Annotated in this window: 54 protein-coding genes and 1 tRNA gene (2 of these 55 running past the window's edge); 24 read left to right on the top strand and 31 right to left on the bottom strand. The window is 43.0% G+C overall.

Translation table 11 applies throughout. The features are described 5' to 3' along the window. The 5 genes in view from OCU56_RS11030 to OCU56_RS11050 are tightly spaced (at most 56 nt apart) and all read right to left on the bottom strand, a layout consistent with a single transcriptional unit that may run on beyond the window. Positions 1-849 carry the start of a type III restriction-modification system endonuclease gene (locus OCU56_RS11030; RefSeq protein ID WP_261873261.1) on the bottom strand. It extends 2,331 nt beyond the left edge of the window, so 849 of the gene's 3,180 nt are visible here — the first part of the coding sequence; it begins with the start codon at positions 847-849; its stop codon lies beyond the left edge, outside the window. A gap of 10 nt (positions 850-859) precedes the next feature. Beyond that, on the bottom strand, positions 860-2,719 hold the full coding sequence (locus OCU56_RS11035; protein WP_261873262.1) for a site-specific DNA-methyltransferase: 1,860 nt from the start codon (positions 2,717-2,719) through the stop codon (positions 860-862). Between the two features lie 56 nt (positions 2,720-2,775). Continuing rightward, positions 2,776-3,537, bottom strand: a complete 762-nt coding sequence (locus OCU56_RS11040; protein ID WP_261873263.1) for a DUF4391 domain-containing protein — start codon at positions 3,535-3,537, stop codon at positions 2,776-2,778. Positions 3,538-3,549: 12 nt separating this feature from the next. Continuing rightward, positions 3,550-6,819, bottom strand: a complete 3,270-nt coding sequence (locus OCU56_RS11045) for a helicase-related protein (protein ID WP_261873264.1) — start codon at positions 6,817-6,819, stop codon at positions 3,550-3,552. 8 nt (positions 6,820-6,827) lie between these two features. Beyond that, positions 6,828-7,076, bottom strand: coding sequence for an HTH-like domain-containing protein (locus tag OCU56_RS11050; protein WP_261873265.1), 249 nt, complete (start codon positions 7,074-7,076; stop codon positions 6,828-6,830). Between the two features lie 154 nt (positions 7,077-7,230). On the opposite strand from OCU56_RS11050, the gene OCU56_RS11055 reads away from it, so the two are divergent. Next, positions 7,231-8,904 carry a tetratricopeptide repeat protein gene (locus tag OCU56_RS11055; RefSeq protein ID WP_261873266.1) on the top strand — a complete coding sequence of 558 codons (1,674 nt, stop codon included), beginning with the start codon at positions 7,231-7,233 and terminating at the stop codon, positions 8,902-8,904. A gap of 31 nt (positions 8,905-8,935) precedes the next feature. Here OCU56_RS11055 and OCU56_RS11060 read toward each other — a convergent pair whose 3' ends face one another. From OCU56_RS11060 to OCU56_RS11080, 5 genes are all read right to left on the bottom strand, one after another. Continuing rightward, positions 8,936-9,139, bottom strand: coding sequence for a helix-turn-helix domain-containing protein (locus OCU56_RS11060; RefSeq protein ID WP_261873267.1), 204 nt, complete (start codon positions 9,137-9,139; stop codon positions 8,936-8,938). Between the two features lie 580 nt (positions 9,140-9,719). After that, positions 9,720-10,295: a recombinase family protein gene (locus OCU56_RS11065; protein WP_261873268.1), complete on the bottom strand. Its 576-nt coding sequence runs from the start codon at positions 10,293-10,295 to the stop codon at positions 9,720-9,722. A gap of 137 nt (positions 10,296-10,432) precedes the next feature. Further along, the gene (locus OCU56_RS11070; RefSeq protein ID WP_261873269.1) at positions 10,433-11,305 is read right to left on the bottom strand and encodes a hypothetical protein; all 873 of its coding nucleotides are present in this window, start codon (positions 11,303-11,305) and stop codon (positions 10,433-10,435) included. A gap of 851 nt (positions 11,306-12,156) precedes the next feature. After that, complete coding sequence (locus OCU56_RS11075) at positions 12,157-12,702, bottom strand: hypothetical protein (RefSeq protein WP_261873270.1); 546 nt, start codon at positions 12,700-12,702, stop codon at positions 12,157-12,159. A 472-nt stretch (positions 12,703-13,174) separates the two neighbouring features. Continuing rightward, positions 13,175-13,259: transfer RNA gene (locus OCU56_RS11080), tRNA-Leu, on the bottom strand. 337 nt (positions 13,260-13,596) lie between these two features. Here OCU56_RS11080 and OCU56_RS11085 point away from each other — a divergent pair. Further along, positions 13,597-14,073: an RDD family protein gene (locus tag OCU56_RS11085; protein WP_261873271.1), complete on the top strand. Its 477-nt coding sequence runs from the start codon at positions 13,597-13,599 to the stop codon at positions 14,071-14,073. Positions 14,074-14,170: 97 nt separating this feature from the next. Here OCU56_RS11085 and lptG read toward each other — a convergent pair whose 3' ends face one another. Beyond that, complete coding sequence (gene lptG, locus OCU56_RS11090; RefSeq protein WP_261873272.1) at positions 14,171-15,241, bottom strand: LPS export ABC transporter permease LptG; 1,071 nt, start codon at positions 15,239-15,241, stop codon at positions 14,171-14,173. Continuing rightward, positions 15,242-16,342 (bottom strand): LPS export ABC transporter permease LptF, encoded by a 1,101-nt coding sequence (gene lptF / locus OCU56_RS11095; RefSeq protein ID WP_261873273.1) that lies wholly within the window; start codon positions 16,340-16,342, stop codon positions 15,242-15,244. A 218-nt stretch (positions 16,343-16,560) separates the two neighbouring features. On the opposite strand from lptF, the gene pepA reads away from it, so the two are divergent. From pepA to OCU56_RS11115, 4 genes are all read left to right on the top strand, one after another. Beyond that, positions 16,561-18,069 (top strand): leucyl aminopeptidase, encoded by a 1,509-nt coding sequence (pepA, locus tag OCU56_RS11100; protein ID WP_261873274.1) that lies wholly within the window; start codon positions 16,561-16,563, stop codon positions 18,067-18,069. A gap of 91 nt (positions 18,070-18,160) precedes the next feature. Further along, positions 18,161-18,607, top strand: a complete 447-nt coding sequence (locus tag OCU56_RS11105) for a DNA polymerase III subunit chi (RefSeq protein WP_261873275.1) — start codon at positions 18,161-18,163, stop codon at positions 18,605-18,607. A 104-nt stretch (positions 18,608-18,711) separates the two neighbouring features. Next, a complete protein-coding gene (locus tag OCU56_RS11110) occupies positions 18,712-21,585 on the top strand; it encodes a valine--tRNA ligase (RefSeq protein WP_261873276.1) in 2,874 nt (957 codons plus the stop codon). Positions 21,586-21,982: 397 nt separating this feature from the next. After that, entirely contained in the window at positions 21,983-22,372 is a 390-nt protein-coding gene (locus OCU56_RS11115; RefSeq protein ID WP_261873277.1) for a DUF2061 domain-containing protein, read from the top strand. A 78-nt stretch (positions 22,373-22,450) separates the two neighbouring features. Here OCU56_RS11115 and rraB read toward each other — a convergent pair whose 3' ends face one another. Then, positions 22,451-22,864 (bottom strand): ribonuclease E inhibitor RraB, encoded by a 414-nt coding sequence (rraB, locus tag OCU56_RS11120; RefSeq protein WP_261873278.1) that lies wholly within the window; start codon positions 22,862-22,864, stop codon positions 22,451-22,453. 193 nt (positions 22,865-23,057) lie between these two features. On the opposite strand from rraB, the gene arcA reads away from it, so the two are divergent. The 5 genes from arcA to OCU56_RS11145 all read left to right on the top strand — a co-directional run bounded on the left by arcA (position 23,058) and on the right by OCU56_RS11145 (position 27,395). Then, positions 23,058-24,278, top strand: a complete 1,221-nt coding sequence (arcA, locus tag OCU56_RS11125; RefSeq protein WP_261873279.1) for an arginine deiminase — start codon at positions 23,058-23,060, stop codon at positions 24,276-24,278. A 74-nt stretch (positions 24,279-24,352) separates the two neighbouring features. Continuing rightward, entirely contained in the window at positions 24,353-25,357 is a 1,005-nt protein-coding gene (gene argF, locus OCU56_RS11130) for an ornithine carbamoyltransferase (RefSeq protein ID WP_261873280.1), read from the top strand. Between the two features lie 200 nt (positions 25,358-25,557). After that, a complete protein-coding gene (gene pyrB, locus OCU56_RS11135; protein WP_261873281.1) occupies positions 25,558-26,487 on the top strand; it encodes an aspartate carbamoyltransferase in 930 nt (309 codons plus the stop codon). 15 nt (positions 26,488-26,502) lie between these two features. Continuing rightward, positions 26,503-26,964: an aspartate carbamoyltransferase regulatory subunit gene (gene pyrI / locus OCU56_RS11140; protein WP_261873282.1), complete on the top strand. Its 462-nt coding sequence runs from the start codon at positions 26,503-26,505 to the stop codon at positions 26,962-26,964. Between the two features lie 41 nt (positions 26,965-27,005). Further along, positions 27,006-27,395, top strand: a complete 390-nt coding sequence (locus tag OCU56_RS11145; protein ID WP_261873283.1) for a RidA family protein — start codon at positions 27,006-27,008, stop codon at positions 27,393-27,395. A 237-nt stretch (positions 27,396-27,632) separates the two neighbouring features. On the opposite strand, the gene OCU56_RS11150 is transcribed toward OCU56_RS11145, so the two are convergent. The 8 genes from OCU56_RS11150 to mlaF form a co-directional block, all read right to left on the bottom strand. After that, complete coding sequence (locus OCU56_RS11150; RefSeq protein WP_261873284.1) at positions 27,633-28,394, bottom strand: 1-acylglycerol-3-phosphate O-acyltransferase; 762 nt, start codon at positions 28,392-28,394, stop codon at positions 27,633-27,635. 272 nt (positions 28,395-28,666) lie between these two features. Next, positions 28,667-29,935, bottom strand: coding sequence for a UDP-N-acetylglucosamine 1-carboxyvinyltransferase (murA, locus tag OCU56_RS11155; protein ID WP_261873285.1), 1,269 nt, complete (start codon positions 29,933-29,935; stop codon positions 28,667-28,669). Positions 29,936-29,944: 9 nt separating this feature from the next. Next, positions 29,945-30,199 (bottom strand): BolA family iron metabolism protein IbaG, encoded by a 255-nt coding sequence (ibaG, locus tag OCU56_RS11160; protein WP_261873286.1) that lies wholly within the window; start codon positions 30,197-30,199, stop codon positions 29,945-29,947. After that, entirely contained in the window at positions 30,192-30,524 is a 333-nt protein-coding gene (locus OCU56_RS11165) for an STAS domain-containing protein (protein WP_261873287.1), read from the bottom strand. The genes ibaG and OCU56_RS11165 overlap by 8 nt, the downstream gene beginning before the upstream one ends. Further along, the gene (gene mlaC / locus OCU56_RS11170) at positions 30,521-31,165 is read right to left on the bottom strand and encodes a phospholipid-binding protein MlaC (RefSeq protein ID WP_261873288.1); all 645 of its coding nucleotides are present in this window, start codon (positions 31,163-31,165) and stop codon (positions 30,521-30,523) included. Before mlaC ends, OCU56_RS11165 begins: the two co-directional genes overlap by 4 nt. 2 nt (positions 31,166-31,167) lie before the next feature. Then, positions 31,168-31,647, bottom strand: coding sequence for an outer membrane lipid asymmetry maintenance protein MlaD (mlaD, locus tag OCU56_RS11175; protein ID WP_261873289.1), 480 nt, complete (start codon positions 31,645-31,647; stop codon positions 31,168-31,170). 2 nt (positions 31,648-31,649) lie between these two features. Then, complete coding sequence (mlaE, locus tag OCU56_RS11180) at positions 31,650-32,441, bottom strand: lipid asymmetry maintenance ABC transporter permease subunit MlaE (RefSeq protein WP_261873290.1); 792 nt, start codon at positions 32,439-32,441, stop codon at positions 31,650-31,652. Beyond that, the gene (gene mlaF, locus OCU56_RS11185; RefSeq protein ID WP_261873291.1) at positions 32,438-33,241 is read right to left on the bottom strand and encodes a phospholipid ABC transporter ATP-binding protein MlaF; all 804 of its coding nucleotides are present in this window, start codon (positions 33,239-33,241) and stop codon (positions 32,438-32,440) included. The genes mlaE and mlaF overlap by 4 nt, the downstream gene beginning before the upstream one ends. Before the next feature lie 188 nt (positions 33,242-33,429). Between mlaF and OCU56_RS11190 the strand changes: the two genes are divergently transcribed. From OCU56_RS11190 to mgtE, 12 genes are all read left to right on the top strand, one after another. Next, positions 33,430-34,395 (top strand): calcium/sodium antiporter, encoded by a 966-nt coding sequence (locus OCU56_RS11190; protein ID WP_261873292.1) that lies wholly within the window; start codon positions 33,430-33,432, stop codon positions 34,393-34,395. Positions 34,396-34,404: 9 nt separating this feature from the next. Then, the gene (locus tag OCU56_RS11195; protein WP_261873293.1) at positions 34,405-35,379 is read left to right on the top strand and encodes a KpsF/GutQ family sugar-phosphate isomerase; all 975 of its coding nucleotides are present in this window, start codon (positions 34,405-34,407) and stop codon (positions 35,377-35,379) included. 3 nt (positions 35,380-35,382) lie between these two features. Beyond that, on the top strand, positions 35,383-35,940 hold the full coding sequence (gene kdsC / locus OCU56_RS11200; RefSeq protein WP_261873294.1) for a 3-deoxy-manno-octulosonate-8-phosphatase KdsC: 558 nt from the start codon (positions 35,383-35,385) through the stop codon (positions 35,938-35,940). Beyond that, a complete protein-coding gene (lptC, locus tag OCU56_RS11205) occupies positions 35,937-36,500 on the top strand; it encodes an LPS export ABC transporter periplasmic protein LptC (protein WP_261873295.1) in 564 nt (187 codons plus the stop codon). The genes kdsC and lptC overlap by 4 nt, the downstream gene beginning before the upstream one ends. Then, on the top strand, positions 36,481-36,987 hold the full coding sequence (gene lptA / locus OCU56_RS11210) for a lipopolysaccharide transport periplasmic protein LptA (protein ID WP_261873296.1): 507 nt from the start codon (positions 36,481-36,483) through the stop codon (positions 36,985-36,987). Before lptC ends, lptA begins: the two co-directional genes overlap by 20 nt. Positions 36,988-36,994: 7 nt before the next feature. Continuing rightward, on the top strand, positions 36,995-37,720 hold the full coding sequence (gene lptB, locus OCU56_RS11215; RefSeq protein ID WP_261873297.1) for an LPS export ABC transporter ATP-binding protein: 726 nt from the start codon (positions 36,995-36,997) through the stop codon (positions 37,718-37,720). Positions 37,721-37,747: 27 nt separating this feature from the next. Continuing rightward, positions 37,748-39,217, top strand: a complete 1,470-nt coding sequence (locus OCU56_RS11220; RefSeq protein WP_261873298.1) for an RNA polymerase factor sigma-54 — start codon at positions 37,748-37,750, stop codon at positions 39,215-39,217. Between the two features lie 21 nt (positions 39,218-39,238). Then, entirely contained in the window at positions 39,239-39,526 is a 288-nt protein-coding gene (hpf, locus tag OCU56_RS11225; protein ID WP_261873299.1) for a ribosome hibernation promoting factor, read from the top strand. A 2-nt stretch (positions 39,527-39,528) separates the two neighbouring features. Next, positions 39,529-39,999, top strand: coding sequence for a PTS IIA-like nitrogen regulatory protein PtsN (gene ptsN, locus OCU56_RS11230; protein WP_261873300.1), 471 nt, complete (start codon positions 39,529-39,531; stop codon positions 39,997-39,999). 1 nt (position 40,000) lies between these two features. After that, positions 40,001-40,873 carry an RNase adapter RapZ gene (gene rapZ, locus OCU56_RS11235; RefSeq protein WP_261873301.1) on the top strand — a complete coding sequence of 291 codons (873 nt, stop codon included), beginning with the start codon at positions 40,001-40,003 and terminating at the stop codon, positions 40,871-40,873. Further along, positions 40,866-41,138: an HPr family phosphocarrier protein gene (locus tag OCU56_RS11240; RefSeq protein ID WP_261873302.1), complete on the top strand. Its 273-nt coding sequence runs from the start codon at positions 40,866-40,868 to the stop codon at positions 41,136-41,138. Before rapZ ends, OCU56_RS11240 begins: the two co-directional genes overlap by 8 nt. Before the next feature lie 119 nt (positions 41,139-41,257). Further along, a complete protein-coding gene (gene mgtE / locus OCU56_RS11245) occupies positions 41,258-42,616 on the top strand; it encodes a magnesium transporter (protein WP_261873303.1) in 1,359 nt (452 codons plus the stop codon). A 68-nt stretch (positions 42,617-42,684) separates the two neighbouring features. On the opposite strand, the gene pmbA is transcribed toward mgtE, so the two are convergent. Further along, on the bottom strand, positions 42,685-44,028 hold the full coding sequence (gene pmbA, locus OCU56_RS11250) for a metalloprotease PmbA (RefSeq protein WP_261873304.1): 1,344 nt from the start codon (positions 44,026-44,028) through the stop codon (positions 42,685-42,687). A 130-nt stretch (positions 44,029-44,158) separates the two neighbouring features. Here pmbA and yjgA point away from each other — a divergent pair, with 130 nt between their 5' ends. Further along, positions 44,159-44,683: a ribosome biogenesis factor YjgA gene (gene yjgA / locus OCU56_RS11255; protein ID WP_261873305.1), complete on the top strand. Its 525-nt coding sequence runs from the start codon at positions 44,159-44,161 to the stop codon at positions 44,681-44,683. A 103-nt stretch (positions 44,684-44,786) separates the two neighbouring features. Here the strand turns inward: yjgA and tldD are convergent, their stop codons facing one another. From tldD to OCU56_RS11300, 9 genes are all read right to left on the bottom strand, one after another. Next, positions 44,787-46,232, bottom strand: a complete 1,446-nt coding sequence (gene tldD, locus OCU56_RS11260) for a metalloprotease TldD (protein ID WP_261873306.1) — start codon at positions 46,230-46,232, stop codon at positions 44,787-44,789. Positions 46,233-46,235: 3 nt separating this feature from the next. Next, a complete protein-coding gene (locus OCU56_RS11265; RefSeq protein ID WP_261873307.1) occupies positions 46,236-47,075 on the bottom strand; it encodes a carbon-nitrogen hydrolase family protein in 840 nt (279 codons plus the stop codon). After that, complete coding sequence (locus OCU56_RS11270) at positions 47,075-50,956, bottom strand: YhdP family protein (RefSeq protein WP_261873308.1); 3,882 nt, start codon at positions 50,954-50,956, stop codon at positions 47,075-47,077. Before OCU56_RS11270 ends, OCU56_RS11265 begins: the two co-directional genes overlap by 1 nt. 8 nt (positions 50,957-50,964) lie before the next feature. After that, complete coding sequence (rng, locus tag OCU56_RS11275; RefSeq protein ID WP_261873309.1) at positions 50,965-52,434, bottom strand: ribonuclease G; 1,470 nt, start codon at positions 52,432-52,434, stop codon at positions 50,965-50,967. Positions 52,435-52,452: 18 nt separating this feature from the next. Then, on the bottom strand, positions 52,453-53,028 hold the full coding sequence (locus tag OCU56_RS11280) for a Maf family protein (RefSeq protein ID WP_261873310.1): 576 nt from the start codon (positions 53,026-53,028) through the stop codon (positions 52,453-52,455). 3 nt (positions 53,029-53,031) lie between these two features. After that, positions 53,032-53,520, bottom strand: coding sequence for a rod shape-determining protein MreD (gene mreD / locus OCU56_RS11285; RefSeq protein WP_261873311.1), 489 nt, complete (start codon positions 53,518-53,520; stop codon positions 53,032-53,034). Next, entirely contained in the window at positions 53,510-54,403 is an 894-nt protein-coding gene (mreC, locus tag OCU56_RS11290; protein WP_261873312.1) for a rod shape-determining protein MreC, read from the bottom strand. Before mreC ends, mreD begins: the two co-directional genes overlap by 11 nt. Positions 54,404-54,451: 48 nt before the next feature. Continuing rightward, positions 54,452-55,495, bottom strand: a complete 1,044-nt coding sequence (locus OCU56_RS11295; protein ID WP_261873313.1) for a rod shape-determining protein — start codon at positions 55,493-55,495, stop codon at positions 54,452-54,454. A gap of 150 nt (positions 55,496-55,645) precedes the next feature. Next, positions 55,646-57,671, bottom strand: the 3' portion of a protein-coding gene (locus OCU56_RS11300) for a DUF6701 domain-containing protein (RefSeq protein WP_261873314.1). The gene runs 1,373 nt beyond the window's last position; the window shows 2,026 of its 3,399 coding nt (coding positions 1,374-3,399); the start codon falls outside the window, past its right edge; its stop codon occupies positions 55,646-55,648.

The following is a 57,671-nucleotide window of genomic DNA, read 5'->3' on the forward strand; positions in this document are numbered from 1 at the left end:
TTTAACCAATTTACGCTCATAAGCATCAATCGAATCTAGCTTATAGAGCATATTGAGGTTTTCAGTCAGCGTTGCTGAATAGCGGAACGTACATAGCGGGTTAAGGCTAGAAATAGCTTTTTTACGATTCGCAGTAGAAGCGACTGATTGAGGCTCATCAATTAACACAACAGGGCGAGTCGCTTGAATAAACTCAATCGGTTTCATACCGTTCAAGCGGTCGTCCGTACGGTGAATCAAGTTTGCTTTGGTCTCTTTATCTGGGTCAGTGAATGACTTGCTGAAAGCGTCAATGTTGATTACCATGATTTGAATATAATCATTCGTAGCAAAGTTTCTCACCTGCTCACGCTTTGATGAATCATAAACAAAGTAATCGTATTGAACGTTCTTGTACTCTTTTCTGAAATGTTCTTCAGTTATTTGAAGGGATTTATAAACCCCCTCCTTGATAGCAACAGACGGTACCACGATAATAAATTTGGTGAGTCCATATCGTTGATTTAACTCAAACGCACTGCGCAAGTAGACGTATGTTTTACCCGTACCCGTTTCCATCTCGATGGTAAAATCGAGGCTAGGTAGAGCTTGTTTCGACGTTTCCGTTTGCGGTAAACCATTAACAAGTTGCACATTTCGTGTGTTGTCATACAGCTCTTCTGGTAAAAGGCTAAGAGCGTTACCAACGCCAATTCCGTCATTATTTTGGAACAGATCAGCTTGAAAGGCATTAGACACCGAGAAATTAGACTGGAAAGTCTCTTGCCCCTCAAATACACCAACCACAGCACTAATCGCATCTCTTTGATGATCGAGGTTAGGGTTAAATTTTATCTTCATTTCAGACATCACTTACCCCTTATATGCTCTTAACATCATCAATAGCGGCTTGTTTCAAGATTTGGATAGCATTTGTCTTAACTCGATCATCTGCAAAACCTTCATCTTTGAATACTACTTGTGTCGTTTCAGGATCGTACTCTTCTTTCAGCTTGGCGATACCTTCAACGGTGTCAGTCGTAATTTCATCATCTAAACAAACAAACAGTGCGCCTGCACCAACAACAAATACTGTCTTTCCATTTACGACTTCTGTTTCAACTGGTGTAGTTAAGTCATATCCATATTTCAAGAAGATCTCGTACAGAACATCTTCGCTTGAACGATCAGCCTTGATTGATTTCTCTGCTTGTTGCAATACAAGTTCAAGGTTGTCAAAGTCTGCATCCCAAGGGCGAATATTGGTTTCACTAAGCTTGAATACTTTCATTCCAAAGCAAGAAGTATTCTCAGAGTTTAGGCTTTTTCTAATTCTCTCTTTACTAATTGAAGACACTGTATTAAAACCTAGCTCTCTGAGATCTTGCCTATCTATTATCTCGGGTAATTGCACCATTATAAACTTAATATTTATAGAATTATCAACTGAGTGCTTAATTACGGCATCGGCCGTACTTGCTGAACCCGCAAAAAAATCTAATACTAAATCACCATCATCGACAATAAAACTCAATAGTTTTTTAAGAAAAGATACTGGCTTGGTATAATCAAATGCAGAAAACCCGAAAAGAGCATTAATTTCCTTAGTTGCCACTTGGTTCATATATTTATTGTCTACAAAATACAAACTATCAACTTTGCTATTTTTCTCTGAAAGTTCATTTAGATAGCGTTTATAGATGAATCCTCTTTCATTCTCTTTTACTGTTTTTCTAAATTTAACCTTTCCTTTTTCTATTAGATTAGGCAGAGAATTTTTAGAAAACGCCCAGTGCCTTCCTTTAGGTGGAATATCTATTGTCCCTGTATAAGGATTAACAATCTCATAATCATTTTTTGTTTTTCTTCCATCCAAGTTTGCTGTAGGGTTATCACTCATCCACAAACCATTAGGGTCATTATCTCCGTTTTTATACTTGGAAAAGTCTTTCATATCTCCTTTTAACACAATACGATTTTTATTTTTAGCATAAATTAAGGTGTTCTCATTTTGAATATTCAAACCATTCTTATCATGATTATTCATTGATTTGGTTTTTCTAATTAAGTCAACAAGAAAGTTATCTTCACCAAAAATTTCATCACAAACCTTTCTAAGGTTTACAACCTCATGTTCATTTATTGATATGGCAATGACACCATCATCACACAATAGATTTCTAGCTAATTTTATTCGAGGGTAAATCATATTTAACCAATCTGAATGGTAGCGTCCAGATGAGTCAGAATTTGTACTTAACTTATTACCTTCGCTATCAACCTGACCTGATTGTTCAAGATAGTTTTGAATATTGTTGTAAAAGTTATCTTTATAAACAAAATCTTTACCAGTGTTGTAAGGTGGATCGATATAGATCATCTTCACTTTTTTATGGTATGACTTTTGAAGTAGTTTTAATACTTCAAGGTTGTCACCTTCAATAAACAAATTCTCTGTTGTGTCCCAATTGACGCTTTCTTCTTTACAAGGGCGAAGCGTTCCTATGGAGGGCGTCTGAGCGATTTGTCGAGCTTTTGTTTTGCCATTCCAAGTAAAGTTATAGCGCTCTTCTGAAACGTCAACCTCTTCACCTAGCACTGCTTTCAGTGCTTCAAAATCGATTTTTCCTTCAGAAAATACATCAGGGAAAAGCTGTTTTAAATGTTCAATGTTTTGGTTAGTTATGTCTAAACTTTTTGCTTCTAGGCTTCTACCTGTGATTTTTTTCATTTCGGTCATTTTTTAAACCCTATAAAATTCATGTACTTAGTAGATTTGACGGCCATATTTAATCGTCAGATTTGTGTTTGTATTACGGAAATCGCTTGTTTGACTTTTTTTGCTTCTACATTTAGACGCATTTTAGTATTCATCTGCGTCTCCTTTTTTAACTTGTTACGGATAGTGCTCAATTGAGCCTCGAGATGCTCTAATTCCACAAGTAAAGGGGTTAAGTCTTCTTCCACACCCGTACTGTATTTTCCTGTTTTCTTTGCTGCCTCTAAGCCATTAAGTTTTTGAATCAAGCTGAAATAAAAGTCGTAAAGGCTAACTACAGAGCACGTTTCAAATTTCAAATCAGAGAAAAAATCAACATAGAGCGGCTCTTTCAAACCTACATCTACCCATCCAGTATCGTACTGATGCTCAATGGTTAATTTACTATGGTCAACTTGGTTAACACGCTTATCTGCCAAACTAACACAAACATTATCTGCTAACTCCACAAACAGTACTGTTGGGTACGGTATCTGCTGATGAAGTAGCTTACACAATTGCTTAGTTTTAGTATTGTCCTTCACCTTTACATGCAAAACAGCAATCTCTTTATAAACATGCACCCCGTCTTCAAAAACGGGAATGTTTACTGTTTCTGGTTTGATGGTATAGCGCCATACCAAAGATTTGAGAACATCTTTGATTAACTGCTTATCATTACTGGTCAGTGATGTGTTATCAGTAATAGTCTTCTTAGGAACTTTAACCCCAAGCTCGGTACTCTTGGGGAAGCCAAAACCTGTAAGCACCTGCTCGGCTAACGTGTATTCGGTTTGCACTGTATTTCTCCGTTATACGATCACAAGGTAACTGACAACTTCAAAGTCGTTAATTTGCTGTGTTGAGTTTCCAGTCAATGTGGTGCCTCCAGGGTTAAAAAGACTCGCAACTCCTTTCTCTTCGCTTTTGCCCGCTATATCCTCAACTGCAATGCTCAATAAATGTTGTTGCTCATTCATATCTTTATAGCTTTTTGTTGCTCTTTCTATCTCAGCATAAGCGTGTTCATCTGGCTTTTTGGCTTGACTAGAAAGTTTTTTGATTATGTCCAGAGTATGCTTAGCCTGAGTGAAGGAGTACACAACCTCCTCATCTTCAGAGACGTAAACGAGATAGTAAGGTGCAAGAGCATAGCTCTCGTCAACTTGAACTGTTCCTGATTTATCTTTCAAACAAAAAATAACACCTGGTTCCAATTCATCAGCAATGTTAGATAACTCCTCATCAGCACTATCAATACGAACAGGTGCAAACAGACCTGTTGGTGCTGTTTCTAATGTATCCAAATGCTCTTTTAAATAGTCTGACAAATCCATTCTAAAGTCATTCAAAGTTAAATCTGTAATGGATACACCACCTGAGATTTCTTCTAGGTCAACAACCTGCCCTTGAAGCTGCTCTAACTGCTTACGACGATAATCCAAATCGTTCATCTCCGCAGCGTTTTGCTCAATGACGTTTTCTTCACCTGTAGCTGAGATATCAAGCAACACCATTCTGCCACTTACTCTAGCCTCCAGATTAATATATTCATCAAGCTCCATGTTTGGCCAGAAGTTAACTAGCTGAATTTTGTCATTAACTGAGCCTAGTCGGTCAATACGACCAAATCGTTGAATGATCCTGACTGGATTCCAATGGATGTCATAATTAATAAGGTAATCACAATCCTGCAAGTTTTGACCTTCTGAAATACAGTCCGTTGCAATCAATATATCTATTTCTTCTGAAAACTCAGGAAACACCTTCTCACGCTCTTTGGATATAGGTGAGAAGTGAGTCAACATGCTATTTAGATCAGCTTTAACTCGCTTACCTCTTGGATCTGTTAGCGTAGTATCGGTTCTTTTCCCTGTAATAATGGCCGTTTTAATTCCAAACTGAGACTGCGTCCAAGTGGCTAACTCATCGTATAAATATTCTGCTGTATCAGCAAAGGCTGAGAAGATAATAACTTTTTTGTTTGAACCATTAATCGGAGCGTTGACCTTATCGATTATCGACTCTTTCAATGCCTTAAGTTTTGCATCCCGTGAGGCTTCAACCTGTCTAGCTTCTTGCACTATTTCTCGTAAAAAAGCACAGTCCGCGCCCAGATCTTGTGCATAACGAATGAGATCCATATCTTGCAATCGAACCTTCGTCTTTTTGCCTACCATAAATGGTGCTAATTCAGGGCTTTCCATCTCAAGATCATGAATCTCTTCAATCGGCGGAGCAACAAACTCTTCCGTTAAATCACCATTCACTCTAGGAGCAAGGTGCTGACTAAAATGCTCAATCTGCCGCAGTATCGACTCTACTTGGCCTAGTAATTTTTCAGACGTTAATTTGAATGAAAAGATAGAGCTTTCCATTCGCTTCAATAAGTTAATTCGCATTAAGTGAACCAAGCTAGCCTCTCGGTCTACTTGCTTAAATGTCGAACCACCTTTCACTTGTTGATCGTAACGTCGTGCATACTCTGCAATTTTATTAGGCATTACATATTGCATTGGTGAATAGCATGCCAGAGTTAGGCGACGAATAGTGTCGTTAACATCTTTCAGTGGTGGAAACTCTTTTTGTAGATCAATTTCCGATTTTACATTCTTAGGTAACAGGCGCGTTGGGAACTTACCCACATCTTCAGTACCGTAATATTTTTCAATATGCTTGCGTGAACGGGCAATGGTGTAGATATCTAGTAGTTTAAAGTAATCGAAATTAATCGTATCTAGAAGCTCTTGAGATGTACGCTCCTCCGAAGGGCGCTTTGACCAAGCATTAAAGTGTTTTTGAGCCGTTCTTAACGTACTTTCGATACTGTTAATGCCATGCTCATGGAGTGCAGAATCATTGGCTTCTGTGATAAAAGCCACCTGGTTTTTCATATCGTTTAGTCGATTATTCACTGGTGTTGCAGACAACATCAAAACTTTAGTTTTAACACCCGCTTTAATGATATCGTCGAGTAACCTTTGATAGCGATTCTTACCGTCTTTTTTAGGGTTGTTGTTACGAAAGTTATGGCTCTCATCAATCACGACTAGATCGTAGTTACCCCAGTTTATCGTTTCTAAATTTATTGCCCCTGAGTACCCTTTGAAGCGACTCATATCGGTATGATTTAATACATCATAATTAAATCTATCGTCAGCTAATAAGTTGCGCTTATCGTTTTGCGTATAGACTAGCCAGTTATCACGAAGCTTCTTCGGACAAAGTACTAACACTTTGTCGTTGCGAAGCTCGAAATATTTGATAACGGCTAATGCTTCAAAAGTTTTACCAAGACCTACACTATCTGCAATGATACAACCGTTATATTTTGACAGCTTATCAATCGCACCTAAAACACCATCCCTCTGAAACTTATATAATTTATTCCACACTAGAGTATCTTTGAAACCTGTGCGTGTATTAATGATGTTCTCTTCTTGCAGTTCACCTATGAAGTCTTTAAATAGGTTATAGAGGGTCACGAAATATATGAAGTTAGCGGGTTGGTCTTTAGTTAGTTGTTCTAGCTGCGTTAGTAATTCTTTTTTAGCGTCCCTAACTTGACCTCTGGCGCTCCAAACCATGTTGAAATAGGCTAACAAATCGTTTGATTGTGGTGCTGGTACCTGAGTAATCATGTCAAAAGATGCTGATTCTGTTAAACCTAAACCCGAACCATTAAATTGAGCGCCATCTACAGCGGTTAAATCTCCACCTTCAGATAAAATTATGTGTCGGCCAACAGCCCCAGGCTGACTAACGAGTTTAACGTTCGCCTTTTTTTCCAACCACTCTGCGAACTCTCTAGCGACAGCTTTTTGATTTAGTTGATTGCGAAAGCGAGTCTCATACTCTCCACCCAGCAAAGTGCCGAAAGGACTACTTACATCCGATACGTTTCCAAAGCCCTTAAACTGCGAGAATAGAATTCGAGCTGACTTTAAGTTCGTTAGTTCGTCTTTTAACTCGTTAAAAGCATAGATTGAAAACAAACCTGTCATGATAGACAGTTTGTCGCCTTCCTTTAAGCTGTCTGTGAGTACATCTATAACTTTGTCTGTGGTGTTATCAATTAACATATTGCTCTCTATAGCTTAGTTACGTCTAAACCAGCAGATTTCAGACGAGAGGTAAGATTTCGCATTTTACTAAATTCAGTGCCATAACTAGGCTTTAAATTCAATACTTCACAGAATTCTCTAGCTGTAATATTTGGTAGTTCATCAGCATACTTTAGGCATTGAATCTGTAATTCTGCCATCAACTGATTACGAGGGGCTGATTCAATAGCTAACTTAATTGCATCAATAATTCGGGAATCCATAGGCTTCATCATTATTTTGCTAATTTAGAAAATATAGCAAATTAATGATAAATCAGTATTACCTTAATGTGCCATAACACTTCGCTCTGACATTCTTCTGACACTCCACAAGGAAATGTACATAAAGTAACCACCAATTCTCACTTTATGAATAACCGTACTCCACATGACACCACATTTCCTTTATCGACAAGGTTATGACTTACTAACCAAAGGTACTTCAGCTACAGATAAATCTTTAGCTATAAAGTATTTGTTTCAATCAAGTTCATTAAAGCACCCAGAAGCCCTGTATGCATTTGGGCGACTTTATATAGATGGTGATTATGTTGAAAAAAACGAAAGTACTGGCGTTCGTTATTTAGAAGATGCTCACGCGTTAGGCATTGTTGCAGCATCCTTTGAACTATCACTTCTTCAATATGAGAATGCGACTGATGAAGGCGCTGAATTAACTGCGTATAGAGAAATCAAGAGGCTTGCAGAAGGTGGCTATAAACCAGCTGCACTTTGGTTAAATGATGAACTACTAGAATTATCTGAATGTTTCTTGTACGGGGATGCGGTTTTTCCCAGTAAACACAAAGCTCAGTCATTATTAGTCCAAGCTGTCGAAGAAAAATTGGTTGTGGACATAACTCTACTTGAAGAGTACATGCTCAACTTCGATGATTTCCCTATAAGTTTTTACCATGCAGTAGAAAAATTGAAGTTGGAGGTACTTTCTTCTGACGAGTTGGTAGATATTGCTAACCGATATCTAGAATCAGCTTCATCCCATATTAGAAGTAAAGCCATAACATTATTCAAACGTGCAGCAGAAAATGACGACGAGTATGGCCTTCTTGGGATGGCTAAATGCTATCAGGAGGGGATCGGTTGCCCCGTCAATGATCTAGAAGCAAATCGCTTATACCGAATCCTTGCCGACGAATACTCAATTAGCGAAGCTGCATTCAAGTTAGCAGAACGACTCGATGAAGAAGTAGGTATAGACATTAGCTTTGAACTTTCCGCTTTCTATTACTTTTGCAAAGCAGCTTCTTTTGGCTCTGAAGAAGCAGCCTATAGAGCTTACGAAATACTAGAGACTGATCCATCAGTAGTAGACGGCATTATTTCTTCAAATTTATTCCATCACTTGGATTGTTACGATGAAAACCTTGATATCAATTGCGATGAATACAATCATGACAGATTGAAATTAAAGCTGTTAGATATTGCCTCACAAGGAGAAAATACGACAGCCCATTTCCAATTTGCTGAATCAATCAACGAGTTACTTTGGGACACCTCACAGGCTACTAAGCACTACCGTTTTGCCGCTGATTCGGGGCATGCGCAAGCTGCGTACGAATACGCTCTTCACCTAGAAAAAGAAGGTAAAGATAGGCTCGCCCACAAATACTTCTGCATTGCAGCAGAAAATGATATTGATAAAGCCTTTTATAACGTTGCGTGGAATCTTTACAATGGCGAAGTTTGTAAAAAGGATATTTCAGGAGCGGAGTTTTGGTTTAAGAGATGCGCATTAAAAGGGAATGTACATGCAATGTATGTTCTTGGTTTTTGCTTTTTATACCACAACGAAACGCCAGAACGCGAGCAAGCTAGCATCCTTTGGTTGAGGCAAGCAGCTGACCAAAACTCAACCTATGCCCACTACGAACTTGGTCGTTGCTATCAAAATGGTTGGGGAGTAGACAAAAACTACATAACCGCCCGCGAACACTATAACCACTGCAAAAAAAACTCTGACAACACAGAAGAAGTCCAACAGAAACTAGATGAGTTAGATGAGTTGGTTTGGAGTTTTTATGAGAAACACGCTGAAACATAACTCATTTTGGACTCTACTTATACAAACTCGCTTAATGGTCTTTCAATTCATATAGTTCTGAAATATCTATCTCCAAATAGCGACAAAGAACCTCGATAACATCTAGGTCAACACGAGTTGCTGTTTCATTGTACATGCGAGTGATAGTACCTCGATTAATCTCTGTATCTCGCGATACGTCAGATATTTTAAGTCGCTTCTCACCCATGATTCGAGATAAGTTACATTTAATCATAATGACCTGCTATAGATATTTTTTATTACTTAAAAGTTAAAATTACTTGTAAAAGCACCACCTATATATTATTTTAATCTGTAGGAGGTTAATTTACTGCTTTGAGGGCAAATTTTAACTGCAATATTACACCTCTGGTGGACTCTATGGTAGTAGTTGTTTAGTAGAAGGTTAAGAAGGTCAAGCTTTGGAGTCATTAAGCTAAAGGAGAGCTTATGAAATATAGTAGCGAATCGATCCACGCCACGAGTACTTGCTTAGATATTTTGGATAATCCAATGTTTGAAACATGGACTGAAGCAAGGATAGATGAAATCAAAATAGACCTATGCGAAATGATACAAGAACGGTCGCATAGTGTAGACCCGACAAATCTAGCAGAACACATGGTCACTGTTCTGAAAAATGTAAAATCAACTGGAGTTAGACCGAGCGAAAATCAAATCCTTGAGAGTATTCAGCAGAAGTTACGGTCAACACCTCCCCTACCTTTCTAAATAAAGCAGTTATTAATTTAGGATGGTGAAGTGAATTCATACGCGTTCAGCCATCCTGTTATCCATTCTAAAGCCAACAGCAATCAGGCGACCTTGTTCCAGTGTCGTTTAACTGTCGCAATTCCCAGCCCAAGTTGATTCGCCGTTTTGCTCTGCGATAACCCTTCTGATTTGCATGTCTGAACTAGCTTTGTTGTGGCGATAGCAGCAGGTCGGCCCAATTTTTTACCTTCATATTTTGCCCTCTCTAAGCCTTCTCGAGTTCGTTCACGAATTCGATTACGTTCAAATTCAGCAAATGCTGAAAACATCTGTAGCATCAACTTCCCTTCTGAGCTAGATAGGTCTGATACAGGCAGATCTAAACAAACAACCTTAACCTGTGCATCACTAAGAGCTTGAATTGTCTGCTGAACATCAATGTTGTCCCTACCGAGCCTATCAAGCTTAAGGACTATTAAAGTATCCCCTACTTCCAGTTTATGATCTAGCAAATTTGAAAACTGTTCTCTATCTCTAGCTTTAGAGCTACCTGAGACAGTTTCAGATATAACACGAGACGGCAAAATATCGAATCCAGCCTGTCTAATAGCTATAATTTGATTTTCGACCGTTTGCTCTGTTGTTGATACGCGGCAATACGCAAATACTCTGCCCATAAACCCTCGTTGGAATCATAAAACCTGGTATCAATATACGATTGGTATCATTATTTGTAAAGTACATTTTTTGATACCAGTTTAAGCTATCAAAGAGCGGCATCACTAAACGTATGTTTATTGATACCCAAACAAGGCTAATATTTAGCTTCATTACATCCTTTATAAGTACGGTGATAATTAGCCAATAAGTCTTTAATTATGAGATCAATGGATGCATCCTCAAAACCCTTAAAGGTTAAAATAGTTGATTTTGCTGTTTTGTTTTTAATAATGGATAGGTTCCCATCATTAACAATCACCTCTGTACCTGATTTTTTCTTCAATCGTTTATTAATCTTAGTTAAATACTCTTTAGATAAAGATGGATCATCGAGTGAAGTTAATTCATATACTACCGATTCATAATAATCATAGTCCGTTTCACGAAGACTCATAATTCTATGAATAGTGTCAACATTTTCAAAAGTTAAATTATCAGTATCAAAGAAGGGAAGTAACTCTTCAGAGATCGTACCAAAACGACGCAACTTACGGATTAGATCTGGACTCTTCTCTAACTCTCGAGAAATATCAGTAATAGTTAGACCTTGCTTAATCTGGTATTCAATATATTTCGAGTATTGATAATTATTCATATGCACAGTTTCACAGTTCAACCTAGCAAAATGTAATGTTTCATAACAATCACTATCTGAAACGACTAGTGTAATCTCAAACTTATCAGTATTACTATCTTCCTTTAAGAAGGCAGATAACGCTGATACCGATGATACTATTTTTATCTTTGAGGTTATATTATCTAAATAAGCAAACGCCGTAACCACCTGCTCCTTAACTAATATATTATTATCTTTTTTAATTGAATATTTCATATTTTCATCAAGAATAACATGATTATTAACTTGTTCTCTATCCAGTGACACCTTTACATATTCAATTACTTTACCGAATGCATTATTTTGACACGAAATAATGTATTCTTTTTCTAAAACTTCGATTTTTTTCATTATTATTATTCCCAAGCTTTAATTTAACAATACATAAAAAAACAACAGGAAACAATAACCAAAAAGAATAAGCAATGCGAAATTTATAATTAACCGCAAAGCTTAATGCGATTTTAATTTCACAAAACACTGTTATTTTATTAGCTAAATGCGTTCAAAAGCAGCACAAGTGTGCTCGAACGCACTTAATATCACACTAAAAAAGCAAGAAAGCAGGAGGGAAAAGCATTTTATGTTATTAGCACCTTATAGAAAGATTATAATTTTATAATAGTTATAAGAATTATAATAGTTATAATATAGCACGAAAATAAAATGGAGTTAACTATTAGATGCCATATGACCATAAAAATTTAAATCACATATTAATAACGAAAATTGGGGGGTTGTCGTAATTTTACTTAATATTAATCAACATCATCCTTAAATATTTATTTTTTATAAACCCTCTCACCTCACACTTGGCAATTCACCCCATCAACCAATACGCCAACCAAGGCGAAACGTTCATACCCCTGCTGCAAAAACATGATATGGCATGCGTTGGGATCACCAAGCCTACATGGCCACCCATTTATCACGATAAACCTCAGATTTGATAATGCGAGAACACACTAAGGAGGTAAAGAATCTTAAAGTCACAACAACATAATTAGAGTTCATCAGGGTCAATCGTAGCGGATTCGACTCGATAGCCTCGTACGACTTGTAGAAAGTCGATGAGGTTCATTTCAAGCTACTCATCAAAGAGCAATTTACTAATAGAAGACAACTACACGATTGGGCTTGTTCAACACCCAGATAAAGTGTCAGCTGGGCGACACTTATCCTTATTTGTTATATTCACATTGCTAAAGGTGCTTAATTAAGTCAATGTAATACCTTAAAGCAAAACAAAACTTTGTTGCATCCAATATAATGACCCAGTCTTTTTTATTGAAGCTACCTTTGAGCTCACACTTACCTACCCAATACTCTGAACCAGATTCATTTTTGGCAAACACTAAATCGTACGAAGTTGCATGAATAATTTTATTACAACACTCTCGGAGAGAAGGCTTAAAACTTCCTTTTCTTACTTCGGCAACTTGTTCAAAATACTCAAAAGCTTCTAGATCGGGTGAATATTTGGGATTATCTTCAATAGAAAAGTCATAGCTATCTTGTAAAACCCTTGTACGTGTAGCACATAGAATGAGGTGACTACTTACCATCTCAATTAACCACTCAATGTAAGACGCGTACTCTATTTCGTAGTCAGAAACAGAGTATTCTTCCACCTTTTCTGTGTTGTACGATTCTGACAACTTGCTCACATGATTAGCGCTTGCCGAAGCTAATTGTTCAATATAGTACGCTTCGTGTACGATCGAATTGTAGTAAATAGGATGTGACATTTTATCTCCGTGAACATAACATTCTTAATAACAGGTCTGCTCGTTTTTCTGCTTGCCTAACTTTCATTTAAACTACCATAAGCAACTGAAATACAATGCATAAAAATCGCACTTTGAGTTCTGTCTTTACGTAAAAACGAGCGCGCGTGTTATCATTTTTTAACAATACCTGTTATCTCAAGAAGAACAGTATTAACTCCAATTATTAACAGCAACTTATATAATCTTCTATCGAGTAAACGAGACTGCCCCATCGACAAAACAAGCCAATTTTTAGAAGAAATTCGACGACATATGCGAATGCGAGGATACAGTCTCAGAACAAAAAAAGCCTACTTATATTGGACCTGCAATAGTGTTAGCGCATCGAGTGTGACATAAAATCTTCGACTAATCTCACCTAAGTGGTCACTGACATTTTTACACACATACAAAAAAGCCCCTTACTTTCGTAAGGGGCTTTTTTTGAATATGGTACCAGCGGGCGGACTTGAACCGCCACGCCCGAAGGCGGGGGATTTTGAATCCCCTTTGTCTACCAATTCCAACACGCTGGCATTAAACTAAACTATAAAACACTATAAAACACTTTTCAAGTGCATACTACAATAATTTTTCTAGCTTCTTCAGTAGGTTACATGCAATTTGAGCATAGACGCCTTGGATTTTGAATCCGTCGTGTATACCAATTTCACCACACCGGCATTGCGCACCTACAAGGTACGTTTTGCATTATACGTAACAGGCGATGCCGTGCAAGGGTAAATATTATAATTATGAACCGTTCGCATATTTTTTAGGCATGAACCCCTCTTTTTTGCACTGAACCTCTGTGCAGATAGGTTACAAATGCTATTCTGACGCGCAAAACACCCTAACTAGAATATCGGATACATGAACTCACAAAATTCTTTACCCAAAGCAGGTTTAATGCGTCGCCTCGGGGCTTGGATGTATGATGCGCTGATCGTGATTGCGATTGAGATTATGGCCGCGGGTATCGTAGTGGCTATTTTTGAGGCTCTTGTTGCATCAGGAGTGATGAGCTACGGACCGTATATAGACGCAGCAGACTATTTAACTCACCATCCTATATGGAGTGCTTTATTTACCCTGTATTTAGCACTGATTTGGATTGGTTTTTTCGTATTTTTTTGGACAAGAGCCGGACAAACCCTGGGTATGCGAGCGTGGAAACTGCGAGTACAAAATGCCGGAGGAGCTCCCATTAGCGTCACTCAAGCGTGTATTCGTGTGGCAACCTCTGCCTTTGGCTTGAGTAACTTAGCGGTTGTGATTGATCCAAACAAACGCGGTTTTCACGATATATGGGCTAAAACTGAAGTAGTGGTATTACCTAAAGCCATTTAATTCCATAAATAACGGGGCATTCTCGCTTGTGAGCTTTCTCTGCCCATTAAAAAAGGAAGGCCATTTAGGTGCCTTCCTTTTTTGTTTATGAGCCGGGTCAGAGCTTACGCCGTAGCAATATGATGGCTACTAACATAAAGGCGACACTTGGTGCCAGCGCCCCCCACATGGGTGGTATTTGATACACCACACTTAAAGGGCCGAAAAACTCGGACGAAATATAAAACGAGAAACCGGCAATAACCCCTGATAATATCCTGGCCCCCATAGTGACACTACGCAATGGGCCAAATACAAACGACAATGCCAGCATCATCATTACCGCTATAGATAACGGTTGCGTTATTTTGCGCCAAAACGCCAGGTCATAGCGGGCGGCGTCTTGCTCCGATTCTTTCAGATAATGTACGTAGCTGTACAAACCCGATAACGAGAGCTCCTCTGGTTTTACCGTCACTATTTCTAGCCTATCTGGCACTAGGGTGGTTTGCCACTCTTGCTCGTCTTGCTTGCTCTTAGAAATTTGAGTTTCGTTAGTGTATAGCGTGGTAGTGACGTCTTTTAAAATCCACGTATTATCTTGTGCAAAATCGGCGCTTTTAGCAAAAATACTGCGCATAAGATCTTTGTTTTTATCGTATTCCCAGATATTTACCGCTTGCAGGTTATCTTCTTTTACATGACCAATGTAAATGAAGTCGTCACCATCTTTTGCCCATACCCCAGTACGGGCCGACACAATATGACCACCAGAAACAGAGATGGTACGCAAGTCACGGGCCATTTTCTGCGCCTGTGGTGCGCCCCACTCTCCCAGTAGCATCACGATAAGCATTAACGGTAAGGCCGTTTTTAATACCGAAACACCAATGTTGACCTTAGAGTAGCCCGCCGCTTGCATTACCGTAAGTTCGGAGCTGGTTGCTAATGTACCAAGAGCAATCAATGCGCCGAGCAATGCCGCCATTGGGAAAAATAACTCAATGTCACGAGGCACACTTAGCAACACAAAATACAAGGCGTGCAGTAGATCGTAAGTCCCCCGACCCACTTTGCGCAATTGCTCAACGTATTTGATAATGCCAGATAGCCCTACCAAAGTGACCAAACAGATACTAGTGGTTGCGACAATGGTTTTGCCGATATATAAGTCTAGGATCTTAAACACTTAACTGGCCCTCTTTTGGCGAAGCTTGTCTTTCCAACGCCGCACGGGTTGGCTGTCCATGGAGTTGAGGATAAGCCCCACCACCAATAAACTAATATTCATCGGCCACATTCCTATCACATCGGATATTTTGCCCTCTTCTATGGCCGATTTAGCGGCACTAATAGACATAAAGTAGGCCAAATAGAACAAGATTGCTGGCCCCATTTTCGCAAAACGCCCTTGCCGCGGGTTCACCGCCGATAACGGGATCACCACTAATGTGAGCAATGGAATACAGATGATCAAACTGATACGCCAGTGCAATTCTGCCTTGGCTTTTTTGTCTGGGTTATTAAACAACTGAATGGTTGGTATTGCCTCATAGTCTCGCCCTTTAGGTTTGACTTCCCTTTGTCCAATGAGTGCATCGTACTCATTAAACTCCGTTCTCATGTAGTCCAGTTGCGTTGGGATACCTTCGTATCGAGAGCCATCAAACAAGGTCAAAATTTGTCGACCATCGGACAACTCTTTTGCCTCGCCAGAATCGGCAAAAGCCACACTTGGACGAATAGAGCCTTCACCCACAGTTTGCGCAATAAATACATTGGTCAGTTTTTTATCTTTCAGTTGATCGATAAAAACAACGGCCGAACCATCAGGAGTGCGTTGAAATTGCCCTTTTTGCAATAGCTCAACACTGGTTTCAGCGGCGAGTTTGTCCATAATTTGTGCTTCTTTGTCTTGAGACCAAGGAGCAAAGTACAGAGAATTAAACGCAGCAAGACCTGAAGTGATCAGTGCTAGGTACAATGCAGCTTGAATTAGGAACTTGTTCCCAATGCCTGTTGCATTCATTACAGTTATCTCACTTTCAGCATATAAACGGCCGAAAGTCAGCAAAATCCCAATGTATAAACTCAGCGGCAGCATCAACAGCCCCATTGCGGGCATGTTTAAACCAACCACTGTCATAATAAGTCTGGCGGGAATATCGCCATTTGAGGCATCGGCCAACACACTGATAAACCTTTGACTTAAAAAGATTAAAAACAGCACGAAAAAGATGGCCAACTGACTCTTGATTGTCTCGCGGATCAAATATCTAACAATAATCACGCTAAAGTCCCTATAAGCTTGGATGCAAAACTTGTATTTTTACAGGAATCGCTATAATTTCTGAATGAACCTTTAATTTTTCAAATTTTTGACTAATCGATAATCAACTAACTTGCTTACACTCATTGAGTAAACATAGCTCTTGACCAAGATTCAACAAGTTAAGCAGTTATTATCTAACATTTATTGCGGTTTGTCTTCAGGATGTAGGAGTAGGCATGGAGTTCAGTGTAAAAAGTGGTAGCCCAGAGAAGCAACGCAGTGCTTGTATTGTTGTTGGTGTCTTTGAGCCTCGTCGTCTTTCACCGGTTGCAGAACAGCTGGATAAAATCAGTGATGGCTATCTAAGTTCGCTATTACGCAGAGGTGATTTGGAAGGAAAACCAGGGCAAATGTTGCTATTGCATCAAGTGCCAGGAGTACTTTCAGAACGCGTATTGCTGGTTGGTTGCGGTAAAGAGCGTGAGCTTGGTGAGCGCCAATATAAAGAAATTATTCAAAAGACCATCAGTACTCTCAACGAGACGGGTTCAATGGAAGCGGTTTGTTTCCTTACTGAGTTGCATGTGAAAGGCCGCGATACCTACTGGAAAGTACGTCAAGCGGTAGAAGCCACACATGATGGCCTTTACACTTTTGACCAGTTTAAGAGCAATAAGCCAGAAACTCGTCGTCCACTGCGTAAATTGGTATTTAATGTGCCAACGCGCCGTGAACTCAATATTGGTGAACGTGCCATTAGCCATGGTTTAGCTGTGGCATCTGGCGTGTCTGCATCAAAAGACCTTGGCAATATGCCCCCTAACGTGGCTAACCCTGCTTATTTAGCATCTCAAGCTCGTCGTCTTGCTGACGACCATGAAACCGTGACCACCAAAATCATTGGTGAGCAAGAGATGGAAAAATTGGGTATGACTTCATACCTTGCTGTGGGTCGTGGTTCACACAACGAATCCATGATGTCGGTCATTGAATACAAAGGCAACCCTGATGCTGACGCTAAGCCTATTGTGCTAGTAGGTAAAGGCTTAACCTTTGATTCAGGCGGTATCTCTCTTAAACCAGGCGATGGCATGGATGAGATGAAATACGACATGTGTGGCGCGGCAAGTGTGTTTGGTACGATGAAAGCACTGGCGCAATTGAACCTACCGATTAATGTAGTGGGCATTCTTGCGGGCTGTGAAAATATGCCTGGTAGCAACGCTTACCGCCCTGGGGATATTTTAACCACTATGTCTGGGCAAACCGTTGAAGTACTCAATACCGATGCCGAAGGCCGTTTGGTATTATGTGATGCACTGACTTATGTTGAGCGTTTTGAACCTGATTGCGTTGTCGATGTGGCGACACTTACCGGCGCGTGTGTCATTGCCCTTGGTCATCACATTAGTGGTGTGCTTTCCAACCACAACCCACTTTCTCATGAGCTAGTTAATGCTTCTGAGCAATCGGGTGACCGTGCTTGGCGTCTCCCTATGGCTGATGAGTACCAAGAACAAATCGCCAGTCCATTTGCCGATATGGCCAACATTGGTGGTCGTCCTGCGGGCACAATTACTGCGGGCTGTTTCCTGTCTCGCTTTACCAAGAAATATAACTGGGCTCACCTAGATATTGCCGGTACGGCTTGGAAATCGGGTCAAGCAAAAGGCTCAACAGGTCGCCCTGTATCACTATTAGTTCAGTTTTTACTTAACCGCAGTGGACAAGAAGCCGAAGAGTAATCACGGTAAATCTCAGCATATGCAAATCTTTGTGTGCTAATCTAATCTTTATTGCGCCTCCTTCGGGAGGCGATTTTTATTGAGAAAGAACATGTCTGTCGCGACCTTTTATGTCATTAAAGCTAATAGCTCCGCCGATTCGGCAGCGGGGTTTCAAAACTATGTGTGCTACTTAATTAGGCACTTTACCGCTCAAGGTGCTCGTCTTTATTTGCATACAAAAGATAAACAAGATGCCGAACAATGGGATGAGTGTATTTTTCAGTTAAGTGAAGAGGATTTTATTGCACACAATCTAGCTGGTGAAGGGCCCAGACAAGGAACTCCGCTAGAAATAGGCCATACTAATACTCGTCTGCATCGCAGCCGTAATATCGTCATTAATCTAGCGCAAGATGATACAAACTTTGCGGGAATAGTGCCTCAAGTGGTAGACTTCGTGCCTTGCGATGAAAAAGCGAAGCACATCGCCCGAGAAAGATATAAAATTTATCGTCAAGCAGGTTATGAAATGCAAACAATAACCATTGACGAATAAGCTAAATAATCCAAACTTCATAGCTAAAGCATTTATCAACAGGTGCTTGATAAACCCTTAATTTATGCAGTTTGCCATCCACCAATTATCCATGTAAGAGTATTATGGAAAAGACATATAACCCACAATCTATCGAACAAGATCTGTACCAGACTTGGGAAGAAAAAGGCTACTTTAAGCCACACGGTGATACCACTAAAGAATCATACTCCATCATGATCCCACCACCGAACGTCACCGGTAGCTTACACATGGGTCATGCATTCCAAGATACCATCATGGATACGCTGATCCGTGCTGAGCGCATGAAGGGTAAAAACACCCTTTGGCAAGTCGGTACTGACCACGCTGGTATCGCAACCCAAATGGTTGTTGAACGTAAAATTGCCGCAGAAGAAGGCAAAACCAAACACGACTACGGCCGTGAAGCGTTCATCGACAAAATCTGGGAATGGAAAGGCCAATCTGGCGGCACTATCACTAAACAGCTTCGTCGTCTTGGAGCATCTGTTGATTGGGATCGCGAACGATTCACTATGGATGACGGCCTATCGGCTGCCACTCAAGAAGTGTTTGTGCGTCTTTACGAAGAAGACCTAATCTACCGCGGTAAACGTCTCGTTAACTGGGATCCGAAACTGCACACTGCCATTTCAGATCTTGAAGTTGAAAACAAAGATAAAAAAGGCTTCATGTGGCATTTCCGCTACCCGCTAGCCAATGGCGTTAAAACCGCCGATGGTAAAGACTACATTGTTGTCGCAACGACTCGCCCTGAAACCATGCTTGGTGATACTGGCGTTGCCGTTAACCCTGAAGATCCTCGCTACAAAGATCTTATCGGTAAAGAAATCCTGCTTCCTATTGTAAACCGTCTTATCCCTATCGTGGGCGATGAGCACGCAGACATGGAAAAAGGCACGGGTTGTGTGAAAATCACCCCAGCTCATGACTTTAACGATTACGAAGTAGGTAAACGCAACAAGCTACCAATGATCAATATCCTAACGTTTAACGCGGATATTCGTGATGCGGCTGAAGTCTTCACTACTAACGGTGAAGAAAGCGATGTTTACTCAACTAAACTTCCAGCTAAATATCACGGTATGGAGCGCTTTGCTGCTCGTAAAGCCATCGTTGCTGAGTTTGATGAGCTGGGTCTTCTTGAAGAAATTAAAGATCACGACTTAACCGTACCTTACGGTGATCGTGGCGGCGTCGTTATCGAACCTATGCTAACGGACCAATGGTATGTACGTACCGCGCCTCTTGCAGAACCTGCGGTTAAAGCGGTAGAAGACGGCCAAATCCAGTTTGTTCCTAAGCAATACGAAAACATGTACTTTGCGTGGATGCGTGACGTGCAAGACTGGTGTATCTCTCGTCAACTTTGGTGGGGACATCGCATCCCAGCATGGTATGACAACGACGGTAAAGTATATGTAGGTCGCACCGAACAAGAAGTGCGTGAAAAACACAACCTAGCGCCTGTTATCGTACTGAAACAAGATGATGACGTACTGGATACTTGGTTCTCTTCTGCACTTTGGACGTTTGGCACACAAGGCTGGCCTGAAGATACGGAAGCACTAAAAGCCTTCCACCCTTCTGAAGTTCTCGTATCAGGTTTTGATATTATCTTCTTCTGGGTTGCTCGTATGATCATGATGACCATGCACTTCGTTAAAGACGAAGATGGCAAACCACAAGTACCATTTAAAACTGTTTACATGACCGGTCTTATCCGCGATGAAAACGGCGATAAAATGTCTAAATCTAAAGGTAACGTACTTGACCCAATTGATATGATTGACGGTATCGACCTTGAATCTTTAGTTGAAAAGCGCACTGGTAACATGATGCAGCCTCAACTAGCGAAGAAAATCGAGAAGGACACTCGTAAGACATTTGAAGGCGGTATCGAACCATATGGTACAGATGCCCTTCGTTTCACCCTTGCTGCTATGGCCTCTACTGGCCGTGACATCAACTGGGACATGAAGCGTCTTGAAGGTTACCGTAACTTCTGTAACAAGCTATGGAACGCTAGCCGTTACGTGCTGATGAACACAGAAGAGCACGATTGTGGTATGTCTTTATCTGTAGAAGAACGTGGCAACATGGAATTCTCTCTTGCGGACAAGTGGATTGAATCTCAGTTTGAAGTTGCAGCGAAAGAGTTTAACGCTCACCTAGACAACTATCGCCTAGATATGGCGGCAAACACCCTTTATGAGTTCATCTGGAACCAATTCTGTGACTGGTACTTAGAACTGACTAAACCGGTTCTTTGGAAAGGCACTGAGGCGCAACAGCAAGCCACTCGTTACACCTTGATTACGGTTCTTGAGAAGACACTGCGTCTTGCTCACCCTGTTCTTCCTTACATCACAGAATCTATCTGGCAGAGCGTTAAGCCGCTAGTAGATGGTGTTGAGGGCGAGACTATCATGACGCAAGCGCTTCCGCAGTTTAACGAAGCTAACTTCCATGCTGAGATCGTTGACGACATCGAATGGGTTAAGACTTTCATCACCGCTATCCGTAACCTACGTGCGGAATACGACATTGCACCAAGCAAACCCCTTGATGTTATGCTAAAAGCGGCTGACGACAACGATGCTGCGCGCCTAGAAGCGAACAAAGCAGTATTGATGTCTCTTGCTAAGCTAGACAGCATTGAACTGCTTGCAGAAGGCGCTGACACACCAGCTTGTGCAACATCACTGGTGGCTAAGTCTGAGCTAATGATCCCAATGGCTGGTTTAATTGATAAAGACGCTGAACTTAACCGTTTAGCGGGCGAAATCAAGAAAACGGAAGGGGAGATCAAACGCATCGAAGGCAAGCTGAATAACCAAGGCTTTGTAGCTAAAGCTCCAGAAGCAGTTGTTGCCAAAGAGCGTGAAAAACTCAACGCCTATAAAGAAACATTGAGCAAACTTGCCGAGCAACAAGCGACTATCGCTGCGCTGTAATCGGCGAGATCGGGTAAAACCGAGATCGAATAGCACATAAGTGGATAAAAGGGTTGGCATTGCCAACCCTTTTTTTTGAAAAGAAGACAGAGTTCATAGACGCGTCTTATGACACTAGTTACATTAGGGTTATTATACTAATCGTAGTCATTTACTGATCATTCTAGCTTATTAAAATATTGATAAGAAAGAGAAAATATTGATAAGCCATTATGCAGCAATCAAGGGCTGCGCTCTGTTAGCCTGTACTTTAACTCACCCAAATACGCTATGACTGACTGCGGTTAGTCTTATTTTCTAGGCTAAAGTGCAAAAAAGTGGCGATTAAAAAACCTCTTGACTAAATGATAATGATTATCAATACTATTTAGTAACCTAACCTTTACTGGTCACTGCCATGAAAAAGACACTTAGCTTTGCAACGCTGCACTTCTCTATCGCTTTCACCGTAGCTTACATACTTACCGGTGATATTATTCTGGGCAGTTTGATCGCCATGATTGAACCGAGTGTCAATACCGTCGCTTTCTACTTTCATGAAAAAATCTGGAATAGCGTTCCCTTTCTAAAGGCCAAACAGGCTTATTCGCGCATTAAAACATCTAGCTTTGCGGTGGTGCATTTTAGCGTGGCATTCACTGTAGTGTACTTGATCTCTGGTGACGCCCTAGTCGGCGGCCTACTGGCACTTATAGAACCTAGTATCAACACTTGCGCTTACTACTGTCATGAACGCTTATGGAGAAAGTACTTTTCTCCGGCAACGCCTACCCTACACCATGCTTAAATAATGTTATAACAGACACAAAAAAGCTCGCTAAGTTAGCGAGCTTTTTTTAGAAATTAACTATTTAGAAAGTACGAATTACTCTTCTTCGTCTTCTTCATCGTATACTAAGGCGTCTTCCCCTTCGTAATACGTACCCCAACCGTCATAGATGATGTCGTATTTTTCGGCCAAGTTAATTAACGTTGCCACTTGCTGATCGATCAACTCAGGATCTAACGTACACGTCATAGTTGCATCACAGCACAATAACTTATCGCCATCTTCATCTTCGGTTTCTTCTGCTTCTAATACTTCAAAACCCATCTTGAAGGCTTCAACCACTGCTTTTTCTAACGCTTCAAACGTTTCAGCAAAAAGGTGATGTTCAATTTCATACAAAGCATCAGGTTCACTACCGTCTTCAAGTAACGCGGCGATGATGTCGCGTGTCTCTTCTTTCTGAAATGCGATAAGTTCTTCGACTGATAGATACTCTTCCACTTGTGACATGGGTGTGCTCCCGAGCAGGTAAAAATAATAGATTTATATACGGACGAAATATGGCACGGTTCGAGATTAAATACCATATCTTGGCTCAATCTTCGGCCAGATTTCTCAATTACTGCGCCCCTAAACCGCTTCAACTTGCAAGTTACGCTCATCCTTGCCATAAAGGAGTAAATAATATGAACAAGGATGCATAATGAGTAAGCTGTACGTCGGCTCGGAAGTGGGACAACTGCGCCGTGTTTTACTTAATCGCCCAGAGAGGGCACTTACCCACCTCACCCCCTCAAACTGCCAAGAGCTTCTTTTTGATGATGTCTTAGCTGTAGAGGAAGCGGGTAAAGAACATGATATTTTCTCCTTAACCCTACAAAGCCAAGGGGTAGAAGTACTACTACTGCATGATCTACTCGCGGAAACTTTAGCCATTTCAGAGGCGAAACAATGGCTGTTGGCCAATCAAATATCGGACTTCCGCTATGGCCCAACCTTTGCCGCAGAGCTTCGCCACTATCTGCATACTATGGATAATGACCATTTAGCCACAGTATTAACCGGAGGATTGGCCTACTCCGAACTCTCCATACAGTCTGCTTCTATTTTACCGAAAATGCACGGCGCTTTAGATTTTGTCATTGAGCCTTTACCTAACCACCTCTTTACCCGAGATACCTCGTGTTGGATTTATGGGGGTGTCTCTCTTAACCCTATGATGAAAGCGGCCAGAAAAAGGGAAACCAACCACCTGCGTGCCATTTACCGCTGGCACCCTACTTTCGCCAATCAACCTTTTAGCAATTACTTAGGCAATCACAACGCCCACTATGACAACACCAATATTGAAGGGGGCGATGTATTGGTCATTGGTCGTGGCACGGTATTAGTAGGACTGTCAGAGCGCACCACAGCGCAAGGAGTGGAAAACTTAGCTCAGGGCCTATTCAATAGCGGCCAAGCTACACAAGTGATTGCGCTAAAACTGCCTAAGACTCGCTCTTGTATGCATTTAGATACTGTGATGACACAACTGGATATTGACACTTTTTCTATTTATCCTGAGGTAATTAATACCAAGGTAGAAACTTGGGTTCTCAAGCCCACCGCAACGGGGGGTATTCAAGCAACTCAAGCCCGCTCTTACGTCGATACCATTCAAGATGCGTTAGATTTACAGTCGCTAAAAATCATCACCACCGGGGGTAATAGTTACGAAGCCGAACGAGAACAATGGAACGATGCCAACAATGTTCTCACGGTGAAACCGGGAGTGGTCATTGGTTATGAACGTAACATTTATACCAATGAAAAATACGATGATGCGGGTATTAAGGTACTGACTATTCCAGGTAATGAATTGGGCCGAGGACGTGGGGGAGCTCGCTGTATGAGTTGCCCAATAGAAAGGGACCCCATATAACAAAATGAATTTGCATTTGATTTAATAGCATTTCTATGCAATAAATCACTCTAACATCTAATGAGAGAACTACTATGGCCTACAACTTAAGAAATCGTAACTTCCTAAAACTTTTAGATTTTACTGCAAAAGACATTCAGTTTTTGCTAGAACTTTCTGCTGAACTAAAAAAGGCCAAGTATGCAGGAACTGAGCAAAAGCGATTATTAGGAAAAAATATTGCTCTGATCTTTGAAAAATCGTCAACTCGAACCCGTTGTGCGTTTGAAGTTGCTGCGTTTGATCAAGGAGCGCAAGTTTCTTATTTAGGCCCATCAGGTTCTCAAATTGGTCATAAAGAATCCATGAAAGATACCGCTCGCGTATTAGGCCGTATGTATGATGGTATTGAATATCGTGGCTTTGGTCAGGAGATTGTCGAAGAGCTCGGTGCTTTTGCCGGCGTGCCAGTGTGGAACGGTCTTACCGATGAGTTTCATCCAACACAAATTCTAGCGGACTTCTTAACGATGCAAGAACATGCCAGAGGTAAGCACCTACATCAAGTAAGTTTTGCCTACCTAGGGGATGCTCGCAACAATATGGGTAACTCTCTCATGGTTGGCGCTGCAAAAATGGGCATGGACATCCGCTTAGTGGCACCAAAATCTTACTGGCCTGAACAAGAGCTAGTTGAGCAGTGCCAAGACATTGCCCAAGCAACGGGGGCAACAATCACTCTAACCGAAGATGTAGCATCTGGGGTTAAAGGTTGTGACTTTTTGTATACCGATGTTTGGGTCTCTATGGGTGAACCTGCCGAAGCTTGGGAAGAACGCATTGCCATTATGAAGCCTTATCAAGTGAACATGGACACTATTAAGGCGACGCAAAACCCGTATGTTAAGTTCATGCATTGTCTGCCGGCGTTCCATGATGATCAAACCACCGTTGGCAAAGAGATCGCTGAAAAATTTGCTATGCAAGGCTTAGAAGTGACCGACGAAGTGTTTGAATCTGACTACTCAATTGTGTTTGATGAAGCGGAAAATAGAATGCACACCATTAAGGCAATCATGGTGGCCACCTTAGGCAGTTAATTGTAACGCAAACGCTTGCGCTCGCATAACTAGTGCGTATAATTCTCCCAAGTAATAGGAGGTTTGTATGCCGCACCGTAGCATTCACAATGTGGTCATCAAGCACAGCGCAGGCTGTGAGCGACTCCTATTTATTCAGAATTGATTGTAGCCTCCCTTTATAGGGGGGCTTTTTTGTGCGTACATCAGGGGAAAAAACCATGCAAAATACGCTTTTCAACAAGCATATTATCTCCATTCCAGAGTTAAACCGCGAAGAGCTAGAGCTTATTGTGCAGACTGCTGGAAGTCTCAAATTAAACCCTCAGCCAACCTTGTTGAAAAACAAAGTCGTTGCCAGTTGTTTTTTTGAACCATCCACACGCACACGCCTCTCTTTTGAAACGGCGATCCAGCGCGTCGGTGGCGATGTCATAGGCTTTGATAATGCCGGTAATACCTCCCTTGCCAAAAAAGGTGAAACCTTAGCGGATTCAGTACAAGTTATTTCAAACTATGTGGATGCTTTTGTGATGCGTCACCCTCAAGAAGGTGCTGCTCGACTTGCTTCTGAGTTTTCCAATAATGTACCTGTAATTAATGCCGGTGACGGTTCTAACCAACACCCAACGCAAACGTTGCTCGACCTATTCTCTATCTACGAGACTCAAGGACGCTTAGATAACTTAAACGTTGCGTTTGTGGGGGACTTAAAATACGGCCGCACGGTTCACTCTCTGACTCAAGCTCTGGCTAAGTTCAATAATGTACGTTTTTACTTTATTGCCCCTGAAGCTTTAGCTATGCCCGATTATATCTGTGAAGAACTCGACGAAGCAGGCATTCAATACAGCTTGCATACCGATATGGAAAGCGTGATCCCTGAGCTGGATATTCTGTATATGACCCGAGTGCAAAAAGAGCGTTTTGATGAATCAGAATACGCGCACATTAAATCCGCTTACGTGTTAACCGCTGCACTGCTTACCGAAGCGCGTGATAACCTCAAAGTATTGCACCCACTGCCTCGCGTTGATGAAATTACCGTCGATGTAGATAAAACACCGCATGCTTATTACTTCACACAAGCAGGCAACGGCGTTTACGCTCGTGAGGCCTTACTTGCTCTTGTTCTTAACCAAACTCTGTAATAGAGGAATTTAACCATGACTAAACAAACTCAATTACAAGTTGAAGCGATTAAAGACGGCACTGTTATCGACCATATTCCTGCACACGTAGGGGTTAAGGTGCTTAAACTTTTTTCTATGCACAAATCCAATGAACGCGTCACTATTGGCCTAAACCTGCCTTCATCGGCTCTTGGGGCCAAGGACATTCTAAAAATTGAAAATGTGTTCATTACCAAAGAACAAGCTAATAAATTGGCTTTGTACGCGCCTTACGCCACGGTGAATCAAATTGAAGATTACAGTGTCGTGAAAAAACTGGAGCTTGAACTGCCTAGCACAGTAACGGGTGTTTTCGCTTGCCCTAACAGCAATTGCATTACCCATGGCGAACCTGTAGAAAGCCATTTTAATGTGATCACAAAGAAAGAGAATATTCGGTTAAAGTGCAAATACTGTGAAAAAGTTTATTCACGAGAAGTCGTCACTGAGTTATAAATAGAAATCAATAAATACACTAGAAATGAGAAAATAAAACAATGACCAAAGTACTTCACACTGACAACGCTCCTGCAGCAATCGGTCCTTACATTCAAGGTGTAGATCTCGGTAGCATGGTAATGACATCGGGACAAATCCCAGTAAATCCAAAAACTGGCGAAGTATCAGAAGACATCGCAGAGCAGGCTCAGCAATCACTAGAAAACGTGAAAGCCGTCGTTGAAGCTTCAGGTTTAACCGTTGCTGATATTGTTAAAATGACAGTATTTGTCAAAGACTTGAATGATTTTGGAACCGTTAACGAAGTTTACGGCAAATTCTTTGATGCGCATAACGTTGCTAACTACCCTGCACGCTCATGTGTAGAAGTAGCTCGCCTACCTAAAGATGTTGGTATTGAAATCGAAGCGATTGCGGTTCGTAAATAAGCCTATGTTATACCAATCGTACTCAATAACTGGTCATTCTAGCTTGTTAAAACACTCGATAACTGCGTTAGAATTTTTGATTGTAGAATAACTACTTATCGAAAGATTCTGCCTTGTTTTCGAGCATTTTTCCTGCGCTATTTCTGACCACTTACTTCGTGTGATTGGTATTATAGGTAGCAAAAAGGGAGCTTACGCTCCCTTTTTTAATGTATAGATTAGGCTTTCTATCCCTAGCTAACTTCCAGTGGCTGGCGTGTTTTTTACACCGTCGGCTGCGTTTCTAGCGTCCACTTCTTCATCCAGTTGTTTTAGCTTTTCTGCCATTTGATTGCGACATACTTCCGCTAATTTGCGCACATCAGCCTTGCTGTACTGTGTTGTATCAACCGCTGGCAACATCTCAATAATGACATGGCCGTTATTCCAGCGGTTCAACTTCACTTTATCTTGTGTGGTACTGCACACAATAGGAACGACTGGGGTTTCTGCACCAATTGCAGTGTGAAAAGCACCGGTCTTAAACGGCAGTAAGCCACGACCGCGAGAGCGTGTACCTTCAGGGAACATCCATACAGATAAGCGCGTTTGCTTCATCTTATCAACAACCTGATCTATGGTGCCTTTCGCCTTTGAACGGTTAGCACGGTCGATCAGAATATTACCTGTGACCCAATACAGTTGGCCAAACAAAGGTATCCACAACAGGCTTTTCTTACCGACGGTCACCACATTCGGTGTTACCGCAGATGACACTGTGAATAAGTCCCAAGTGTTTTGGTGGTTGGCGATATAGGTTGCTTGACCGCGCTTGTAGGCATCTTGCGGCATGCGCAGTTCTAACTTAATACCAAATACGCGGTGCATAGCGCCAAAGTAGCGACCAAAGGTAAAGACGTGTTTTGGGTTTCTTGGGCTAAATAGGCAGTAGCCACAGCCAAAGACAAACATCAATATAGCAAAAACAAATACCAAAAAAATGCGCAGTAAAGCAATCATTATCTAATTCCTAGCGATATTCTTCGCCGTTTAATTGTCATCCCCAACATTATAAAATCTTGAGGCTATTATCCTAAATGTGTTTAGGTTGGTACGAAACCTAGCGTTAAACTTATACCGTCACGGATGGTGACTGGTAGTAGGGCGCAAGCCAAGTGCATATTGTTGCTCAAAAGAACGATGAATAACAGCAAATCGTTGGCGATCAGTTTACCAAATAAAAAAGCCGAAACCACACGGTTTCGGCCTAATAGTGAGCTAAATTTTGCTAATTAACCACGAAAGCGTTCAATATTGGCACCTAACAAACTCAGTTTATGCTCAATTCTGTCGTAGCCACGATCAATATGGTAAATACGATCAACTATGGTTTCCCCTTTAGCGATACAACCTGCAATCACAAGACTTGCTGAAGCACGTAAATCCGTTGCCATAACTTGAGTTCCGCTCAAGCCTTCGCTATCACCACAAATCACTGTGTGCCCTTCTATTTCTGCTTTTGCGCCCATGCGTTGCAGTTCAGGAACGTGCATGAAACGATTTTCAAAGATGGTTTCTGTGATAACACCGCCGCCTTTAGCCATCATATTCAGCAAGGTAAATTGTGCCTGCATATCCGTTGGGAAGCCTGGGTGTGGCGCGGTACGAATGGTAATGGCTTTTAGCTCACGACCTGTCATATCTACCGAGATCCAATCTTCGCCCGTTTCCACTTTAGCGCCCGCTTCTTCAAGCTTAGCCAATACGGCTTCAAGTAGGTGCGCTCGAGTATTACGACAAACCACTTTACCGCCAGAAACTGCAGCGGCTACTAAGAAAGTGCCGGTTTCGATGCGATCAGGAACAACTGTATGCTCGCCGCCACCTAGACGCTCAACACCTTCAATGGTGATGGTGTCTGTGCCCGCGCCGCTGATTTTTGCCCCAAGCGCAATCAGGAAGTTGGCGGTATCGACAATTTCAGGTTCGCGTGCTGCGTTGTCTAATCGAGTGATACCTTTTGCTAGGGTTGCCGCGCTCATTACGGTAATCGTTGCCCCTACGCTGACTTTATCCATTACGATATGTGCGCCGGTAAGACGACCGTCTACTTTAGCTTTCACGTAGCCGTCTTCAAGAACGATTTGCGCGCCAAGTTGCTCAAGACCTTGAATATGCAGATCCACTGGGCGAGCACCGATGGCACAGCCACCTGGCAAGCTCACTTGACCTTCACCAAATCTTGCTACTAATGGACCTAGTGCCCAAATAGAAGCGCGCATGGTTTTTACTAGGTCATACGGAGCGCAAAACTCATTAATGTTTGATGGGTCTATATTTAGCGTCGTGCTATCACCGTCTCGTGATGCTTTAGCACCTAACTGTTGTAGCAAGGCCATGCTGGTGTCGATGTCACGCAATTTAGGCACGTTGTGTAGCACTAATGGCTCTTCGGCCAAGATGGCTGAAAATAAAATAGGTAGGGCGGCATTTTTAGCCCCAGAAATCAAAACCTCTCCACTTAGGGGAGCTGAAGAGCCTGTTACTCGAAACTTTTCCATGGTACTTCCTTAAAGCGACATTAGTTTTTTATCACGCTGCCACTCATCAGGAGTAAAAGCTTTAATTGATAAGGCGTGAATATCATTACGTTGTATGTACTCCACTAAAGGAGCGTAGATGAGTTGCTGCTTTTTAACTCGGCTCATGCCTGCAAAAGATTCATCAACAGCAATGACTTCATAATGACTGCCTTCACCTTTTACATGAATTTCTGCTAGCTGCAACGCATCATCGAGCAACTTCTTTACTTGTGTACTATCCACTTTTATCCTCAATTTCGATTTCTATATGCCCCGCCAATAATGGCATGGCATTACTTACTTCAAATAATGTAAGCAGTTTATTTGGTACAGATCGCAACATTATATGGCAGTGACAATTTTTTGCATGTTCAATTGTGTGCAGAATCAGAGCCATTGCAGCAGAATCTGGAGTTTTTACCTCTGCAAAACTGATTTCCACTTGTTCTGCTTTAGGTTGCCAGTGCGATATTTGTTTCCACAGTTGTGGAATAGTATTGCGATTCAGCACGCCACTTAACTGGACATGCTGGTCATCAATTATGTTCCAAGCCGTTTGACTGATCATTTTTTAGCTGCATCATAATGAATCGGAGTTTGCGATAGGCGCTGTAATTTTTTAGTCACCGCCGGCAGACCTTCGGTACGAATTTGACTGCCCCACTCTGATTGTTTGCTCGTTAATAAGCTGACACCTTCTGCAACCATGTCAAAGGCTTGCCATTGATTGGTTTTTTTATCTTTACGCCATTTAAATTCTAAATTAATTGGCGGTCTATTACCGTCAATAATTTTTACTGGAATAGCGACAATGCGCTGATCGTCACGAATAGGACGCGGTGCTGTGTACTGTATATCTTGATCTTTATATTGAGTCAGTACCTGCGCGTACGCTGTCACTAAATAAGCACGAAATGCCACCAGAAACTCTTTTACTTCTGCTTTATCGGCTTTTCTTAAATAATTACCCAGAACTTTTAAGCCCGCATAGCGGTCATTAACGTAGGGCATCAACTCTTCTTCCACCACCACTTTTAGCTCATCAGGGGAGGCTCTTAATTGAGTCTGTTCGGCTTTAAGTCGAGCAAAGGTGTTACCACCAACAAACTCCATCATTTCATAAGGCTTGGTTTTATCTATGGTGTTTCCCCAAGCAATGGCTGAAGAGAACGCTAATACTAATACGATAAATCTACTGATAATTTTCATGATTATTTTCCTGAACTATCACCTACGCTATACATAAATTGCCCAATCAAATCTTCTAACACTAATGCGGATTTCGTGTCTTCTATTTGATCGCCATCTTTTAGCATTTCCACATCATCGTCAACAAACCCTGGAATTAGACTCACGTATTGCTCGCCAATAAGGCCCGAAGTCAAAATATGAGCACTTGAAGTATCAGGGAAATGCCCGTAACGCTCTTCAATGGTAAGGGTAACTACTGGCGTAAAATATTCTGTATCTAAAGTGATATCTGCCACTCGCCCTACCACGACGCCACCCACTTTGACTGGAGAGCGCACTTTAAGGCTACCGATATTATCGAAATACGCTGTAAGTTTATAACTATCTTGGCTTCCTAGCGACTTAACATCGGCTACTTTAAATACCATAAACAATGCGGCGATAATGCCTAAAAGGATAAAGCTGCCCACCCACAATTCTAACTTCCTTGATTGATTCATAATTAATTTCCAAACATCAATGCGGTTAAAACGAAATCTAACCCTAATACGGCTAGAGAAGAATGCACGACTGTACGTGTCGTTGCTTGGCTGATGCCTTCAGAGGTTGGGATAGCATCATAACCATTAAATAAAGCTATCCAAACGATAACAACAGCAAACACGAGCGATTTAATTAAGCTATTTCCAATATCTCTACCTAATTCAACTGAAGATTGCATTGCCGACCAGAAACTGCCTTGATCAATGCCTTTCCAGTCAACTCCCACTAAGTGTCCACCTAAAATGCCGACGGCAATAAATATCATGGTCAGTAGTGGCATGGATATGACCCCAGCCCAGAATCTAGGGTTAATAATGCGCTTTAACGGGTCCACCGCCATCATTTCTAAGCTCGATAACTGCTCAGTAGCTTTCATTAAACCTATTTCTGCCGTTAATGCCGAGCCCGCGCGACCGGCAAACAACAAAGCGGTAACCACAGGCCCCAACTCTCGCAACAGTGATAGAGCCACCATTTGCCCTAAGCTGCCCTCTGCGCCGTAGTCCACCAGCACTACGTAGCCTTGTAAACTTAGCACCATGCCGATAAATAACCCCGACACTAAGGTAATAAGCAGTGATTGTGCGCCTACTGAGTAGAGCTGCTTCACCAGTAAGGGGAAGCTTTTTAAGGGCTGAGGTTTACTCAACAAGGCACCACACATCATAAAGGTTGCGCGCCCTACAGAGCGACTAAGTTTGATTGCTGACGTTCCAACATCAGCCACCTTACTGATAACCCTAGATATCATGATTGAAATAAATCCTTTTCTAGTGATGACGAAGGAAACGAAAACGGTACCGCACCGTCAGCGTGCCCTTTTAAAAATTGTTGTACTCTTGGGTCTTGGCTTTGCTCTATTTCTCTTGGTGTGCCGCTGGCAATCACCTTTTTCTCGGCGACCAAGTAAACATAATCGGCAATACTCATCACCTCTGGCACATCGTGTGACACAACTATCGAGGTCACGCCAAGGGCTTGATTTAATTTTTTAATCAGCTCCACTAGCACGCCCATAGTAATGGGATCTTGTCCAACAAACGGCTCATCGTACATCACCACTTCAGGATCTAAAGCGATGGCTCGAGCTAAGGCTACACGACGAGTCATACCTCCAGACAATTCACTGGGCATTAAATCTGCTGCGCCTCGCAGTCCTACCGCTTCCAGTTTTAACAGCACTATGGTGCGAATCATAGCTTCAGAGAGTTGAGTATGCTCTCGAATCGGAAACGCGACATTATCAAATACGCTTAAATCGGTAAATAGAGCGCCCGATTGAAATAACATGCTCATTTTTTTGCGTATTTTATACAGCTCATTACGGCTAAGAGCCGGGATATTATGCTGCTCAAACCAAATCTCACCACTGTCCGGTTGAATCTGCCCACCGATCAATTTTAGCAGTGTGGTTTTACCTATCCCTGACGGCCCCATAATCGCGGTGATTTTTCCCTCGGGTATGGTCAGGTTTATCTGGTCAAATACGACTCTTGAACCACGGCAAAAGGTCACATTGTTCAAGGTAAATTTGTTTTTATTTTCGGACATCAACACTCCTTGCTACGGCCTCATTGCTACTGAATATCAAAAAGGTTGAATAAATCAGTGAGTTGGTCGAGTTAATCATAGGAATTTTATTGGACCTATGTGTAAATAATTTGTCTAAAATCTTCCCTTTTTGACAGCTTAACGTCAAAATCAGTGTTTAACTCGCACTAATTAATAAAGAGCACATAATGATCGTAGCGATTTGTCTTCTTGTCGTCGGTTTACTCATGCTAGTTTGGAGTGCCGATAGACTTGTATTCGGCTCAGCAGCATTGGCAAAAAACTTTGGCATCTCGCCACTTGTGATCGGTATGACTATTCTAGCCATGGGCTCTTCAGCTCCTGAAATGATGGTCTCAGCAACCGCCGCATTAGATGGTAGAACAGATACGGCCGTTGGCAACGTACTGGGTTCTAACATTGCTAATATCGCTCTTATTTTAGGGATTACCGCGCTGGTAAAACCGCTGTTAGTCAGCTCTGGAGTTTTACGCCGAGAATTACCCATAATGATAGGTGTTACCCTACTCGCTGGTGCGATTATGTGGAACAACTTCCTAGGCTTTATGGAAGGCGTATTGCTGGTGACTTTATTTGTTGTGTTCATTCTCGCTATGTTACAAATTTCGCGCAAAGAGAAGCTCAAGGGCGACGCTATGGTGCGCGAGCAAGAATCAGAAGTACCCGATGGCGTCGATAATAAAAAAGCGGCATTTTGGGTAGTGGTAGGATTGATCGTACTGCCTATCTCGGCCAACCTATTGGTGAACAACGCCGTTTTCATTGCTAAGTATTTTGGTATGAGCGATCTGGTGATCGGTTTAACCATTATCGCTATTGGCACCAGTTTGCCAGAACTGGCCGCATCGTTAGCTGGGGTAATGAAAGGGGAAGATGATATGGCTGTGGGTAATATCATTGGCTCAAATGTATTTAACATACTCGCAGTAATGGGCATCCCCGGCTTATTAAACCCTTCATTTTTAAACGAAAACGCAATGAACCGAGATTTTTGGGTCATGCTGGGCGTATCCGTTTTACTGGTGGTGATGGCCTTAGGTAAATCTCGCTGTATTACACGCCTTGAAGGGGGCATCCTCTTTACTCTGTTTGTTGTTTACCAAGGTTATCTGTTTATCAATATGGCCGCATAGGACTCTCTAATGACATTAGTTTTTGATTATCAAAAAGCCGCACAAGCTGTTCTAGATACCGAAATTGCTGGACTAACTCAGCTGTCTCAGTATTTTAATGCTGATTTTAATCGCGCCTGTGATGCCATACTTAACAATACTCAAGGTAAAGTTGCGGTAATGGGTATGGGCAAGTCGGGGCACATTGGCAATAAAATTGCGGCCACCCTTGCCAGTACCGGCACTTCTGCCTTTTTTGTTCATCCAGGTGAAGCGGCGCACGGTGATCTTGGCATGATCGCTGAGGGGGATATCGTGCTCGCTATCTCCAACTCTGGTGAGTCTTCAGAAATCGTTTCTCTATTCCCTGTTTTGAAACGCCGCAACATTCAAATTATCAGCATGACCGGCAAGCCAAACTCAACCATGGCAAAACTGGCTGATATTCATTTATGTATTGCTGTACCTCAAGAGGCCTGCCCTATTGAACTTGCACCAACTAGCAGCACCACTGCGACCTTGGTGATGGGGGATGCGCTAGCGATGGCCTTAATGGAAGCTAGAGGCTTTACCGCAGAAGATTTTGCTTTATCTCACCCAGGAGGCGCATTAGGGCGTAAACTGTTACTAAAATTAGAAAACATTATGCACACTGGCGCTGAGGTGCCTAAAGTGACAGCAGATGCTCTGATTAAAGATGCCCTTATCGAAATCAGTGAGAAAGGCTTAGGCATGACGGCCGTTGTCAATGAGCAAGACGAAGTACTCGGTATCTTTACCGATGGTGATTTAAGACGCTTACTAGACAAGCGCATTGATATTCATGGCACTCCCATTGGCGATGTCATGTCGAAAAACCCGCGTCACGCGTCACCGTCCTTACTTGCTGTGGAAGGACTAAATATGATGCAAGAGCGCAGTATTACCGCTCTATTGCTATGCGAAGATAATAAACTGGTTGGGGCACTGAATATGCACGACCTTCTTAAAGCTGGGGTAATGTAATTTATGACTGATATGGTTGACTCTTTATATGGCCCAGTTCCTAAAGCGACGTTTGCTATCGCTAAGGGAATTAAACTGCTTATCTGTGATGTCGATGGCGTCTTTTCCGACGGATTGGTGTACATGGGTAACAATGGCGAAGAACTAAAAACCTTTCACACCCGAGATGGCTATGGGGTGAAATCGCTAATGAATGCAGGCATTGAAATTGCTATCGTCACTGGCCGCAAATCGCAAATCGTAGAAAACCGTATGCGTGCGCTGGGTGTAACGCTTATTTACCAAGGCCAAGATAACAAAATCACAGCCTATGAAGATATCGTGCAAAAGCTGGCGATAAAACCCGAACACACTGCCTATATTGGTGATGACCTCATTGACTGGCCTGTAATGGATAAAGTTGCACTCAAAGTTTGTGTGAATGATGGACACCCATTACTTGTGCAAAGGGCCAATTATGTCACTACTATAAAAGGTGGGCACGGCGCGGTACGTGAGGTGTGTGACCTTATTCTGCAAGCCCGTGGTGAACTTGAGCAACACAAAGGTCTGAGTATATGACGGGTTCTCGCATTTTTCAGATAGTTTTAGTCGGAGTGATCTGTCTATCCGGCTATTATCTACTGACGAATCAAGAGCAGCAGGTTATTCAGGTTCAGCCTAACAAAGAGTTGCCGATGTTTACTGGGCGATTTGTTACTAACACCAACTATGACCTAAAAGGTATTCGTAACTACAAAATCACCTCGGAAAAGCTTGAGCATTATGCTGAGAGCGGTGATACCTTATTTGATAACATCGTAATGTATGTGTATCGTGAGGGAACAATCGAAGAGTGGCAAGTCGTCTCTGACCACGCTATTTTAGATAAAAATCAGCACCTGACGTTAAAGGGTAATGTTATTGCAACCAATTTACAGCCCGACGCCAGCTTCAAAACATTAACCACAGATAAAATGACTATTGAACTGGACACCAAGGACTTTAATTCTAATGATCAGGTTACTTTGAAAGGGCCACAGTTTGTTAATATTGGCCAAGCTATGCAAGGTAATTTAGATAAAAATGAAGCCGAGTTATTCAATAGTGTACAAGGGATCTATGAAAAAGCTAAGCCTTAGTCTTTTAATCGGAATACTGCTGTCACCTGTCGCTTACGCGCTATCAACAGACTCAGAGCAACCGGTCTATATTGACTCTGACAGTCAGCAACTCGATATGAAAAGCAACAAAGTGACCTTTATTGGTGATGTAAAAATGCGCCAAGGCAGCATTAATGTTGCCGGCGACAAAGTGATTGTTTATCGCAATCCCAAAACGGGTGCCATCAAAGAAATTGAAGCCTACGGTACTCTAGCGACGTTCTCACAAAAAACCGATGATGGAAAAACCATTCACGGCCACGCTAGAGAGCTGTATTACAACATGAACCAAGATCAATTGACTATGGTCAAACAAGCGATGTTGGCGCAAGATGACAGCACCATCAAAGGCGAGCGCATTAAATACCACATCACCACCGAGCGAATGATTGCAGAAGGTGGTGCTGGAACTCGAGTCTCAACGGTATTGCAACCGCAACCTAAACAGCCTAAAGAGAAGAAATAGTCAACCAATGGCAATACTTAAAGCTGAACACCTAGCAAAAAGCTACAAGAACCGTAAAGTCGTTGCAGACGTGAGCCTGCAAGTGCAGTCTGGACAAATTGTTGGCTTGCTAGGGCCTAACGGAGCGGGTAAAACGACCTCGTTTTACATGATTGTTGGTCTAGTGGCTCGCGACGAAGGTCGAATCCTTATTGATGAGCAGGATATTAGCATTCTGCCTATGCACAGTCGTTCGCGAATGGGGATTGGTTATCTACCTCAAGAAGCCTCCATCTTTCGTAAACTGTCCGTAGAAGATAATATTTACGCGGTACTGCAAACCCGTAATGAGATATCCAAGCAAGAACGGGATGAAAAACTCGAAGAGTTATTGGATGAATTTAACATTCAACATATTCGTAAAAGTAATGGTATGGCTCTGTCTGGTGGTGAACGTCGCCGTGTCGAAATCGCACGAGCGCTAGCGGCTAACCCGCAGTTTATTTTGCTTGATGAACCCTTTGCTGGGGTTGACCCCATCTCGGTTATCGACATTAAAAAGATTATTGAACATTTAAGAGATCGTGGTTTAGGTGTGCTTATTACCGATCACAACGTGCGCGAAACTCTAGACGTATGTGAACGTGCATACATTGTAAGCCAAGGACACCTAATAGCAGAAGGAACCCCTGAGCAAGTCCTAAGCAACGAGCAAGTCAAGAAAGTTTATCTCGGTGAACAATTCCGTTTGTAGACGGTTCGCTATGGGCTACTCATTATCATGAAAGCGGCATTACAACTTAAATTTGGTCAGCAACTCGCTATGACCCCACAACTGCAGCAAGCCATTCGACTGCTGCAGCTGTCTAGCCTTGAGCTTCAACAAGAGATTCAAGAAGCGTTAGACTCTAATCCACTACTGCAAGTAGCGGATGAGCACGCACATTCAGAAGATCATGAGCAAGCGGAGAATAAAGCGGAGTCGGCCAATGACACCTCAACGGATACCACCTCAGAACCCAGTGCTCAAGACAGTGCCGATCTAATGGCGAACAATGCCATTAGTGACGATCTGGCTATGGATACTTCTTGGGAAGATGTGTATAGCTCAAATAGCGGCAATACCGGCGTAAAAGCCGATGATGAACTGCCTATTTATCAAGGGGAAACGCAAACTAGCCTCTACGACCACTTACTTTGGCAACTAGAATTAACCCCATTTTCCGAGACCGACCATGCGATTGCGATGGCCATTATTGATGCCATTGACGAACAAGGTTTTCTCTCTCTTTCCACCCAAGACATTACTGCTAGCCTCTCCCTTTCTGATGTGGAAGAGGATGAAACCATAGCCGTACTCAAGCGAATACAGCAGTTTGAACCTTTGGGTGTGGGCTCTCGAAATTTACAAGAGTGCCTCTTATTACAGCTCGATGCTCTGCCTGATGACACCCCTCGCAAACACCAAGCCTGTGAAATCCTAAAAAACTATATCGATCAATTAGCTAATCGAGACTACAAAATAATCGTTAAAGAAACTAAGCTAAAAGAAAGCGATTTAATTGAAGTTTTACAGCTTATTCAGCAACTCGACCCTAGGCCGGGAAGCCAAATTGGTGAAAGCAACATCGAGTATATTTTACCTGATGTGAACGTGATTAAAGTGAATGGTAAGTGGAGTGTTTTTCTCAATAACACCAGCACACCAAAACTTGAGGTGAACCAACATTACGCCACTATAACAGGGGCAAACAGTAACGATAGCCAATATATAAAAGATCAGCTTCAAGAAGCAAAATGGTTAATTAAGAGCCTTGAAAGTCGCAGTGATACCTTACTTAAAGTAGCCCGTTGTATTGTCGAAACTCAACAAGCTTTTTTTGAGCAAGGAGAAGAAGCCATGCAACCGATGATTTTGAATGATGTCGCACTGGCTATTGATATGCACGAATCGACGATATCACGGGTCACAACTCAGAAATATATGCACACCCCACGCGGGATTTTTGAACTAAAATATTTTTTCTCAAGTCACGTAAGTAATGATGATGGTGAAGATAAGTCCTCTACCGCTATCCGCGCTTTAATTAAAAAGCTGGTAGCCGAAGAGAACATAGCGAAGCCATTGAGTGATAATAAAATTGCCACCCTACTTGCTGAACAAGAGGTGAAGGTTGCAAGACGCACCGTTGCTAAATACCGAGAATCATTAGGTATTGCACCCTCTAGTCAGCGAAAACGCCTAATTTAGGCATCATTAGAAGGAACGCTTATGCAAATCAACATCACAGGCCACCACGTAGAACTGACCGACTCACTACAAGAATATGTTAATAGCAAATTTCAAAAGCTAGAGCGCTTCTTCGAAAACATAACGAATGTACAGGTCATCTTGAAACTGGAAAAAGTGAATCACATTGCAGAGGCAACCTTGCACGTTAGCCAAGGCGACATTCACGCTACCGCTGAAGAAGACAACATGTATGCTGCAATTGACGCACTAGTAGATAAACTTGTTCGCCAATTGACTAAGCACAAAGAGAAGCTAAGTAGTCACTAACTATGCAAATTAATCAAGTATTGTCTTTGGACTGCACCAAAAGTGCAGTCCATTGTACTAGTAAGAAACGCGCCCTAGAACTTATCAGTCAAATTGCGGCAACTCATACCGGCCATGATTCAACGGCTCTGTTTGAGTGCATGCTAGGAAGAGAAAAACTAGGCAGCACAGGCATTGGTAACGGCATTGCAATTCCTCATGCCCGCATGAGCGACTCCGATCAAGCTATTGCGGTGCTCTTACAGTGTGATGAACCCATTGAGTTTGATGCCATAGACAACCGCCCAGTGGATCTATTATTTGCTTTACTCGTTCCAGAAAACCAATGCAAAGAGCACCTACAAACGCTGTCTTGCATGGCAGAGCGATTAAATGACAAAAAAGTACTTAAACAGCTTCGTCACGCTAAATCCGACGAAGAACTTTTTCAGATCATGATAGCTGAAACTATTGAGTGTCCAAAAGGATCGTAACATGTTCAGTGCGCATCAACTTGTTGTTGTCAGTGGTAACTCTGGTGGTGGGAAAAGTGTCGCCTTACGCGCTCTTGAAGATATTGGCTACTACTGTGTCGATAATCTGCCCGTCAACCTATTAAGCGCTTTTGTGGATGGCCTCAGCCCACAACAAACCAAGGTTGCGGTAAGTATCGACATTCGAAACTTACCACATAACCCAAGCCAAGTGGCGGCAGTGCTTACAACCTTAGATGATAGCATTCAAGTTACCGTGCTGTATCTCGAAGCCAGTCAAGAGTGTTTAATTAAGCGCTATAGTGAAACACGGCGTATTCACCCACTCTCTTTACTGGAAGACTCTCGCTCATTACAACAAGCCATTGTCGAAGAAAAGCAGATGCTTTCATCCTTGAAAGAGCAGGCGGATTTGGTGATTGATAGCAGTAGACTGTCTCTCCATGAGCTGAGCGAATTAGTACGCAAACGTATTTTAGGTCGCGATGGTCAAGAGTTGGTGATGGTCTTTCAATCCTTTGGCTTTAAACACGGTTTACCTGCTGATGTGGACTATGTTTTCGATGTGCGATTTTTACCAAATCCTCATTGGGAGCCACAACTTAGAGCACTTACCGGGCTTGATAAACCGATTAAAGACTACCTCTACGGCTTCGAGGATGTGGTTGAACTTAAAGAGCAAATCCAAGCTTTTATCGAGCGTTGGCTCCCCTCTTTAGAAAAGAACAATCGCAGCTATCTCACTGTTGCTATTGGTTGTACTGGCGGCAAACACCGTTCGGTATTTCTCACCCAACAAATTGGCGAGTACTTTCTAAAACAAGGTCAGCGAGTGCTTATTCGTCACAATCAATTAGAGAAACAAAGTGATTGAATCTCGTACCTTACTCATCGTCAATAAACTCGGATTACATGCTCGGGCAGCCATGAAACTGGTGCAACTAGCACAGAGTTTCGATGCTAACGTCACCTTACAAAACGAAGACAACAGTGCCAATGCCGACAGTGTTATGGCGCTACTTATGTTGGAATCCGCACAAGGGGAATACGTCACTGTAACCGCTGATGGCAAGCAAGCCCCACAAGCGCTCAAGGCCATTTGTGCGCTAATTGAAGAAAAATTTGACGAAAGTGAATAATTTCCTTGTCCCTAAAAGGAAATATTAGTTTGAGCTTCAATAACTTATTAACCCTCACCATAAAATAAGCTAATATCCTTTATATCTTTTTCAGTGAACACATCTAACGGAGGCAAATAATGGCGGAACAGATCGAGTTTGATCAAGCCCACCAAACGCTTCAAGAAGTTAGTGACGCACTGGACAATGGCCGCTTTGTCTTTGTTCGACGTCAATTGCAAAGCATGGAGCCTGAGGATATTGCTCACCTCTTAGAAGCCTCACCCCGTAAAAGTCGTGAAGTGCTTTGGCAACTCACCGACCCTGAAGATTATGGTGATATTCTTGATGAGTTAAGCGAAGACGTTAAAGATAACCTCGTCTCCAAAATGGCCCCGGGTAAACTGGCTGAAGCCACCGAAGGCATGGATACCGATGATGTTGCTTACGTACTTCGTAGTTTGCCTGACGATGTTTCGCAACAAGTATTAGGTCAGATGGACGCCGCCGACAGGCTGCGGGTAGAAACCGCCCTTTCCTACCCTGAAGATACTGCTGGCGGAATTATGAATACCGACGTTACCACCATTCGTGGTGATGTTGATATTGATGTGGTGCTTCGTTATATGCGAATGAAAGGGGAACTCCCAGAAACCACCGATGCGCTATACGTTATTGATAGTGATGATCGATTAATCGGCCACCTCTCCCTCACCACTCTACTCACCACTCAACCTGATGTACCGGTTATTGATGTTATGGATGATGCTGATGAAGCCATATCTGTAGAACTCAGTGATACCGATGTCGCCAGCTTATTTGAGCGTCGAAACTGGGTATCGGCTCCTGTAGTCGATGAAAATCAACACCTAGTTGGTCGTATTACCATTGATGATGTGGTGGATATTATTCGTGAAGATGCGGAGCACTCTATGATGAGTATGGCCGGCCTTGACGACGATGAAGATACCTTCGCTCCGGTCGTTAAATCGGCGCGTCGTCGTAGCGTATGGTTAGGGGCTAACGTATTAGCTGCTTTAGCGGCCGCATCGGTTTCCAATATGTTTGAAGCCACTCTCGAACAAATGGCCGCTATCGCAGTATTGATGACCATAGTACCGTCGATGGGCGGTGTGGCTGGCAACCAAACCGTGGCACTGGTAATTCGAGGCCTTGCTTTAGGGCATATTGGTGACAGTAACCGTAAAGAACTGCTCATGAAGGAAGCCGCTATTGGTTTCCTCAATGGCATATTATGGGCACTGATTATTGGCGCTATTGTGGTGTTTTGGAAACACGATTGGATGCTCGGGTTTATTATCTCTGGAGCGATGCTCACCAACCTCTTTGTGGCCGGTGTAGCTGGAGTTATCGTGCCTGTGGTGTTGAAGAAAATGAAAATTGACCCCGCCCTTGCCGGAGGCATGGCTCTCACCACAATTACCGATGTTATCGGCCTGTCGGTATTTTTGGGACTGGCGACCGTCTTCTTGTTGTAAAAAAAACACATAAAAAAACGAGCCATTGGCTCGTTTTTTTGTATGGCGACTTTTTAAAAGAGCAAGCTCTACACCCCTGCCACTTTCATTGACTCAATAACCATAGAGCCCGTTTGAATTTGCGAGCGAGTTTCCACATCACTGCCCACGGCCACTATTTTCTGGAACATCTCTTTTAGGTTACCCGCAATGGTCACTTCCGACACTGGGTATTGAATCACGCCATTTTCCACCCAGAAACCGGCTGCACCACGAGAGTAATCCCCCGTGACACCATTGACGCCTTGCCCCATTAATTCAGTAACCAAGAAGCCCGTACCGAGCTCCTTCAACATGCTTTGGTAGTCTTGACCTGTCGACTGTACAAACCAATTATGAATACCACCCGCGTGTCCTGTTGTGGTCATGCCAAGTTTACGCGCCGAATAACTGGTGAGCAGATAAGTCGCTAATTTACCATCGCTGATAATTTCATGATCTTGCGTTGCCACCCCTTCACTATCAAACGGTGTGGATGCTAAGCCTCTTAATAGGTGCGGTTTTTCATTAACGTTAAACCAATCAGGCAAAATTTGTTTGCCAAGGTGGTCTAAGAGAAAAGACGATTTGCGATAAAGACTGCCACCACTAATTGCTCCAACAAGGTGCCCCATTAAACCTGTCGCCACTTCCGCCGCAAACATTATCGGGTATTGGCCTGTGGCAATGCGCTGAGCATCTAAACGTTGAATCGTGCGCTGAGCGGCTTTTAAACCCACCTCTTTGGCAGACCATAGGTCTTCGGCTCTACGGGAAACGCTATAACTGTAATCACGCTCCATATCCCCATTTTTACCAGCGCCAATCACACAACAACTGACACTATGACGACTGGATGGGTAACTGGCTAATACGCCGTGGGAGTTACCGTAAACTCGAATACCAAAGTGGGTATCATAACTCGCACCATCACTTTGTTTGATGTCGTCACTGTAGGCCAGAGCCGCTTGTTCCGCTTCAATAGCTATTTGGGCGATATGATCAGGGTTAGGTTCATAAGGGTGGAATAAGTCGAGATCTTGCACCTCTTTAACCATCAACTCTGCAGGAGCAGGACCTGCACAAGGATCTTCAGAAGTATACTTGGCGATATCTAAGGCCGCAGCAACGGTTTGGGCGATGGCTTTTTCACTAAGATCAGACGTGGATGCACTTCCCTTTTTTTGACCTCTGTATACCGTGATCCCTAAAGCACCATCACTATTGAACTCCACGTTTTCCACTTCACACATGCGAGTAGATACGCTGAGACCGGTAGATTTATTGATCGCAACCTCAGCACCATCAGCTTGAGCCGAAGCCAAACTTAGCGCTTTTGCGACCGCATGTTCTAATTCTACTTTTTGTTGGGCAATTTGTTGTCTAGCGTCCATAGTTAAATCAATTATTGGCAGGTAATTCAGGTTAGAATAACAAGCTTTTCGCATTCACCCCAATTTGTTTGTTAAAATAACCGATATTATGCGAAATACGCACTAAGAATTAAGCAACTAAGAGCAGATTATGGCCAGAAAAAACCAGAAAGCCCCTTGGGAAGAAGAAGAAGAGATCATTTGGGTTAGTAAAACCGAAATGAAACAAGATATGGAAGCCCTGCAAAAGCTTGGCGAAGAGCTTGTTGAACTAAAACCCGCTGTACTGGATAAATTTCCATTGCCCGAAGATCTTGCTGACGCAATTAAAGACGCGCAACGCTTTAAAAATGAAGCGAAACGTCGTCAACTGCAATACATTGGCAAGGTCATGAGACAGATTGACATTGAGCCTCTGCAAGCTGCTATTGATAAGTATCGCAACAAACACTCGCAAGCATCGGCTGAGTTGCACAAACTGGAGTTACTAAGAGATCGTGTAGTAGCAGAAGGCGATGCGGCGATTACTGAAGTTCTCTCTCAGTTCCCAACAGCCGATAGACAGCGTTTACGCCAGTTGGCACGCCAAGCGAACAAAGAGAAAACCGCCAATAAGCCGCCAAAGGCGTACCGTGAGATTTTTCAAATCCTCAAAGAGCTAAATAGCGAAGCCTAGATAACACCGATTCCTCGGCTCTATCTAAAAAATGCCTCACTACCTTGATGACACAAGCGTGCTCAAGGTTGTGAGGCATTTTTTTGCGTCTCTCTTATTGAGGCTACTCAGTACCACCAACCGTCATAGTATCCAGTTTCAGAGTCGGTTGACCAATGCCTACCGGCACACTCTGCCCTGCTTTACCACACACGCCCACACCTCGGTCTATTTTCAGATCGTTACCAACCATAGAGACCTGCTGCATCGCCTCAATACCAGAGCCTATCAACGTCGCCCCTTTTACTGGACGGGTGATCTTACCGTTTTCGATTAAGTAGGCTTCCGAGGTTGAGAAGACAAATTTTCCTGAAGTAATATCAACCTGACCACCCGCCAAACCCGGCGCATACAGACCTTTTTTCACCGTAGAGATAATCTCTTCTGGGGTGTGCTGACCAGGCAGCATATAAGTATTGGTCATGCGAGGCATAGGAAGGTGCGCAAAAGATTCACGGCGACCGTTCCCCGTTGGCGCAACGCCCATTAAGCGCGCGTTCAACTTATCTTGCATGTACCCCTTCAATACGCCATTTTCAATCAGCGTATTGTATTGTCCTGCAACCCCTTCATCATCAATATTCACCGAACCACGACGATCTAACAAAGTGCCGTCATCGACAATGGTACACAGATCCGATGTCACTTTTTGGCCGACCTTACCCGAGAAAACAGAAGCATCTTTACGGTTAAAGTCTCCTTCTAAGCCGTGACCTACCGCTTCATGAAGTAATACGCCCGGCCAACCTGCACCCAGTACCACCGGCATAGCGCCCGCAGGTGCGGCATCGGACTCTAGAGCAACAAGAGCTGAACGAATGGCTTCGTCAGCCATATGAATAGCCACGGTTTTATCGCCTTCGGTGCTCATAAAGTGTTGATAGTCATAACGACCGCCACCGCCTGATGAACCACGCTCACGGCGCTCGCCTCGTTGCGCTAAGACACTAATAGATAAACGAACTAATGGTCGAATATCGCTGGCATAAGTACCGTCTGTGGCTGCAACAAGCACCTGCTCATACACGGCACTAAGGCTAATATTTACCTCGCTCACCAAAGGTTCCTTGGTGCGAATGTAAACATCTAGCTCTTTTAAAAGATCGATCTTCTGCTGTTTTTCAAGGCTTTGTAGCGGGTTAGCGGTTGAGTAATTGGCACTTGAGCTATGACGAGAAAAGGTCTGCACCGATGCACTTTGTCCTTGTTTCGCAATGCCACGAGCCGCAATCGCACTTTGCTTTAAGCTATCCGATTGAATTTGATCAGAATAAGCAAAACCGGTTTTTTCACCGCTCACAGCGCGCACACCAACACCGCGATCAATATTAAAAGAACCATCTTTAATGATGCTATCTTCCAGAATCAAAGTCTCATGCCAGCTTGACTGGAAATAGACATCGGCATAATCAACGTCTCGAGTAGCGATTAAAGAGAGGGTATCACTGACCTCTTGCTCGGTAATGCCTGTGGGAGCTAGCAGTTCTTGTTCTACTTGTTCAATTGTCATAATTTACTCATTTTCCTCATGCGTTATGAGGCTAGAAATTTTCTGATGTGAAGCGACAGGCATGGCCTTACGAACTTGCTTCACTTGTTGTAATTCAATATCCGCTACTATATTGCACGGGGTTTTTCCCCCTTTAGTAACGACGTTACCCCAAGGGTCTATCACCATAGAATGCCCCCAGGTTTGTCGATTGGCTGAATGCTGACCACATTGACCAACACCAATCACCCAAGCTTGATTTTCAATCGCTCTTGCGCGCAGAAGCGTTTCCCAATGAGCCTCACCGGTAATAAAAGTAAATGCAGCAGGAACCAACAACACTTCGGCTCCAGACTGGGTAAGTAGGTTATACAAATTAGCAAACCTAAGATCGTAGCAAATGGATAAACCCAGTGTAGCAAACGGGGTCTTCACCACCCTTGGCTGGGTGCCATGCTCAAAGCAGTCGGACTCGCGATAACAGCCGTGCTTATCATCCACTTCAACATCAAATAGATGCATCTTATTGTAATGAGCAGCTAAAGCGCCATTATCATCAAAGACTAAGCAGGTAGAATACAGCTTGTTATCATTGGCTTTAATTGGAAAAGAGCCCACGACAATCCATACCGATAACTGTTTCGCCAGTTGGGAGAATTTTGTCTGATACTCACCAGCGTTAAGTGGCTCGGCTATGCTTTGATAGCCGTGAATATTATCAAAAAGCAGGCTGTTCTCTGGGGTCACAATAAGCTGACACCCTTGCTTAGCAAGCGTGTTCACTTGTTGTTCTATGTAACGATAATTGCTCATGACATCATTGGTGGATGTCATTTGAATTAAGCCTATTTTTGCTGGATTCATTATGACTTATTTCCCTTTGATTCAGAGCGAAGTTGCTTGGGTACTTCAAAGTCGCCTTTGCGTCGTGACTTCTCTTTTACTTGAGGTGAATTCATCGGACCTTTGATTTCATAAGTCACCTGCGTAATAACCTCAATAACAGGGGCGACCACGGTACTGATTGCCAAAACATATAGCGCCGTTTGCGGTGCCACGGCAAATGCCGTCAACATAGGGATGCCCGATGTGACGTCTGGTTTGAATGTCACTTCTGCATCAACCATTTGCGTGTTTAGGTTCGCCAAACCACGAATAGTCATATCCCCAGAAATAGAGTCCATTTTAAGGTTGTTGGTGACAAATATGCCATTTTCGACCTTGCCAGTGCCTTGAATCGAGTCAAACGCTAGGCCATCATCAAACACATCACTAAAGTCTAGCTGCATACGACGAATGAGAGAATCTAAGCTAAACATACCTAATAGTTTAGCGGCCCCCCCCACATCGGAGATCACCCCGCGACCAAACTTAGCATCTAAAGAACCATTCACGGTATCCACTCGCATGTTCCACGGTGATCCTTGCCAGTCTAATGAGGACTTAAACTCAAACGGTGCTTTTTGAATACCAGAATCAATACCAAAACGCGCCATGATTTCAGAGTTGTTTTCCCCTTTCATATCAAAGCTTAAATGGGTGTTGCTTTGTTTATCGGTGAGCGTCCACCAGCCTTTAGCGAATAAACTTGATTGACCACTGGTTAAATTGGCCTTGTCCCATACGATTCGATGCCCTTCGTGTTTCATGGCGGCATCGACTTTACCTACCTTGTAACCTTGCATCCAAAAGTCATCAATGTTCAGATTCATGTCCGGCACTTTGGCAAAGAAGGCTCGATCAAAGTCAGAAATAAGCGGACGAGGTGGCTCAGTTTTTTTACTTTGTTTTGGTTTCTGTTTTGGCTCATCCGCATCGGCTAAATAGAGCTGCAGTTTAGACAAGTTCACATTAAGGTTCTGGCCATCATAACGGGCCTTACCTTTCGCTTGCGAGCTATCCAAATCAAAATCCCATGTTTTATCTCGATTACGCGCAGAGAAATTGACGCGATCCCAGTCTAAACCGCCCACGGTGAAACTGCCGGTTTGCACCCGAATGCGTTGTGGCATAGGAAATTCTGGAGCGTTCAGTTCACTGACAATAGGTTTAGGACCTACGTCCGGCCTATCTAGTGCATCTAGCCACTGATCCAAATTGAACTTTGGTAAACGCAAAGAAGCGTGATGGCCGACAATTGGGCTAACACGGAAACTCCCAGAACCAATAATGGTATTGGTGGCTTTCAATAATGGCTTGCCCTTACTGATGTCAATTTCCGTTTGGAATTTTGCATTTGGCAGTTGCAGACGCGCCGAAATAGACTCTTGGTTGCCCGATGCTTGCATACGAGCTTGCCAGTTCTGTCCTTTTTTCTTGTTCATTGGCGCAGGGTAACGACTGGCCAAAGTGGTCAAGTTAGACTTGGCATCTATTTGATAGGTAAAGCCTACATCATTGATTTGTAAGTCAATGCCCATATTCCATGGCGCATGACCAGAAATAGGTTCTAGCCACGTTTTACCAAGGTACGGCTCTAGTGGCTTAATGCTCCAATCGCCAATTAAATCTATGCGAGTGTCGTAACTAGAATCGGCATTTTGCCCAGTAAAATCCAAGGCTATCGGCTGATCTAAAACTCGGGCTTTTAACCCAGAAGAGCGCACGACGTCATTATCAAACTCAATTCGTCCAGTGGCTTTTTTCAGCATCATAGGTGGCGCAGTGATATTGATATTATTATCGTGCAGATCCGCATAGCCCCACGCCCTTGACTCCTCACTTTCACTAAATGGAATGTAGAGTTGGAACTGAGAGTCCACTTGACCCTTGATATCAATGGTGGTTAAGGCAGCACCTACCGAGCCCACTAATGGGGTGGCACTCATGTAGTCTCGTACATCAGAGCCTTCTGCCTTAGCGGCAGCAAACAATTCTATATGCCCATCGCCGTGCATTTTCGGGATTTGTCCCGAGATGCGATCCGCGTGAATATTGAGTAACTTGGCGTCTTTTGAGTCCAAAAACATGGTTTCGTTTTCAAACAACAGGTCAAGTTGCATGTCGGTGAGGGGTGGCCACGCGGTACTAAAGCTAAACTTCGTCTTGCGTAAAGGCACCCAAGCTTGGAAAACCCCATCGTTATGCGTGTATGGGAAATGAGGTAACTCCCCATACCAAAGCAACTTAGCCGTTTTAACTGTGCCCCCTTGAATACCCGCAGACAGGTAATCCGTGAGTCCGCGTCCCAGAGCCAATGTTGGCAAGTAACGCCAAGTTTCTCCGGCATTAAGTAAGTCGGCTTCTGCGTAAAAAGATAAAAAAGCAGGAGCTTGCTTAGGAAAATCGAGTTTAAACGCCCCTAGCACCTGTAAGTCGGGAGTGGCGGCGGTAATTTTGTCAGACCAGAGTCGCCAACCGTCGTCGTCTGACTGCCAAACAATGTCCGCTTCCGCTTGACGTATTTTTAACGGCGCTTGGAACACGTCACCATATGGAAGGGTGTCATCAATTAACATTAGTGTTGCTTTAGCCAGATCGGAACGGCCAAACACTTGCCCTTCTAAAGTATGAAAACCGGGAATTAAATCCCAATAGTTCATGCGTCCATCTTTGATCTTGGCAGAATAGCGCAGGGTATCGATGCCTTTGCCCATCGAAACTCGAATATCTTGTACTGTGCCTCCGAGATTAACGGTATTGACCCATTTCTCGGTTTTTTGCATGTCGGGGAATAAGTCTAGTGCTGGCTTCAAGCTACCAATACTGAGTTGATTGGCATTTAATCGCCAACGCTCTGGTGCCCATTGAAATGCCACAGTAAGTTCAGGCCATGGCTTGCCGTTGGAACTAAAGGCTAAGTCTTGCCCATTTAACTGCCAGCCATCTTCTGTAGGGTCTAGTTTCATCACCCCACTTTTTATCGCAATGGAGTTCTTTTTATGGTGTTTATCACGCCACTCAAGACGAGACGGGGATAATTCTAAATAGGCATCCACCGGTTGATTATTTTTAAGAGAGATCCACGTATTTAAACTGATTCGCCCTTTATCAATTACTATGTCATCGGCAAGATAAGGGGATACCCAAGGGATGATATTAAAGTTGTTCCCTTGCAGGTAAAAATTCCCGCTAATATCAGAGAATCCGTCAATGTCGGTAAAATCGGCAATAACGCTGACACTATTTAATTGCACATCTTTAAGGCTGACGACACCATCGGCACGGTGACGATTGCCGCTGTTATTCCAGCTTAATTTGTCAATTTCAACTTCACGCACTTCTCCTGCCACATCTTTAAACACTACCGTTGAGTGAGTAATGGAGAACTCACTTAATTGACGAAGTAGTAAGTCTTCTATGTTGGACAGCAGTTGTCGCTCACCCTGTTGTGACGATGGGTCTGAGTCTTCATTGTGATGAAATATATCAATATCACTGATATCAATGTGCAGACCGTCCACCGTCAACTCACTGAGCTTCGGTTTTAGACTGAGTAAGGAGTCCACCAAATCAAATTCGGCGCGCACTTCTCCAACGGAAAACGCTTTTACCCCTTTGGGGATATCCGCTTGTAAGCCAGAGAGTGATAATGAGGGGTGGGTGTTTTTCCAATAGCCGTGTACTTCACCGATAGTGAAGTTAAGGCCAGAAGCTTTATTAACCCAATGTTCTATGTCGTGTTGATAATGATCAAGACGAGGCAGAGCAATACGTAAAGCGGTGACTAACACCGCTAACGATACAAAAATAAAAACCAGTAACGAAAGAATGCATCGCTCTAGCCGAATAGAATATGACGCCAATGAACCACCTACATCATGATAACGTCGAACTGCTCTTGGACATAAAGCGGTTCAGCGGTAATTTTAACTTCTTTGCCTATGAATAATTCCAACTCGGCCAGTGCATGAGACTCTTCACCTTGCAGGGCTTCTGCTACGGATATAGAAGCATAAACTAAAAACTCATCCGCATCATAGGCGCGGTTAACACGAGTGATTTCGCGCAACACTTCGTAACAGACGGTCTCGACGGTTTTCACCGAACCTCTACCTTCACAACTAGGGCAGTCGGAACATAAAACATGCTCGATACTTTCTCGAGTACGTTTGCGGGTCATCTCTACCAAACCTAATTGCGTAAAACCGTTAATATTGGTTTTTACTCTGTCATGACTAAGGGCTATATCTAGGGAATTGAGCACCCGCTTGCGGTGTTCGTCACTCATCATATCGATAAAGTCGATAATGATGATACCCCCTAGGTTTCTCAGTCTAAGTTGACGAGCAATGGCTTCGGTGGCTTCTAAGTTGGTATTGAAGATGGTCTCTTCAAGGTTACGTCGGCCAACAAATGCACCGGTATTGATGTCCACAGTGGTCATCGCCTCTGTTTGATCAATAATCAGATAACCACCCGATTTTAACGTTACTTTACGATCGAGAGAGCGCTGAATTTCACTTTCGGCATCGTACAGATCAAAAATAGGCTTATCACCATCGTACAATACCAACTTGTCGGTTAATTCAGGGACAAACTCTTCGGTAAACTCCAGTAAAGATTCGTATACCAAACGAGAGTCCACTTGAATTAAAGACAGCTCTGTTCCCACAAAGTCACGCAAAATACGCGGTGCAAGGCCCAGTTCGCCGTATAAGGTTGAACGAGTGATGTATTTAGAGCGACGCTCCATCACTTTTACCCATAAGCGCTCAAGAAAAGCAGCGTCTTGTGCTAGTTCTCTTTCATCGGCACCTTCTGCTGCCGTGCGAATAATAAAACCACCGGACTCACTGCAATAAGGGGCGACGATTTTTTTAAGTCGATTACGTTCACTTTCGGATTCTATGCGCTGTGATACACCCACATGGCTTGCACCCGGCATAAAGACTAAGTAACGAGAAGGGAGAGTAATATCTGTGGTGAGACGAGCGCCTTTTGTGCCAAGAGGATCTTTCACCACTTGCACTACGATGTCTTGTCCTTGGCGAACCAGTTCTGAAATATCGCGAACTTTAAACTGTTTCTTTTCGTTTTCTGCCACACATTCGGTATGGGGCACGATATCGGAGGCGTGCAAAAAGGCCGCTTTATCTAGCCCAATATCCACAAATGCTGCCTGCATACCCGGCAAGACTCGACTGACTCGACCTTTATAGATATTGCCGACAATACCTCGTCTGGCTTCTCTTTCTATATGAACTTCTTGAAGGACACCGCCTTCGATCATTGCAACCCGTGTTTCACTAGGGGTTGAGTTGATCAATAACTCTGCACTCATCACGCGCACCTCTAAAACTTATAAAAATTGGTGCAAGAGCTGTTCGGTTTCAAATAAAGGTAGCCCTACGACTGAGTGATAACTGCCTTCAATACGAGTGACAAACTTCCCACCTATACCCTGAATTCCGTAGCTTCCTGCTTTGTCGCATGGTTCACCTGTTTGCCAATAATCTTCTATTTCTTGAGGGCTAAGAGGCTTAAACCACACGTCTGTAATACAAATGATGGTTTCTGTTTTGTCATCATCACACACGCATACTGCCGTCATTACTTGATGCTGTGCATTAGAAAGCTGACCTAGCATCCCTAAGCTATCTTGTAGGGAGTGAGGCTTTTCAAATACTTGTTGTCCTTGAGTCACAATAGTATCTGAACCGATAATGACCGGTGCTACTATGCCCTTTGAGCGAGCCTGTTGCAGAACCGTTTTTGCTTTGCTTTCAGCTAATCGCTGAACATACTGCGTTGGTGTTTCATCTAGCTGTCGTACTTCTTCTATATCACTGACAAGTATACTGAATTCATAGCCTAATTGAGATAAAAGTTCTCGTCTTCTTGGTGAGGCAGATGCCAATATTAAAGATTTTTGCATGCCCTACCTTACTCGCCAGATACGACGCACGCGACGCAGTAATAGGAACAGCCACGGCCATAAGATGGCGTTGATTAATGCCACCCATAATGAATTAGGGTTAAACACCACATCTTGAATCACAAACTCACCAAAGAACTCCAGTGATACGCTCAACATACTTAACAGCGCCATCACTAAGGCTTGTTGCCACAAGGCCATGTTGCGGATCACAAGGAAGTTCACCGCCACTAAATAGGTAACAATAGCCATCATCAAGCCATGAATACCCAAAGTAGAGCCAAGCACCAGATCCCACACTAGACCTAAGAACAATCCAGTCCCTACATTCACGCGGTGAGGAGCGGCCATAACCCAATAGCAGGTAATGAGTACTAACCATGAAGGACGCAACACTTCCATTGTTCCAGGCCATGGAATTGTTTGCAAAATAAGAGCAACGAGGAAGGTTGCCCAAATAACCATTTTGCTACCAAAGGCACTATTCGCCATCTTGAACCTCGACTACCGGAGTTGGTGCTACTGGTGTTTCTTGTAGAGAGACATCTTGTTCAACTTGATGGGGCCAAACCAACAACAAGTAACGTAAGCGACCAAAATCTACCGCAGGGGTGGCCTCTATAGTGGAAAACTGTTGATGGTTATCTATGGTCACTTTGCTTACTGTAGCCACAGGGTATCCTTCAGGATACACACCGCCTAAACCTGATGATACCAAGACATCGCCATCTTGGATGTCAAAGTTACTTGGGATATGTTGCAGGTGGATCTGAGTAAAGTCACCGCTTCCCGCGGCAATCACTCGAATGTCATTGCGAATCACTTGTACCGGAATGGCTGAGTTGGCATCGGTGAGCAGCAGTACGCGACTATTATGCGCCCCAACCTTGATCACCTGCCCTACTATGCCACTTTCGTTTATCACAGGTTGTCCTTGATAAACCCCATCTAAATGGCCTTTATCAATAACAATTTGCTGATGGTATGAAGAGGAGTCAACCGCCATTACTTCGGTGACCACTTTCTTTTCATCACGCACAAAAGTAGAGCCCAGTAGTTTTCTAAACCTTTGGTTTTCTTCTTTGTATTGCGCTAACAGTGACAGTTCACTTTTTCTCTTTAGTAGCTCCTCACGCAATGCTTTATTGGTGATGAGAAGCTGTTGCTTGCTACTAAAACGTTCATAAAGCCCACTGAACATGTTTCTTGGTAAGTCAGCAAGATACTGAATGGGCGCTATCGTGCTGTTCAACACATAGCGTACATTTGAGAAGGCGTCTAAACGACTATCAGCCAACATTAAGCTGGCTGATAGTAATACGGCAAAAAAGAGTCTCAATTGCAGAGAAGGGCCTCTGCCAAAGATTGGATTCATCCCTTAATACCTGTTTTTATTGCTAATAGGCGAAACCCAGTGCAAGAGTTATTCTTCACTGAATAGATCACCACCGTGCACATCAATCATTTCTAGCGCTTTACCGCCACCACGAGCCACACATGTTAACGGCTCTTCAGCCACAACCACAGGAATGCCCGTTTCTTCTGTTAGCAAACGATCAAGATCTTTCAGTAATGCACCACCACCGGTAAGAACCATGCCGTTTTCTGAAATATCAGAAGCTAGCTCAGGTGGACACTGCTCTAGTGCAACCATTACCGCAGAAACGATACCAGATAGAGGCTCTTGCAGTGCTTCTAAGATTTCGTTTGAGTTTAGGCTAAAGCTACGAGGCACACCTTCTGCAAGGTTACGGCCACGTACTTCTAGTTCTTCGACTTCGTCACCTGGGTAGGCCGAACCGATCATGTGTTTGATCTTCTCAGCGGTTGCTTCACCAATTAAGCTGCCGTAGTTACGACGCACGTAGTTAATGATGGCTTCATCAAAGCGGTCACCACCAATGCGTACAGACGATGAGTACACCACGCCGTTAAGCGAGATAACCGCAACTTCAGTTGTACCACCACCGATATCAACCACCATTGAACCTGTTGGCTCAGAAACGCGCAGTCCTGCACCAATTGCCGCCGCCATTGGCTCATCAATTAGGTACACTTCACGAGCGCCAGCACCTAATGCTGATTCACGAATTGCACGGCGTTCTACTTGTGTTGAACCACAAGGGACACAAACCAATACGCGAGGGCTTGGTTTTAGGATGCTATTATCGTGAACCTGCTTAATAAAGTGTTGCAGCATTTTTTCAGTTACGAAAAAGTCAGCGATTACGCCGTCTTTCATTGGACGAATAGCTGAAATATTGCCAGGAGTACGCCCTAGCATTTGTTTTGCATCATGACCCACAGCCGCAACACTTTTTGCTGAGCCTGCACGATCTTGACGAATAGCCACAACAGATGGCTCATCTAGGACAATGCCTTGTCCTTTTACATAAATTAGTGTGTTCGCTGTACCCAAATCGATAGACAGGTCGTTTGAGAACATTCCGCGAATTTTTTTAAACATATCTAAGCGCTCTTCTCACAATCTTTGGAAGATAAAATTGTATTAAATGTACCAATGCCTCACTTATTGGGCAAGGCATTGCATGACAAAGATTGATATAAAGTGCCTTTTTCTGACGCTAGCCTGACTTAAGCGCTAAAAAAGCCAATGTTAATGACCAATCAATGCCCGCTCACCTCGGAAGATGACTCTGTCATTCCCCCGAAAGACACCAAAAGTAACCACAGCGGAAGGATCTTCATCCCCTTTGTTTCGCCAATTGTATTGCAGCCAAGGTTGGTTGGTAAATGATGTTGCTTTTGAGCAGTCAATATCGTTTTCGTGACGTTGCGGGGAGTCGGTCCCTTGGCTCAGCCATAAACGAACCTGCGCTCTTTCGTTATCTACTCCACTAATAGGATTATGCTCGGCATATAACTCATCAGAAGCCCCGTCAACAACGGTAACCCCACCGTTACTAAGTAATCCGCTATCCGTTGCTGCGGTTGACTGATTATTCCAAATCGTCTGAATACAATATCTATTCGCAGCTAGGAATGTACTAGCATTATCTTGCTTATTGGTTACAAATGCTCCGCCATCCCAATACTCAACTTTTAGTGGTACTCGTAGGGTTTGCCCTGAATTTCCACCAACATCATTGAGTTTCATTCGTCCATAGCGAAACTCTGGTTGATTTGGGAAGGATTTCCCTACATAGGTTTTCGCAGTAGACCCGGAATTAATCTTCTCAATATCTAATCCTGAGAAATCTACTTTATCCACTATGGTCTTAGCTTGTAAGCCAAAGATAGAATTAGACCTATCATAAGGGCCATCCTCTTCCGTAGCTATATATGAGCCCCCTGTTGAACTCACTACTTTTTTCATCAGAGAAAAGTCACTAATAGTCACGGATAATATAGAAGGATCATCACTTAGTCGCTTAGGCCAATCCGCGCCAGACCAAGTTGTCTGCGAACCTGAAATTCGATTGGTCAAACTAACATTCGATGCTTGGCCTAATGTATTAGCGATATAACTCAAACTAGTAATCAATGAGTCATTAAATAGGCCATAGTTTGTCGTTGGCGTACCATCAACAGCTTGTGCTTGGACTTTAAAAGTATGCGGGAACTCTTGGCTCATATAAGCAAAGTTATCCAAACCAGTTAAATAATCCCACTGAGTCCAACTTGGACTGGTATCGTTTTCATCAAGCATTGCTAAGTGATGCGGGGAGAACCGTCCTACTGTACGGTAACCTTTATTGATGGGTTCAAATAGATAATTGCCATCATTTTGAATGCCCGCGGATATTTTTATACTGCCAGCTTCTTTCCACAATAAATCTGTAAACTGTACCGGTCCAGAAGCCTTACTGTCATTGGCAATCCCCGTAGGTGGAACACCTTCCAAACCACTACCAAGCGTACCACCAGATGGAGTATCCAGCTCTGCACTAAGACTCACACTCACCGCGGGCGCTGTGTTTGAGTAAAAATTTTTGGTTTCGAGTGAGTCCAGTTGATTACAATAGTTACTCACATCAATCGCATCATTAGGCGCTGTGTTGCCACTCACCCACTTTATTGGTATTGCATTTAAAGTGAACTCTTGACCTGAATATTTAAAGAACGAGCCAGATTTTGAAGTACCTGAAATATCACTATTATTTGGTTCACATAAAGCAAAAGTCCAAGGTCGAGACTGGATCTGATGTTCTCCTTCATAAGTTCTACACTCTTGTCCACCCTGACTATCATTAATACATATTTCATCTTGCATCACATAAGAGGCACTGCCAGCTTCGGCATAACTGACATTTATATTCGCTGTACTGTTAGAGCCAAAATCAACAGTAACATTGCTATGAGGCGTGGTGGTACCATTCACATTGATAACCTCCCCAGGGCGAGACGTTATTAATGGTGAATGGTACTTAGTTGAGAGAAGCTCAACTTGCTTCACACCGTTGTAATCGCTCGACACAACTGGAGCATTATTCAAACACTCTAAAGGTTGCACTGACACATTCGTCGAGGTTTTACCCGCGATTACATTAGTGGGATTAGGAGAAAATCCTAGCTTATAAGCCACAAATTTATAGTTACCAACGGCTGTAGTTCCTGTCGTATCATCTTCTAGATAACTAGTTACTACTACATTACTGACCGTATTTTCATCCATATTTAGG

The sequence above is a fragment of the Vibrio rarus genome (genome assembly GCF_024347075.1).
GTDB lineage: Bacteria > Pseudomonadota > Gammaproteobacteria > Enterobacterales > Vibrionaceae > Vibrio > Vibrio rarus.

Excerpts from the sequence above, each read along its gene's own strand:
- rapZ (WP_261873301.1), top strand. The coding sequence starts at position 40,001 with ATGTTCAGTGCGCATCAACTTGTTGTTGTCAGTGGTAACTCTGGTGGT.
- OCU56_RS11050 (WP_261873265.1), bottom strand. The coding sequence starts at position 7,076 with ATGATGAAGCCTATGGATTCCCGAATTATTGATGCAATTAAGTTAGCT.
- pyrB (WP_261873281.1), top strand. The coding sequence starts at position 25,558 with ATGCAAAATACGCTTTTCAACAAGCATATTATCTCCATTCCAGAGTTA.
- arcA (WP_261873279.1), top strand. The coding sequence starts at position 23,058 with ATGAGTAAGCTGTACGTCGGCTCGGAAGTGGGACAACTGCGCCGTGTT.
- OCU56_RS11265 (WP_261873307.1), bottom strand. The coding sequence starts at position 47,075 with ATGAATCCAGCAAAAATAGGCTTAATTCAAATGACATCCACCAATGAT.
- OCU56_RS11280 (WP_261873310.1), bottom strand. The coding sequence starts at position 53,028 with ATGCAAAAATCTTTAATATTGGCATCTGCCTCACCAAGAAGACGAGAA.
- pmbA (WP_261873304.1), bottom strand. The coding sequence starts at position 44,028 with ATGGACGCTAGACAACAAATTGCCCAACAAAAAGTAGAATTAGAACAT.
- kdsC (WP_261873294.1), top strand. The coding sequence starts at position 35,383 with ATGACTGATATGGTTGACTCTTTATATGGCCCAGTTCCTAAAGCGACG.
- OCU56_RS11105 (WP_261873275.1), top strand. The coding sequence starts at position 18,161 with ATGTCTGTCGCGACCTTTTATGTCATTAAAGCTAATAGCTCCGCCGAT.
- OCU56_RS11075 (WP_261873270.1), bottom strand. The coding sequence starts at position 12,702 with ATGTCACATCCTATTTACTACAATTCGATCGTACACGAAGCGTACTAT.
- mlaD (WP_261873289.1), bottom strand. The coding sequence starts at position 31,647 with ATGAATCAATCAAGGAAGTTAGAATTGTGGGTGGGCAGCTTTATCCTT.
- mlaC (WP_261873288.1), bottom strand. The coding sequence starts at position 31,165 with ATGAAAATTATCAGTAGATTTATCGTATTAGTATTAGCGTTCTCTTCA.
- OCU56_RS11070 (WP_261873269.1), bottom strand. The coding sequence starts at position 11,305 with ATGAAAAAAATCGAAGTTTTAGAAAAAGAATACATTATTTCGTGTCAA.
- pepA (WP_261873274.1), top strand. The coding sequence starts at position 16,561 with ATGGAGTTCAGTGTAAAAAGTGGTAGCCCAGAGAAGCAACGCAGTGCT.
- OCU56_RS11220 (WP_261873298.1), top strand. The coding sequence starts at position 37,748 with ATGAAAGCGGCATTACAACTTAAATTTGGTCAGCAACTCGCTATGACC.
- mreD (WP_261873311.1), bottom strand. The coding sequence starts at position 53,520 with ATGGCGAATAGTGCCTTTGGTAGCAAAATGGTTATTTGGGCAACCTTC.
- argF (WP_261873280.1), top strand. The coding sequence starts at position 24,353 with ATGGCCTACAACTTAAGAAATCGTAACTTCCTAAAACTTTTAGATTTT.
- OCU56_RS11055 (WP_261873266.1), top strand. The coding sequence starts at position 7,231 with ATGACACCACATTTCCTTTATCGACAAGGTTATGACTTACTAACCAAA.
- OCU56_RS11110 (WP_261873276.1), top strand. The coding sequence starts at position 18,712 with ATGGAAAAGACATATAACCCACAATCTATCGAACAAGATCTGTACCAG.
- OCU56_RS11115 (WP_261873277.1), top strand. The coding sequence starts at position 21,983 with ATGAAAAAGACACTTAGCTTTGCAACGCTGCACTTCTCTATCGCTTTC.
- OCU56_RS11195 (WP_261873293.1), top strand. The coding sequence starts at position 34,405 with ATGACATTAGTTTTTGATTATCAAAAAGCCGCACAAGCTGTTCTAGAT.
- OCU56_RS11085 (WP_261873271.1), top strand. The coding sequence starts at position 13,597 with ATGAACTCACAAAATTCTTTACCCAAAGCAGGTTTAATGCGTCGCCTC.
- yjgA (WP_261873305.1), top strand. The coding sequence starts at position 44,159 with ATGGCCAGAAAAAACCAGAAAGCCCCTTGGGAAGAAGAAGAAGAGATC.
- hpf (WP_261873299.1), top strand. The coding sequence starts at position 39,239 with ATGCAAATCAACATCACAGGCCACCACGTAGAACTGACCGACTCACTA.
- OCU56_RS11035 (WP_261873262.1), bottom strand. The coding sequence starts at position 2,719 with ATGACCGAAATGAAAAAAATCACAGGTAGAAGCCTAGAAGCAAAAAGT.
- OCU56_RS11295 (WP_261873313.1), bottom strand. The coding sequence starts at position 55,495 with ATGTTTAAAAAAATTCGCGGAATGTTCTCAAACGACCTGTCTATCGAT.
- pyrI (WP_261873282.1), top strand. The coding sequence starts at position 26,503 with ATGACTAAACAAACTCAATTACAAGTTGAAGCGATTAAAGACGGCACT.
- lptA (WP_261873296.1), top strand. The coding sequence starts at position 36,481 with ATGAAAAAGCTAAGCCTTAGTCTTTTAATCGGAATACTGCTGTCACCT.
- ptsN (WP_261873300.1), top strand. The coding sequence starts at position 39,529 with ATGCAAATTAATCAAGTATTGTCTTTGGACTGCACCAAAAGTGCAGTC.
- OCU56_RS11190 (WP_261873292.1), top strand. The coding sequence starts at position 33,430 with ATGATCGTAGCGATTTGTCTTCTTGTCGTCGGTTTACTCATGCTAGTT.
- rng (WP_261873309.1), bottom strand. The coding sequence starts at position 52,434 with ATGAGTGCAGAGTTATTGATCAACTCAACCCCTAGTGAAACACGGGTT.
- lptC (WP_261873295.1), top strand. The coding sequence starts at position 35,937 with ATGACGGGTTCTCGCATTTTTCAGATAGTTTTAGTCGGAGTGATCTGT.
- OCU56_RS11045 (WP_261873264.1), bottom strand. The coding sequence starts at position 6,819 with ATGTTAATTGATAACACCACAGACAAAGTTATAGATGTACTCACAGAC.
- murA (WP_261873285.1), bottom strand. The coding sequence starts at position 29,935 with ATGGAAAAGTTTCGAGTAACAGGCTCTTCAGCTCCCCTAAGTGGAGAG.
- mlaF (WP_261873291.1), bottom strand. The coding sequence starts at position 33,241 with ATGTCCGAAAATAAAAACAAATTTACCTTGAACAATGTGACCTTTTGC.
- OCU56_RS11165 (WP_261873287.1), bottom strand. The coding sequence starts at position 30,524 with ATGATCAGTCAAACGGCTTGGAACATAATTGATGACCAGCATGTCCAG.
- tldD (WP_261873306.1), bottom strand. The coding sequence starts at position 46,232 with ATGACAATTGAACAAGTAGAACAAGAACTGCTAGCTCCCACAGGCATT.
- rraB (WP_261873278.1), bottom strand. The coding sequence starts at position 22,864 with ATGTCACAAGTGGAAGAGTATCTATCAGTCGAAGAACTTATCGCATTT.
- OCU56_RS11060 (WP_261873267.1), bottom strand. The coding sequence starts at position 9,139 with ATGATTAAATGTAACTTATCTCGAATCATGGGTGAGAAGCGACTTAAA.
- OCU56_RS11145 (WP_261873283.1), top strand. The coding sequence starts at position 27,006 with ATGACCAAAGTACTTCACACTGACAACGCTCCTGCAGCAATCGGTCCT.
- mlaE (WP_261873290.1), bottom strand. The coding sequence starts at position 32,441 with ATGATATCTAGGGTTATCAGTAAGGTGGCTGATGTTGGAACGTCAGCA.
- mgtE (WP_261873303.1), top strand. The coding sequence starts at position 41,258 with ATGGCGGAACAGATCGAGTTTGATCAAGCCCACCAAACGCTTCAAGAA.
- OCU56_RS11150 (WP_261873284.1), bottom strand. The coding sequence starts at position 28,394 with ATGATTGCTTTACTGCGCATTTTTTTGGTATTTGTTTTTGCTATATTG.
- mreC (WP_261873312.1), bottom strand. The coding sequence starts at position 54,403 with ATGAATCCAATCTTTGGCAGAGGCCCTTCTCTGCAATTGAGACTCTTT.
- OCU56_RS11065 (WP_261873268.1), bottom strand. The coding sequence starts at position 10,295 with ATGGGCAGAGTATTTGCGTATTGCCGCGTATCAACAACAGAGCAAACG.
- lptB (WP_261873297.1), top strand. The coding sequence starts at position 36,995 with ATGGCAATACTTAAAGCTGAACACCTAGCAAAAAGCTACAAGAACCGT.